The sequence below is a fragment of the Bradyrhizobium sp. USDA 3397 genome, assembly GCF_054060965.1.
In genome coordinates, this window is the sequence record NZ_JBSSDS010000001.1 from 1684932 (window position 1) to 1740987 (window position 56056).

49 protein-coding genes and 1 tRNA gene (2 of these 50 only partly in view) are annotated in these 56056 nt (G+C 62.6%); 23 read left to right on the plus strand and 27 right to left on the minus strand.

What is annotated here, in order from left to right; translation table 11 throughout:
* The 5 genes from ACVWYQ_RS07855 to rfbC all read right to left on the minus strand — a co-directional run.
* Positions 1 to 3783, minus strand: the 5' portion of a protein-coding gene (locus tag ACVWYQ_RS07855) for a DUF4082 domain-containing protein (RefSeq protein WP_456727130.1). It extends 2742 nt beyond the left edge of the window; only the first 3783 of its 6525 coding nucleotides appear in the window; its start codon is at positions 3781 to 3783; its stop codon lies off the left edge, out of view.
* An 866-nt stretch (positions 3784 to 4649) separates the two neighbouring features.
* Positions 4650 to 5537: a glucose-1-phosphate thymidylyltransferase RfbA gene (rfbA, locus tag ACVWYQ_RS07860; RefSeq protein ID WP_157280437.1), complete on the minus strand. Its 888-nt coding sequence runs from the start codon at positions 5535 to 5537 to the stop codon at positions 4650 to 4652.
* Entirely contained in the window at positions 5446 to 6432 is a 987-nt protein-coding gene (gene rfbD / locus ACVWYQ_RS07865; protein ID WP_271544328.1) for a dTDP-4-dehydrorhamnose reductase, read from the minus strand. The genes rfbA and rfbD overlap by 92 nt, the downstream gene beginning before the upstream one ends.
* A 7-nt stretch (positions 6433 to 6439) precedes the next feature.
* The gene (gene rfbB, locus ACVWYQ_RS07870; RefSeq protein WP_404540493.1) at positions 6440 to 7498 is read right to left on the minus strand and encodes a dTDP-glucose 4,6-dehydratase; all 1059 of its coding nucleotides are present in this window, start codon (positions 7496 to 7498) and stop codon (positions 6440 to 6442) included.
* A gap of 14 nt (positions 7499 to 7512) precedes the next feature.
* Positions 7513 to 8070, minus strand: a complete 558-nt coding sequence (gene rfbC, locus ACVWYQ_RS07875) for a dTDP-4-dehydrorhamnose 3,5-epimerase (protein WP_404540490.1) — start codon at positions 8068 to 8070, stop codon at positions 7513 to 7515.
* A 341-nt stretch (positions 8071 to 8411) separates the two neighbouring features.
* On the opposite strand from rfbC, the gene ACVWYQ_RS07880 reads away from it, so the two are divergent.
* From ACVWYQ_RS07880 to ACVWYQ_RS07890, 3 genes are all read left to right on the plus strand, one after another.
* Positions 8412 to 10748, plus strand: a complete 2337-nt coding sequence (locus tag ACVWYQ_RS07880) for an AAA family ATPase (protein WP_271545081.1) — start codon at positions 8412 to 8414, stop codon at positions 10746 to 10748.
* Positions 10749 to 10826: 78 nt separating this feature from the next.
* Positions 10827 to 12839 carry a hypothetical protein gene (locus ACVWYQ_RS07885; RefSeq protein WP_404540487.1) on the plus strand — a complete coding sequence of 671 codons (2013 nt, stop codon included), beginning with the start codon at positions 10827 to 10829 and terminating at the stop codon, positions 12837 to 12839.
* Between the two features lie 147 nt (positions 12840 to 12986).
* Positions 12987 to 14456: an exopolysaccharide biosynthesis polyprenyl glycosylphosphotransferase gene (locus tag ACVWYQ_RS07890; protein ID WP_271544336.1), complete on the plus strand. Its 1470-nt coding sequence runs from the start codon at positions 12987 to 12989 to the stop codon at positions 14454 to 14456.
* A 41-nt stretch (positions 14457 to 14497) separates the two neighbouring features.
* On the opposite strand, the gene ACVWYQ_RS07895 is transcribed toward ACVWYQ_RS07890, so the two are convergent.
* A complete protein-coding gene (locus ACVWYQ_RS07895; RefSeq protein ID WP_404540485.1) occupies positions 14498 to 14866 on the minus strand; it encodes an H-NS histone family protein in 369 nt (122 codons plus the stop codon).
* Between the two features lie 706 nt (positions 14867 to 15572).
* On the opposite strand from ACVWYQ_RS07895, the gene ACVWYQ_RS07900 reads away from it, so the two are divergent.
* On the plus strand, positions 15573 to 15959 hold the full coding sequence (locus ACVWYQ_RS07900) for an H-NS histone family protein (RefSeq protein WP_081493007.1): 387 nt from the start codon (positions 15573 to 15575) through the stop codon (positions 15957 to 15959).
* 146 nt (positions 15960 to 16105) lie between these two features.
* Here the strand turns inward: ACVWYQ_RS07900 and ACVWYQ_RS07905 are convergent, their stop codons facing one another.
* The 3 genes from ACVWYQ_RS07905 to ACVWYQ_RS07915 form a co-directional block, all read right to left on the minus strand.
* Positions 16106 to 17134 (minus strand): nucleotidyltransferase family protein, encoded by a 1029-nt coding sequence (locus tag ACVWYQ_RS07905; RefSeq protein ID WP_157280442.1) that lies wholly within the window; start codon positions 17132 to 17134, stop codon positions 16106 to 16108.
* A 37-nt stretch (positions 17135 to 17171) separates the two neighbouring features.
* Positions 17172 to 18212: a serine/threonine protein kinase gene (locus tag ACVWYQ_RS07910; protein WP_271544342.1), complete on the minus strand. Its 1041-nt coding sequence runs from the start codon at positions 18210 to 18212 to the stop codon at positions 17172 to 17174.
* Positions 18213 to 18495: 283 nt separating this feature from the next.
* Positions 18496 to 18741 carry a hypothetical protein gene (locus tag ACVWYQ_RS07915; protein WP_271544344.1) on the minus strand — a complete coding sequence of 82 codons (246 nt, stop codon included), beginning with the start codon at positions 18739 to 18741 and terminating at the stop codon, positions 18496 to 18498.
* Between the two features lie 695 nt (positions 18742 to 19436).
* On the opposite strand from ACVWYQ_RS07915, the gene ACVWYQ_RS07920 reads away from it, so the two are divergent.
* On the plus strand, positions 19437 to 19652 hold the full coding sequence (locus tag ACVWYQ_RS07920) for a hypothetical protein (protein ID WP_074448160.1): 216 nt from the start codon (positions 19437 to 19439) through the stop codon (positions 19650 to 19652).
* 997 nt (positions 19653 to 20649) lie between these two features.
* On the opposite strand, the gene ACVWYQ_RS07925 is transcribed toward ACVWYQ_RS07920, so the two are convergent.
* Positions 20650 to 20734: transfer RNA gene (locus ACVWYQ_RS07925), tRNA-Leu, on the minus strand.
* A 195-nt stretch (positions 20735 to 20929) separates the two neighbouring features.
* Complete coding sequence (locus tag ACVWYQ_RS07930; protein ID WP_018647371.1) at positions 20930 to 21172, minus strand: FliM/FliN family flagellar motor switch protein; 243 nt, start codon at positions 21170 to 21172, stop codon at positions 20930 to 20932.
* A gap of 89 nt (positions 21173 to 21261) precedes the next feature.
* Here ACVWYQ_RS07930 and lipB point away from each other — a divergent pair, with 89 nt between their 5' ends.
* Positions 21262 to 21999 carry a lipoyl(octanoyl) transferase LipB gene (gene lipB, locus ACVWYQ_RS07935; protein ID WP_456725566.1) on the plus strand — a complete coding sequence of 246 codons (738 nt, stop codon included), beginning with the start codon at positions 21262 to 21264 and terminating at the stop codon, positions 21997 to 21999.
* Between the two features lie 197 nt (positions 22000 to 22196).
* Complete coding sequence (locus tag ACVWYQ_RS07940) at positions 22197 to 22910, plus strand: DNA helicase (protein ID WP_404540478.1); 714 nt, start codon at positions 22197 to 22199, stop codon at positions 22908 to 22910.
* 45 nt (positions 22911 to 22955) lie between these two features.
* On the opposite strand, the gene ACVWYQ_RS07945 is transcribed toward ACVWYQ_RS07940, so the two are convergent.
* A complete protein-coding gene (locus ACVWYQ_RS07945) occupies positions 22956 to 23375 on the minus strand; it encodes a tautomerase family protein (RefSeq protein ID WP_157280447.1) in 420 nt (139 codons plus the stop codon).
* A 111-nt stretch (positions 23376 to 23486) separates the two neighbouring features.
* Here ACVWYQ_RS07945 and ACVWYQ_RS07950 point away from each other — a divergent pair, with 111 nt between their 5' ends.
* Positions 23487 to 24338, plus strand: coding sequence for a LysR family transcriptional regulator (locus ACVWYQ_RS07950; protein ID WP_404540476.1), 852 nt, complete (start codon positions 23487 to 23489; stop codon positions 24336 to 24338).
* A 57-nt stretch (positions 24339 to 24395) separates the two neighbouring features.
* On the opposite strand, the gene ACVWYQ_RS07955 is transcribed toward ACVWYQ_RS07950, so the two are convergent.
* Genes ACVWYQ_RS07955 through ACVWYQ_RS07965 form a run of 3 tightly spaced genes read right to left on the minus strand, consistent with a single transcriptional unit; the run spans position 24396 to position 27068 of the window.
* A complete protein-coding gene (locus tag ACVWYQ_RS07955; RefSeq protein WP_456725567.1) occupies positions 24396 to 25832 on the minus strand; it encodes a TIGR01777 family oxidoreductase in 1437 nt (478 codons plus the stop codon).
* Positions 25829 to 26494: a DUF4166 domain-containing protein gene (locus tag ACVWYQ_RS07960; protein ID WP_456725568.1), complete on the minus strand. Its 666-nt coding sequence runs from the start codon at positions 26492 to 26494 to the stop codon at positions 25829 to 25831. The genes ACVWYQ_RS07955 and ACVWYQ_RS07960 overlap by 4 nt, the downstream gene beginning before the upstream one ends.
* A gap of 16 nt (positions 26495 to 26510) precedes the next feature.
* The gene (locus tag ACVWYQ_RS07965) at positions 26511 to 27068 is read right to left on the minus strand and encodes a GbsR/MarR family transcriptional regulator (RefSeq protein WP_271544356.1); all 558 of its coding nucleotides are present in this window, start codon (positions 27066 to 27068) and stop codon (positions 26511 to 26513) included.
* 136 nt (positions 27069 to 27204) lie between these two features.
* On the opposite strand from ACVWYQ_RS07965, the gene ACVWYQ_RS07970 reads away from it, so the two are divergent.
* A complete protein-coding gene (locus ACVWYQ_RS07970) occupies positions 27205 to 28722 on the plus strand; it encodes a PAS domain-containing sensor histidine kinase (RefSeq protein WP_271544358.1) in 1518 nt (505 codons plus the stop codon).
* A 129-nt stretch (positions 28723 to 28851) separates the two neighbouring features.
* Here the strand turns inward: ACVWYQ_RS07970 and ACVWYQ_RS07975 are convergent, their stop codons facing one another.
* The 4 genes from ACVWYQ_RS07975 to ACVWYQ_RS07990 form a co-directional block, all read right to left on the minus strand.
* Positions 28852 to 29151, minus strand: coding sequence for an acylphosphatase (locus tag ACVWYQ_RS07975; RefSeq protein WP_157280453.1), 300 nt, complete (start codon positions 29149 to 29151; stop codon positions 28852 to 28854).
* Positions 29148 to 30014, minus strand: a complete 867-nt coding sequence (locus ACVWYQ_RS07980; RefSeq protein ID WP_271544361.1) for an isocitrate lyase/PEP mutase family protein — start codon at positions 30012 to 30014, stop codon at positions 29148 to 29150. Before ACVWYQ_RS07980 ends, ACVWYQ_RS07975 begins: the two co-directional genes overlap by 4 nt.
* 164 nt (positions 30015 to 30178) lie before the next feature.
* Positions 30179 to 32194 (minus strand): acetyl-CoA carboxylase biotin carboxylase subunit, encoded by a 2016-nt coding sequence (locus tag ACVWYQ_RS07985; RefSeq protein ID WP_456725569.1) that lies wholly within the window; start codon positions 32192 to 32194, stop codon positions 30179 to 30181.
* Positions 32195 to 32373: 179 nt separating this feature from the next.
* Positions 32374 to 33444, minus strand: coding sequence for a zinc-binding metallopeptidase family protein (locus ACVWYQ_RS07990; RefSeq protein WP_271544365.1), 1071 nt, complete (start codon positions 33442 to 33444; stop codon positions 32374 to 32376).
* Between the two features lie 217 nt (positions 33445 to 33661).
* Here ACVWYQ_RS07990 and ACVWYQ_RS07995 point away from each other — a divergent pair, with 217 nt between their 5' ends.
* The 4 genes from ACVWYQ_RS07995 (at position 33662) to ACVWYQ_RS08010 (ending at position 39513) form a co-directional block, all read left to right on the plus strand.
* The gene (locus ACVWYQ_RS07995) at positions 33662 to 36139 is read left to right on the plus strand and encodes a hybrid sensor histidine kinase/response regulator (RefSeq protein WP_271544367.1); all 2478 of its coding nucleotides are present in this window, start codon (positions 33662 to 33664) and stop codon (positions 36137 to 36139) included.
* Between the two features lie 152 nt (positions 36140 to 36291).
* Entirely contained in the window at positions 36292 to 37542 is a 1251-nt protein-coding gene (locus ACVWYQ_RS08000; protein ID WP_271544369.1) for an arsenic transporter, read from the plus strand.
* Between the two features lie 145 nt (positions 37543 to 37687).
* The gene (locus tag ACVWYQ_RS08005; protein WP_271544371.1) at positions 37688 to 38455 is read left to right on the plus strand and encodes an SDR family oxidoreductase; all 768 of its coding nucleotides are present in this window, start codon (positions 37688 to 37690) and stop codon (positions 38453 to 38455) included.
* 26 nt (positions 38456 to 38481) lie between these two features.
* Positions 38482 to 39513 (plus strand): L-idonate 5-dehydrogenase, encoded by a 1032-nt coding sequence (locus tag ACVWYQ_RS08010; RefSeq protein WP_271544373.1) that lies wholly within the window; start codon positions 38482 to 38484, stop codon positions 39511 to 39513.
* Here ACVWYQ_RS08010 and ACVWYQ_RS08015 read toward each other — a convergent pair.
* Positions 39503 to 40387, minus strand: a complete 885-nt coding sequence (locus ACVWYQ_RS08015) for a DUF3280 domain-containing protein (RefSeq protein WP_404540464.1) — start codon at positions 40385 to 40387, stop codon at positions 39503 to 39505. The genes ACVWYQ_RS08010 and ACVWYQ_RS08015 overlap by 11 nt on opposite strands.
* Before the next feature lie 186 nt (positions 40388 to 40573).
* Between ACVWYQ_RS08015 and ACVWYQ_RS08020 the strand changes: the two genes are divergently transcribed.
* The gene (locus ACVWYQ_RS08020; protein WP_404540461.1) at positions 40574 to 41956 is read left to right on the plus strand and encodes a sensor histidine kinase; all 1383 of its coding nucleotides are present in this window, start codon (positions 40574 to 40576) and stop codon (positions 41954 to 41956) included.
* Positions 41953 to 42615, plus strand: a complete 663-nt coding sequence (locus ACVWYQ_RS08025; RefSeq protein WP_404540459.1) for a response regulator — start codon at positions 41953 to 41955, stop codon at positions 42613 to 42615. Before ACVWYQ_RS08020 ends, ACVWYQ_RS08025 begins: the two co-directional genes overlap by 4 nt.
* Before the next feature lie 18 nt (positions 42616 to 42633).
* On the opposite strand, the gene ACVWYQ_RS08030 is transcribed toward ACVWYQ_RS08025, so the two are convergent.
* Complete coding sequence (locus ACVWYQ_RS08030; RefSeq protein ID WP_404540456.1) at positions 42634 to 43617, minus strand: VOC family protein; 984 nt, start codon at positions 43615 to 43617, stop codon at positions 42634 to 42636.
* 147 nt (positions 43618 to 43764) lie between these two features.
* Between ACVWYQ_RS08030 and ACVWYQ_RS08035 the strand changes: the two genes are divergently transcribed.
* The 4 genes from ACVWYQ_RS08035 (at position 43765) to ACVWYQ_RS08050 (ending at position 48281) form a co-directional block, all read left to right on the plus strand.
* The gene (locus tag ACVWYQ_RS08035; RefSeq protein ID WP_404540453.1) at positions 43765 to 44556 is read left to right on the plus strand and encodes a DNA-binding transcriptional regulator; all 792 of its coding nucleotides are present in this window, start codon (positions 43765 to 43767) and stop codon (positions 44554 to 44556) included.
* A gap of 72 nt (positions 44557 to 44628) precedes the next feature.
* Positions 44629 to 46152, plus strand: a complete 1524-nt coding sequence (gene mhpA, locus ACVWYQ_RS08040) for a bifunctional 3-(3-hydroxy-phenyl)propionate/3-hydroxycinnamic acid hydroxylase MhpA (protein ID WP_456725570.1) — start codon at positions 44629 to 44631, stop codon at positions 46150 to 46152.
* A 23-nt stretch (positions 46153 to 46175) separates the two neighbouring features.
* A complete protein-coding gene (locus ACVWYQ_RS08045; RefSeq protein WP_404540447.1) occupies positions 46176 to 47027 on the plus strand; it encodes a fumarylacetoacetate hydrolase family protein in 852 nt (283 codons plus the stop codon).
* A 42-nt stretch (positions 47028 to 47069) separates the two neighbouring features.
* Positions 47070 to 48281 (plus strand): ABC transporter substrate-binding protein, encoded by a 1212-nt coding sequence (locus ACVWYQ_RS08050; protein WP_404540444.1) that lies wholly within the window; start codon positions 47070 to 47072, stop codon positions 48279 to 48281.
* A gap of 63 nt (positions 48282 to 48344) precedes the next feature.
* On the opposite strand, the gene ACVWYQ_RS08055 is transcribed toward ACVWYQ_RS08050, so the two are convergent.
* Positions 48345 to 49187: a hypothetical protein gene (locus tag ACVWYQ_RS08055; RefSeq protein WP_036013504.1), complete on the minus strand. Its 843-nt coding sequence runs from the start codon at positions 49185 to 49187 to the stop codon at positions 48345 to 48347.
* 216 nt (positions 49188 to 49403) lie between these two features.
* Here ACVWYQ_RS08055 and ACVWYQ_RS08060 point away from each other — a divergent pair, with 216 nt between their 5' ends.
* From ACVWYQ_RS08060 to ACVWYQ_RS08070, 3 genes are read left to right on the plus strand one after another with little or no spacing between them, the layout of a single operon-like run.
* Complete coding sequence (locus ACVWYQ_RS08060; RefSeq protein ID WP_404540441.1) at positions 49404 to 50288, plus strand: IclR family transcriptional regulator; 885 nt, start codon at positions 49404 to 49406, stop codon at positions 50286 to 50288.
* A 35-nt stretch (positions 50289 to 50323) separates the two neighbouring features.
* The gene (locus tag ACVWYQ_RS08065) at positions 50324 to 51298 is read left to right on the plus strand and encodes a Bug family tripartite tricarboxylate transporter substrate binding protein (protein WP_157280468.1); all 975 of its coding nucleotides are present in this window, start codon (positions 50324 to 50326) and stop codon (positions 51296 to 51298) included.
* Between the two features lie 21 nt (positions 51299 to 51319).
* Positions 51320 to 52534 carry an ABC transporter substrate-binding protein gene (locus tag ACVWYQ_RS08070; protein WP_404540438.1) on the plus strand — a complete coding sequence of 405 codons (1215 nt, stop codon included), beginning with the start codon at positions 51320 to 51322 and terminating at the stop codon, positions 52532 to 52534.
* A 16-nt stretch (positions 52535 to 52550) separates the two neighbouring features.
* Here ACVWYQ_RS08070 and ACVWYQ_RS08075 read toward each other — a convergent pair whose 3' ends face one another.
* From ACVWYQ_RS08075 to ACVWYQ_RS08090, 4 genes are all read right to left on the minus strand, one after another.
* Positions 52551 to 52817, minus strand: a complete 267-nt coding sequence (locus ACVWYQ_RS08075) for a hypothetical protein (RefSeq protein ID WP_271544396.1) — start codon at positions 52815 to 52817, stop codon at positions 52551 to 52553.
* A gap of 129 nt (positions 52818 to 52946) precedes the next feature.
* A complete protein-coding gene (locus tag ACVWYQ_RS08080) occupies positions 52947 to 53444 on the minus strand; it encodes a ferritin-like domain-containing protein (protein WP_036013491.1) in 498 nt (165 codons plus the stop codon).
* A gap of 162 nt (positions 53445 to 53606) precedes the next feature.
* Positions 53607 to 54098 (minus strand): SRPBCC family protein, encoded by a 492-nt coding sequence (locus ACVWYQ_RS08085; protein ID WP_404540434.1) that lies wholly within the window; start codon positions 54096 to 54098, stop codon positions 53607 to 53609.
* A gap of 2 nt (positions 54099 to 54100) precedes the next feature.
* Positions 54101 to 54487 carry an ArsR/SmtB family transcription factor gene (locus ACVWYQ_RS08090; RefSeq protein WP_404540431.1) on the minus strand — a complete coding sequence of 129 codons (387 nt, stop codon included), beginning with the start codon at positions 54485 to 54487 and terminating at the stop codon, positions 54101 to 54103.
* A 168-nt stretch (positions 54488 to 54655) separates the two neighbouring features.
* On the opposite strand from ACVWYQ_RS08090, the gene ACVWYQ_RS08095 reads away from it, so the two are divergent.
* Positions 54656 to 55819, plus strand: coding sequence for a serine hydrolase (locus ACVWYQ_RS08095; protein WP_456725571.1), 1164 nt, complete (start codon positions 54656 to 54658; stop codon positions 55817 to 55819).
* A gap of 10 nt (positions 55820 to 55829) precedes the next feature.
* Here ACVWYQ_RS08095 and ACVWYQ_RS08100 read toward each other — a convergent pair whose 3' ends face one another.
* Positions 55830 to 56056, minus strand: the 3' portion of a protein-coding gene (locus ACVWYQ_RS08100; protein ID WP_157280473.1) for an SDR family oxidoreductase. The gene runs 478 nt beyond the window's last position; the window shows 227 of its 705 coding nt (coding positions 479–705); the start codon falls outside the window, past its right edge; it ends in the stop codon at positions 55830 to 55832.

The window sequence follows — 56056 nt, forward strand, 5'->3', positions numbered from 1 at the left end:
GTCGTTGGCGCCATGGATCGTGACGGTGAGCGTGGTCGATGACGTGGCGCCGGCGGTGTCGCGCATTGTGTAATTGAAGATATCGCTGAGCGTGTCGGTCGACTGCCGCAAGGCCTGCACGGCCGCATCCGTCTCGTTGACCGTATATGTGAAGCCGCCCGAGGCATTGAGCACAAGGCTGCCGTGCGCTCCAGACAGCGCTGAACCGAGTGTACCGCCGGTCGAGCCGAAGCTGACGGCGGTGACCGTCTTGGTATCGCCCGCGTCGGGATCGGTATCGTTGGTCAGCACGTTGCCAGTCGCCGCCGTGCCACCGACGCTGTTGCTCACGCCGCCCTTTTCGGTGGCATCACCGCTGTCGGCGACCGCGGTTGGCGCCGTATTGTTCGGACTGGAGGAGCCGTTGAAGACGACGTCGACCCAGTAATTGGAGGATCTGAAGGTATTCGTCGGGAACGTGCTTCCGGATCCGTAGGCATAGACCCCGTTGCTGCCAGCCGGAGCCGTTAGCTGCCCGTTGGCAAGCGATGTCGCGAAATAGTTCTGGGTACCGGAATAATTGCCGTTGGTGTGGTAGGATGCGACATAGGTGGTGCCTGCCGTAATCGCCACAGGCGTGGAGAAGTTGACCTGTTGCCAGCCGCTGGCTGTCTCGTTCGTGAATGTCGCAGTTGCGAGCAGGGTTCCGGTCGAGCTCCAGAGATCCGCAATATGGGGACCCGTATTCAACGATCCCTTGTAGAAGCGCAGGCCGGTTATCGTCCCGTTTACCGATGCGGTGAACTTGACTCCGACTTCGACGGAGCTGGTATCCCCGGAATTGGGGACGCTTGGCGCATCATTGGTGCCGAACAGGCTCTGCGCGAAGACCGGATAGTTGACCTTGAGGGACACTTGGCCGGAACCACTTTGGCCGCTCGTGTCTGTGATCGTGTACGTGAAACTCGCCGCGCCGGCATAGCCATTGGTAGGAGCAAAGGTCACCGTCTGGTTCTGCGAGTTGTAGCTTACGCTTCCGTTGACCGAGTTACCGACGCTGGTGAGCGAGAAAGCCAGCCCGGAGGGATGGGTGTCGTTCGCAAGCAACGTCGATGCCGCAATATTCAGCAAGCCATTCTGGGTAACCGTGAAGCCACTGTCGCCATTAGCTTGTGGCGAAGCCACGCCTGAATCATCGAAAACGACGTCTACCCAGTAATTCGGGGCTTTCGTGGAGGAAACGTTGCCGGGGAAGGTCGGGCCGCTGCCATAGGCATAGACACCGTTAAGGCTGCTACCCGGCGCGGTGAGCGCACCTTTCGTAACGCCTCCATAACCGATGAAGTAGAAGTCGGTTGCGGAATAGTGACCGGTGTTCGCGTGGTAGGAAGCAACATACGTCGTGCCAGCGTTCACACTGACAGGCGTGGCGAAATTAACCTGCTGCCAGCCGCTCGCGGTTTCGTTGGTGAAGGTGGCGCTCGCAAGCAGCGTGCCGTTTGCGGTCCAGAGATTTCCGCTGTGGGTGCCAGTATTCTGAGGCCCTTTGTAGAAGCGAATGCCGGTGATCTTCCCCGACACGGCCGGGACGAATCTGACGCCAAGCTCAACCGAGGCGGAGTCGCTGTCTGAGAGCAACGCAGGCGTATCGGTGCTACTGAAGAGTGTCAGGTTGGAAGATGGTGTGACCGTGTAGGTTGCGCCCGCACCGGATGTTTCCAGGTTCAGGCTGTCGTCCACCGCCCTGGTTTTGAGATTATAGGTCCCTTGGGCCCCTGTGACGAACGTGTATGACCAGGTCACGGTCGCCGCGCCGACATTGCTGTTGGTTGGGTGCCAGGTGCTTCCACCATCTGTAGAAATTTCGACGCCGGCAATCTTTCCGCCCGCGTCATTGGCCGTTCCCGTCACCGTGATCGATTGCCCCTCGACAACGCTGGCGGCGGAGAGATTGCCGATACTAGACGTCGGCGCCGCTGTGTCGGTCGACCGAATCGCGGCCGTCAGGTTTGCTTGCAGCGTCGCCGGCTGAACGCCCATATCAGCGAAAAGGTTGACCATCGCCTGCTGGACATTAGGGTCTACCGGAGTCGCAGGTCCGTCGTGGTCGCTTGCAAGCGCCCACGGCCAGTTGATCGAACCTGCCGAGAATATCAGTGCGCCACTGACGGGATCCCGATGCAGCACGAGATTGTGGGTTGCCGTGCCGTTTGCGAACGAGTTGCCATAATCGAGGAGAAGCTGTCCATTCACCTGCAATGTGGTAGATGAGACACTCATCAACCCCGCTGGGCGAAATCCGTTGTCCGGCGCCGTGTCCCATTCAACGCCTAACAGGCCAGGTACCAGCGAGGCGGTCTGCCCGGGTGACGTTTGCGCGACGGCCGTATTGCGCCAGAAGCGCAATTGGGTCATCGGATACGGTATCGTGATCGTATCATACCGGAATGCATTGACCGCGAACAATGTACCGGTCAACTCGTTCGAAGGGAGAGGCGGACCGAACCGCGGGTCAGAGTAATTGCCGGTCGCCTGTCCTGTTGGATCAATCAACGCATTTGCGTGCGTATCCTTGTAGCTAATGAGTGTGCGATTGGCTGATCCGCTGCCATCGATGCTGGGTGCCAACCTTGTTTTCCAATAGATCTCGTTGCCCGTGAGAAAGGCAAGGTTCACGCCAGCATGCGCTGCGGCCTGTACGTTGGCACGCTGAGCTTCGGTCCAATACTCGTCATGCCCCGCGTCCATGAAGACTTTGTGATTGAGCAACAACGAGCCGTTCGTCGCAGCATCGATTCCCGAAATGTAAGAAACGTCGTACCCGTTTTGCTCGAGCCACTGAATGGCTGCAAACTCAGCCGTGAACGGGGAGTCTCCCCCCTCGGAAAAGGTTCCCTCGCCGTCACGCGTTATGAGGGGACGATTGTAACTGACCGCGTAGGCTGATCCACGGACGCCCGGACCATTCCCGAAATATAGGTTGGCCCCTCCCCAGCCGTTGTAGGCTTGCCAGTCCTGATCACTTGTCTGGAGGACGATGTCGCTGTGCGATGCGTCGTTCCTTATGATGAATGGGATCTGGAAAATCTCGTTGCCGTTGACGACGCTGGCGATGTAGACGCCCGAGACCGCATCGCTCGGTACGCTCCAGGAATCGGTCACGCTCCAATTGCCGGCATCGACGAGGCCGGTCGACGGATCGCGCAATGGATCGGGTTGGACGACCGCCGTTGCGGCCTGATGCTGCAGGCTCGTAACCAGCCTGGCACCATCCCCGCCGTAATAGCCGAGCCGGTAGACATCGACGCGATAGTTCGGGTTGCCGGTCAGGTTGTTGATCTTGAATTGGACCGTCCCTCCGACATTGGTGCTGATCGCTGTCGCAAACCCTTCGGTCAGAGTTGAATTCTCGCCCGGCTGAATCTGCCAGACACTCTTCGGCGTACCTGGCTTCTGGTTTTCCAGCACGATGGGATTCGTGGGCGGATCGGAAACAATGGTGCCTCCCTGCCCATTGCTTTCAAACTTCCAATTCGAGTTCATCCCCGAGAACAGCAAGGAGACATTGGCCGCACCATTGCTGAAATCGACCGTGCTGATGTTCGAGCTATTGTCGTAGTGGACGGTCGCCGACATCGACGATGTAAAGGGAAGATCCTTCAAGTCGATGAGGTTGCCTGGCGCAAGCGGCGCTCCCGGCGACGAACCCGCGATCAAGCCGTGGAAGTTGGCCGACTGATCGAGGACAAGCGTGCCAGTTCCCGTTTCGAACGACACCGTTATGCCGGAGAACGATCCATTCAAGAACTGGCCGGAAACCGAACCTCCGATATCCAGGATCGCCTTGTCTGCAATCTCGAAAGATCCAGAACCGCTGACGTCACCCTTGAACTCCCCGGTCGGAATGCGATTGCCGAGGAACGCTCCTACCTCGACTGTCCCATTGTTCAGCACATCGCCTTCGACGATAAACGGCGAGCCGGCATCCAACGAAAGCGTCGCACCTGCATCGAGGATCAGACTCCCAATATCAACACCGGCCGAGCTCGTGACGACATACGTTCCTGCCGCATCGAGGAAGGCAGCGTCGATGGCGCCTGGGAGCCCGGCGCTCCAGTTCGCTGCGACATTCCAGGCGCCGTCAGTCGGATGGACCCAGTGAGTGGCGCCGGGAGTGGAAGCCGATTGTGATTTCTGCGCCGCTTCGCCCGCCACAGATGAGAACGTTGGCGCCAGGCCATTATGACCGCTCGTCAAAGACGTCGAAGACAGCAGCGCAGGCAGTCGCGAGCGGGAAGGTGCAGCGAAGAGAGCGGGCATAACGCCGCGCAAGCCCGCCGAGTCGGCCCGAGACGTCCGTTCGAAGAACGAGGCGTCCCCCCCTGCCGCGAATGACCCGCTTACTGACCGATCAACAACCCGCGGAGCCCAGAGGCCAAGTGCGTCGAAACTCGCGAAAGCGCTGGCGAACGGCGATTCCTGCCAAAGGGCTGGAATATCCTGCTCCCAAAAAACGTGCCGAGTTCCCCGGCCGAAGGCGGTCGCCTTTTGAATCAGCATGAGCATACCGATTAAATGATTAATCGCCTCTTAATATTTTAATTGCATTTTAAACCACGGTCAATTCAATACATATAATTTAAGCCGGCATCGATATCGGCCGAGTGGTGCTAACGCGAGGCAAACTGCGGCAGTCGCGTGATTTCGCTCAGATATTTGCCGTAGCCGCTCTTCTCCAACGGTTGAGCCAACGCTAGAAGTTGATCGCGATCAATGAAGCCAAGTCTGAACGCGACCTCTTCGAGGCACGCAATCTTCATTCCCTGCCGCTTTTCCAGGGTCTGGACGAACGTCCCTGCGTCGATGAGAGATTCGACCGTGCCGGTATCCAACCACGCAAATCCCCGCCCCATGCGTTCAACGTGGAGCGTATTGGCCGAAAGGTAACGCATCTGAAGATCGGTAATCTCGAGCTCGCCGCGCGCCGATGGCTCGACACGGCGAGCGTAGCGGACGACGCGGTTGTCGAAAAAATACAGCCCTGTGATTGCCCAGTTCGAAGCCGGCCGTTTGGGTTTCTCTTCGATCGACACGGGGCGGTCCGCTTCATCAAACGCGACCACGCCGTACCGTTCTGGGTCTCGCACGTGATAGGCAAAGACGGTTGCGCCTTCCGCGCGACCTGCCGCCCTGGCAAGCAACTCGCTCAGGCCATCGCCGAAGAAAATATTATCCCCAAGCACCATCGCCACGCGATCGCTTCCGATGAAATCGGCCCCGACAATGAACGCGTCTGCCAGACCAGCGGGTCGGGTTTGTTCGGCATAGCTAAGCTTGATCCCCCATTGGCTGCCGTCGCCTAGCAATCCCTCGAACTGAGACCGATCCGAAGGCGTGGTAATGATCAGAATTTCGCGGATCCCTGCCAGCATCAGCGTCGACAGGGGATAGTAGATCATGGGCTTGTCATAGATCGGGAGCAACTGCTTGCTGACCACTCGTGTGATCGGATAGAGGCGCGTTCCGCTGCCGCCAGCCAGCACGATTCCCTTCAGCATCGGTTTCTCCTCCGACCAGCTGGTCCAGACAAGCTTGGAGTGAATGGCGCCAAGGCGCCAGGCGAATCCCGAACACGCGTTCGGCCTTGGATGAGTCCAGGCGCGAGTTCCGAGGCCGACGCGCAGCGGTCGGAAACTCCTCAGTCGTTATCGCCTCGAGCGCCCGAATCCGCGCTCCACGACGGGAACACTCGTGGAAGATTGCCTGCGCAAAATCGTGCCAGCTTGCCTCACCTTGGCCACCGAGATGAAAGATCCCGGCGGTGGCCCTGCGATCTTCCGTTACTGACTGTTGTGCGATCCGGAGGACGGCTTCCGCGAGGTCGAACGCGTAAGTCGGGTTACCATGTTGGTCGCTGACAACCCTCACGACCTGCTGCGTCTCGCATAGCCGCAGCATCGTTCGGACGAAGTTGCTGCCATAGGGACTGTAAAGCCAGGAGCATCTGATCACGGTCGCGAGCGGGTGCGCTGCCAATACAGCAGCCTCCCCAGCAAGCTTGGATGCGCCGTAGACGTTCAACGGCGCCGGAATGTCGCTTTCGTCGTACGCCTCGGGTTTCGCACCGTCGAATACATAGTCGGTCGAGAGATGGATGAGCGGAATGTTCATTTGCCACGCGACATCCGCCAGCGCGGCCGCGCCATCGCGATTGATGCTGAAGGCCCTCGCCACTTCAGATTCGGCCTGATCTACCGCCGTATAGGCGGCCGTGTTGATGATCGCAGACGGCCCGATCGACGCAATGAGCTTGTCGATACCTTCCCGGTTCTCTAGATCGAGTTCTGGGCGCCCGAGAGCGATCGCAGGCAAACCGCGCCTTGTGGCAAGATCACGAAGGCACATTGCCAGCTGACCATTCCGTCCGGCAAAGAGGATTGGTCGATCTGTCATCTCGACCTCAGCTTTGGGCGGCCAGGAGACCCAGACGCGAGCCGTCATAGACTCCGCTGCGAGCACGCTCCCACCAGGCACGGTTCTTGAGATACCATCCGACGGTTTCGAACAGGCCGTGTTCGAAGGTTCTGATCGGTTTCCAGCCGAGCTCGCGATGTGCTTTCGATGCGTCTATTGCATAGCGGGCATCATGCCCGGGTCGATCCGGCACGAACGTAATGAGAGAACGTCTGCACCCTGCGCCCGGAGATAAGCGATCCACAACGTCACAGATCCGGGTGACGACCTCCAGGTTGGATCGCTGGGCATCTCCGCCGAAGTTGTACTTCTCGCCGGGCCTTCCTTCGTGCAAAAGTCGTATCAAGCCCGCGGCATGATCATCGACGTGAAGCCAGTCGCGGATATTCCTTCCGTCGCCATAGACCGGCAGAGGCTTCCGGTCGATCGCATTGAGAATCGTCAGCGGGATGAGCTTTTCCGGAAACTGATACGGCCCGTAATTGTTCGAGCAGTTCGACACGATCACCGGCAGGCCGTAGGTCCGAAACCATGCGAGTGCGAGGTGGTCCGCGGCGGCCTTGCTCGCCGAATAGGGCGAGCTCGGCCTGTAGGGCGTATCCTCGCGAAATAGATCATCTGGTCCCAACGAGCCGTAGACTTCGTCTGTCGACACATGGATGAATCGGAAGTGCTTCCGCCTCGAAGCCGGTAGGCGTTCGTAGTAGGCTCTGGCCGTCTCCAAGAGCGTGTAGGTGCCAACCACATTGGTATTGACGAAGGCGTCGGGTCCGTTGATGGAGCGGTCGACGTGGCTTTCGGCGGCCAGATGTATGATCGCGTCAGGCTCATAGTCGGCGAACGCAAGATCCATGGCCGCGCGATGGCAGATGTCGGATTGCAGGAACGCATAAGTCTCCAGCTTCTCGATGCTCGCGAGCGAAGCCAGATTGGCTGCATACGTCAACTTGTCTATGTTGATCACTGCGGCACCAGTCTGTAGCACCAAACGGCGACAGACCGCAGAACCGATAAAGCCCGCTCCGCCGGTCACCAAGATACGCATTCTACTCGTCTCCACTAGTCGAAAACGCAACCGAGCTGGCTGAGCGTAGGAAGAGTCTGATCCTTTGGCGACACGTGGGCTTCTGAGGGCGTCACGGGCCACTCGATCGCTAATGTTGAATCAGCCCAGTAAACGCCGCCGTCATGACTTGGGGCATAGACCTGGTCGACTTTGTATAAGACGACGGTTTTGGGCTGCAGCGTACAGAAGCCGTGCGCGAACCCCTTCGGAATGAATACCTGCTCGCCGCGTTCACTATCCAGCTGTATCGAGATGTGCTTGCCGAAGCTGGGCGATGAACGCCGAAGGTCAACTGCAATATCGAGAATCGCCCCGCTCAACACCCGGATCAACTTCGCCTGGGCGAAGGGCGGCCGCTGGAAGTGCAGGCCGCGCACCGTGCCGATCCGATCCGAGCTGGACTGATTGTCTTGAACAAAGTCATGGAGAATTCCCTTCTCTGCAAACGCTGATCGCTGGAAGGTCTCAGAGAAGTAACCGCGGGCGTCGGAAAACCGATCTGTGCGAATGACTTTGACATCAGGGATCGCCAAGGATCGCAGCTCCAACATTGGGTACCCTTCTGCCCGCTCTCAATTCGTTGAGGCGGACCATAATCCCCGTCGAGATTAATCTTTCACGCTCACAATCAACCACGAAACCGTCGCACGATTTCGGCGAAAGCCGTTGATCAGCCTGCAAGTCACGGAAATCTCAGGGCATTAGCAAACGCCCCTTTGAGCAAAACCGCCACACCTGCATTTTTCATCTCCGCTTAGATTAATATATTGTCTATTTAATTTGGCAAGCAGGTTTTTATAAGGTATATAATTTCATACCATCTCGCAGATCGCTTTAAATGCCGCCTGCGGGCGGGCGGGCGCAATGTGACCAATCGTCGGACAGGTACGTGATGCTTCAGAACAATCTTCAACATGCGGATAGAATGCGGCTGCCGGTGAACGGACCGGCTCAACCCGCCCAGGCAGACGGCGGAGGGATCACCGACATCATCAATTTCGGCATCGGGCTTCTACGGCGCCAGTATCTCGTAATCCTTGTTACCGCCGTACTCGCCACTGCGGCCAGCTTGCTCTATCTCCGTTTGGTCTCCCCAACCTATACGGCGCAGGTTCAGATCCTGTTGGCCAATCCCAGGCCTCAATTTGTCCAGCAGCAATCACTCCTTGCCGAACCGGCCTTCGATCTCAGTCAAATCGAGACCCAGCTTCAGCTCCTGAGGTCAAAGGCCAATGCGGTTGCGGTAATCGACAAGTTGAAACTGGCCGACGATCCGGACTTTAGCGCGTCCGGCCTCACTTTGCAGGCGATCTGGCAACGAATTTGGCCATGGCCGTCGATCAGATCGAAGAAGGATGCGCCACACGAGACGAATGGCGAACCGTCGGACACTCTCGTAGACGCATTTCTCAGTCGGCTTTCCGCTGGACGTGTCGGGTACAGCCGGGTCATTGAGATCAGCTACAGTTCGAGCAACGCAGCTCGAGCCGCGGAGATCGTGAATGCGATAGCCGACACTTATGTTGCAGACCAGCTCAATGCAAAATTCGACGCCAATCGCAAGGCAACCAGTTGGCTGCAGGAGAGGCTGCGTGATCTCGGCGACCAAGCCCTCGCCGCGCAACGTGCCGTCGACGTCTACAAGGCTCAGAACAACATTGTTTCTCTGGGTGGAAAGCCCATCGACGAGCAGCAGATCACGGAGATCAACAATCGACTGGCCGCCGCACGTGCTCAGACATCTGAAGCCACCGCCAAGTTGGCTCGTTATGAAACTCTCCTTGCCGTCGACCCGAAAAGGCCGTCCTCGATAGACAATCTGGATGCTATCGGGACGGATGCGCTGAACAGCCAGATTATTACGGGGCTGCGCCAGCAATATCTGGAGCTCACCAGGCGTGAGGCCGAGTTGGCCGCGAGAGTCGGTCGTGACCACTTGGCAGTCGTCAATATCCGGAACCGCGCACGAGAGTTCCGCGTCTCCATTTTTGACGAGGTCAAGAGACTTGCCGAGGTCAGCCGAAGCGAATTCGAACTGGCTAAACAGCGCCAGGAAGAGATCGAAAAGCAATTGACCAAAGCCGTTTCGCAATCCCGTTCGGTCAATTCTGCTGAGCTGACCATCAAGGACTTGGAAAGCAGGGCAAAGGGCCTGCATAGCTTGTACGAGACCTTCCTTCAGCGTTACATGGGCTCTACACAGCAGGAGACGTTTCCCACCTCGGATACGCGGGTACTTTTTCCGGCTTCGCCGCCGGCGAGCAAGAGCAAGCCGAAAGCAAGGTTGATCCTGGCGTTTGGTATTCTCGGCGGCCTCGCGCTGGGCATCGGCTTGGCGCTCCTCAGAGACCTCATGGACCGCGTCTTTCGGACCTCTTCACAGGTGGAAACCGTACTGGAGTTGCCTTGTCTATCTTTGGTCCCGTTGCTGCCGGCCCGCAAATCTCCCAAACCACCAATCCGCCTTCAGAAGACCGATGATGATGTTCAGCGACGAATAGCCTCGTCTCCAACCGCAATTCATCAGACCGTGGTCGGGATGCCACTATCTCGATATACGGAGGCCATTCGTTCCATCAAGCTAGCCATCGACCACAACCCGGCGAAAATTTCCTCCCAGGTCATCGGCATTACCTCTGCGTTACCGAATGAGGGGAAGACCACGATTGCAGCCTCGCTCGCACAGTTGATCGGGCACACCGGCAAAAGAGTTATCATCGTCGATTGCGACCTCAGGAATCCCTCACTGACCGGCATCTTCGCGCCCAAGGCGGCCTGTGGGATCATCGAAGTTGCAAACGGTAGCCGGTCGCTCGCCGACGCTGTCTGGAGGGACCCGGCGACCAATCTTGCATTTCTGCCCGCCGTGCGCCGGGGACCTTTGCTTCACACCAGCGAAATTCTTTGTGCGGACTCGATAAGCAAGCTCTTCGACCGTTTACGGGCCGAGTATGACTACATCATCGTCGACCTTCCGCCATTGACACCGTTGGTGGATGTTCGAGCCACGTCATCCCTGATTGACTGCTACATTCTCGTTGTTGAATGGGGCCGGACCAAGATTGATGTAGTGCAACACGCACTGCACACGGCACCGAACATTCACGAATCTCTGATTGGGGCAGTTCTCAGCAAGACCGATACCAAGGCGATGGCTCGATATGACGGGCATCGGAGCTACTACTACCATGATAGCCATTACATCCGTTATGGCCTTTCTGGCTCTTGAGGCTGGCTCATAGCGGCCTGCCCCTTTAGCTGGCCTGAGGGACCAGCGGAGTGGCCGCACAACACCACGGGTGTTCACATGATGGTCCGGCTTGTCATATTGGCCGAGTTGGTGGCGATTGCCGCGGCGTTCGCAATGCCGGAGAGCCTGCAGGCCTGGGTATTGATATCGGTGGTACTCGCAACCGCGGCGCTAATGGTCGCGATCTTTCCACCGCCCTCCTCCCTCGGGCTCGCTAAACTACTCCGTCCTAGTCTCGTCGTTGTACTCGCGGCTCCGGCGCTCTGGATGGCTTTGCAGGCGGTGCCGATGCCGATTGGCAAACTCGGCAATCCCATTTGGGCAACTGCATCGGCGACCTTAAACGAGCCCCTCGCCGAAAAAATCACAGTCGACACCACGGCGACCATGGTCTCGCTCGTGCAGTATTGCGCCGTGCTTGCTGCAGCTCTCGCTGCAGCAGTCATCGCGCTTGACCGGTATCGCGCAGCGCAACTGCTACATATTCTGCTGTCGATAGCCACAATCGTTACCGCCTTGTGGTTCGGCAGGGAAATAGCCGGTGTGGCTGGGCCCGATGGCTCGACCGTCGCGGTGCTCGGTGTGTTGCTCTCCTGCGCAACGGCAATTCGTGCGGTCGATCAAATACTCCGACGCAGTCGACCAGGGACAATTGCGCTAGGCCCGCTCCCTGCGCTGTCAGTCGCGACCATCGCATTGATTGTCTGTATGGCGGCGCTGCTCATTCGGGGCAACGCGACTGCAGTCGTCTCGGCCATCCTCGGCTTAGAAATCTTGCTCTCGGTGTTCGCGGTTCGCAGGTGGTTCCCGGGATTGTGGGGTACTGCTGGCGTCCTTGCGACTGCCACGATTGTCTTCATTGCCACGGCTACGGTCATTCCCTTCAGAACGAACACCGACCTGACGATCGTCTTGTCAACGAGCAGTCAGGCCGCAACAGAACGGATGCTGCAGGACGTCGCGCCGGCAGGATCCGGTGCGGGTGCTTCGACGGTACTTTTGCCGATTTACCAGGACGCCGGCGTTGGCGACTCGCCAGAGAGACCAACCGCCGCCGCCACAATCGTTATAGACATGGGATGGGCTTTTCTTTGCGCCGTCGTGGTTGCTGCCTTGCTCTGCGCTACTGTGCTGATCCGACGTGCTCTGTTACGTGCTTACGATTACGTCTTCCCAGCGCTGGGCGCCGGCGCTTTGATTGCAGTGACGATACTCGCGTTCTCCGATCATGGAATTCTGGGATTGGGAGCATCGCTTTTGGTCGCTGCGCTTATTGGTCTGGCGTTCGGTCAAAGCCTCTCCGACGCAGCACGTGATGCCATATCGTCTGGGTCGAAAGCGACGTCTGACCAAATTGCAGATCAAGCACCTGCGCCTCGCCGAACGTTGACCCCAACGCTAGTCGCCATTTGGCCCCGCGTTAGCCTGATGGTACTTGGTATTGTGCTGATCGTGGAAGCAGCGTGGATGGCTCTTCCTGAGCGGTATCTCGGCGCAAGATCGTCTTTGCCGTCAGTTCTGTCGACTGCAGCAGCAGGGCCGAGCGCGATGTCAAAGACGAGTTCCCTTGCGGCAGCGCGTGAAGATCTATGGATCCGAGGGGGATCAAGATTCAACCGGGATTCGGCTCTGGCTGCCGACGAACAAAGGACAGCTCCCCCCATGACTTCGGACGAGTTTGCCCGCGCATTGCGCTCTTCGCCACTCCGCGGTGACATTTGGCTCTTGCTCGCGGCGACGTCGAAGCACAGTTCGCCTCAGCCCAACACGGCAGCGATGCTTAGAATGTCATACTATACTGCGCCGAATGATTTGGACCTGCTTCCGTTGCGCGTATCGGTCGCACTCGCCGCAGATGTCATGGTGCGGGAGCCCGACCTGCGTGAATTGATCAAACGGGACGTCAGCCTCGTCGTTAGACATCGGCCTGCCCTCAAGCCAGCCCTTGTGACCGCGTACCGGTTAGCCTCGGCTGATGGGAAGATCTATTTCGAAGGCCTGATTTCGGAACTCGATCCGGCGTTCCTCGACCAGGTGCACGCGCAGAGTTCGCGAAGGGGTTCTCGCTAACTTCAAGAGCGCGCCTTCAGCCCAAGCCGCGATCGCAGATCGGCGACAAAGGGGCGCACGCCATTAAATGCGCGGAACCGGGGTTTTTGCTTGATAAGAGCGATTAATTAATAAATAATTAAATATTAAATAGCAGAGCCCCGGCACATGAACTTCGTGAACCGACATTTCCCCAATCGGGAGGTTACGGATCGTCTCAGTCCCGAACCGACGGTATCCCGCGAGCCCAAATGGCCCCTCCGTTATGACGCGGTCGAGCACGTGGTGCTCGGTGCTGATGTTGCGACTATTCTGTTTGCCAGCCTCGTCTCTACATTGCTTTACCAAGCTCAGTATGGGCAAGCCGCGGCCAACTTCGCCAACGCGCTTGGCCTGGCGCTGGTTAGCGCAGCTTGTCTCGTTTGCCTGCTGAAGACCTACGGCCTTTATCAGCCGGTTGAGCTCCTCGTCCTCCGGAACCAGATGCGCGCGGTCTGTTTGGCTTGGATGTCCTCAGTACTTTTCATCTTGGCGGTGTACGGCTTCGCAATTCGCCCGGACACCTCTCAGCACCCAGTCCTGCTCTTCGCCGTCTTGGGCCTGAGCTTACTTTTGGGCGAACGGTGGGGAGTCAAGGTGCTTCTCGGAAGGGCCCTGAGCGGCAGGAGGTTCGCCACTACAAACATTGTTCTGATCAGCGATCAACCATTGGCGAAGAACGTGGGATTGTCCGAGACCTTGTCGATGCACGGGTATCTCATCAAGGGACGGTTCAGCTTGCCTCCGTTAGGCTTCGGTCCTGCCTGCCGAAGGCGGCTCACGACGCGCGTCATCGACTACATCCGCACCTGCAATCTCGATCAGGTGGTGGTGGAAGCTGAACCGGAGCGATGGCCCGAACTGCGAGCCTTTGTTGCCGATCTGCGCGTTTTGCCCTTCCCGATTATATTCGTGCCCGTTGGCACGACATCCGAATTGCTTCGACACCCCAAGCGGAGTCTTGGAAGCGCCGTTTGTGTAGAACTCCAGCGTGGCCCCCTCACACCGCTGGAGTGCGCGATCAAGCGGACGATTGACGTAATCGGTGCGGGCCTCGCATTGGTGATGCTCGCCCCGCTGCTTGCGCTCACCGCGGTGGCGATCAAGTTAGATTCCCCCGGGCCTGTATTCTTTCGGCAGCAACGCTGTGGCTTTAACGGCCGAATCTTCTTGATCCGTAAATTCCGGACCATGCGTGTGCTCGAGGACGGACCCGTAATCCTTCAGGCCAACCGCGCCGATCGACGCGTTACCCGCGTCGGCAAATGGCTGCGCCGAATGAGCTTCGATGAATTGCCGCAACTGTTAAACGTTCTCGATGGCAGCATGTCGCTCGTGGGCCCACGTCCTCACGCCGTGGCTCACGACAGTGAATTTGACAAGCTTGTGCGAAACTACGCGCTTCGGCATCGGGTCAGGCCAGGATTGACTGGCTGGGCTCAAGTCCATGGCTGCCGGGGCGCCACTCCCACAGCAGTCATGGTCGAAACACGTGTCCAATATGATCTCTGGTACATCGACAACTGGAGTCTTGGGCTGGATCTCGCAATCCTCCTGCGAACTCCGGTAGAGGTCTTGCGAGGGCGCAATGCCTACTAGAGCACAGATCATGCGAGTAGCGCCTGCCAATCGCCGACTAGTCACGCCCGCTGGCGAAGCTTCGGACTTGCTGCGCCAATGCGAAACTCTTCAATTCTCCGGCCAGACTTCATTGCGGCAACCAACCAGCGCGGCCGCTTACCACGTCCCGACCAGGTCTCGGCCGTCTGCGGATTCCGATACTTCGGCAGCACCCGAGGATATTTGCGTCTCGGCTTGCCGGTCGAAGACGCGCCTGCCGGGCTCGAATCCGCCAAAACAGCCATCCCGCCCCCAAGTGCCGCTAAGCGCTTTTCCAGCTCGTTCTTTTCCGCCTTGATCCGGTCAGACAGGATCCCGCTGATTTCCTCATGAAGCGACCAGAGATCGTCAAGGGACATCGCCTCTAACTCAAGTTTCTTAGCCGACATGGTCTCACCGTGTAGTTGCGCCCAATCAAATATCGCCTCTGTCCATATATTAATCAAGACAGAGAATCCCGATTATCCCAAGAGAATGTGGGGAACCGAACTGGAACTGTCGCTCCAGATAACTGGGTCCACGTTAATAATCAAGCCGGGAAAATGAGCGATCCGCACAATTTAACTACGGACAGGACATGAGCACATCTATTTGCTTAATCGCCGTGCGGGAACTGCTCAAGCCCCATCAGAGATGGCATATGAGCCGATCCCGTCAGGGACCTGCCACGCCGCAGCATTAGATGCTGACGCGCCGGACTGCTTTTTGTTAAGCCTCGGCTTGCCTACCGCCTTGCGGCCTCCCCCGAGACGCAAACGGCAGCTAATAATCCCAATCTCCTTCAGCGCGCGCCGTCTGAGCTCGATTTGGAAGCTCAGGGCCCGGATATTGGACAACACGGTCGGCGGAGCCGCAAACCGGCCGACTGAATCCTGAAGACGTTCAAGAGGATACTCTATCAAACCATGCCTCCTCTACGCATCTTCGCAAGATTCTTTGCCACCGAGATCAATTAATAAAATAATCGTCGCAATAATTATTAAATAATATATAATAGATTTATTGCATGGTCAATTTGAGCACTGATTTGGTCAAACATTCATTCGTCACTGACGAAGAATGGCTGGATGACGACGGGTCAGTCGAGAGATGCTAATGCGAAGGCAAGATCTCGAAGCCATGGATTTTGAGGAACTTTGGCTCCTTCACGAGGAGCTGACAAAGATTCTCGCCGAAAAGATCACCGCCGAAAAGCGAGAGCTAGAAAAGCGTCTTGCGCAGCTCAACCAGCCGGATCAACTCGGTGGAGCTGAAAGCGGGGCGACTGAGGCGGGAACAGGCCAGCCGCCCCGTCGCAAATACCCGAAGGTCGTGCCGAAGTACTTCAATCCGCTTCAGCCAACAGAGACTTGGTCCGGACGTGGTAAGCAGCCCCGCTGGCTCGTTGCCGCCCTGCAATCGGGCCACACGCTCGAGGAGTTCAAGATCCCCGAGAACGGTGAATCGTCCGAACGGAATGCTGGTGGTCGAGAGCATTCCTAGAAGCGCGAAAGTCGGACACACCGCATTGAGCTGGGAATTTCCACCGTGCGTCCCGAGCGGCGAATTCCGCCTCGAACAGGCGGCGGATCGAAAACCCGCTTGGCCAACCGACGCCTCAATCGCGAAAGCGCTGAAGTTCGCTGGCCTTAGACCTTGCCCGCACGAGCTGCGGTCGTCGCATTCAAAAGAAGTCGTAAGGTGCTAGCTCTTGGCACAGTCCACAATCCCCGTCGGTTCGCCCCTGTTTTTGTCGAGACGATAGTTGCCTCTCTGCGGTAGTTTCTGAAGTCCAGAAGGCTCATCGCCAGGAGAGGCACGCGCGTAGCCGGAAAGCGTGCTTGCATCAACTGACGCATGAACTGCAGGCGAGGAATCAGTCGGGAGCGCAACGCGTGTGGAATATCGACGCCAAGCAGCTCGGCAACGGCGATCAGCTGGGTTTCAACCGCGTTCTTCATCAAGTCGCCGGAGACACGAGAGGTAAGCTTCTCCCAATCGACAGGCTCGGCTGAATGGCTTAGGTCGCGCAGTTCAACAAGGTGCCGCAGGTCGAGGTCGCCAAGCCAATAACCATAGTCTTGAAACTGGTCATGGATGATCAACATCAGCGCTTGGAAGGTTGGCGTAGGGATATATACGCGTGCCCGTCCGAGCGGCGCAGGAATACAATGGTTCAGCGCATGCCCGAAGTTCTGGTAGAGGTACGCAGGACCTGGAGCTGCCTGCTGCAGGTCGATGGACCCGACATCCTGGGGGCGATTCAGATCGGCATACCATCTATGGCTTTCGGGAGGGGTCTGGTTATGGATATCGTAACCAATTCCAGATAGCGCGGCGACAGCCGTTCTGGCCTCGTCCGGCATGACCATGATATCCAGATCGGACATTATCCGAACACCTCTTCGCGCCTCGGGCGCGGTCGCCAGTGTCGAAGCTCCCTTGAGTAGGACCGGCGTAATGCCATGACCGTTCAGCGCAACGACGGCCTCTTCGAGTTGAGCGACGAGGCGGTCATTGCGCAGCCCGTTTCGGCGGTGGATATGGCGAATATAGGCGCAGACGTCCTCCGGCAGCACCGACGCGAATTTGTCGACAAAGTCGATGAGCGCCGGCGTCGTCAGGGTCTGATTTGCGAGCCCGATGACGGAGGTCCACTCTACGTCGACGGGCGGCATGCCGCGCAAGCAGTTGCAGAGGCTCCTGACCGCGCTGCTATGCCTTGCCATTGCACAGATCCACAAGCAGGCGCCGAGCCTCTCCGGCCTCGCAGTAGGTGAGTTGAAGCGATTGCGCGCCGGCGACAATCCGCCTTAAAGCAAGAAAGCCAGTCTGCGACAGTCTACCATCGCCGGCGAATGCGTGCTCGATGAGCCGCTTCATCGAATCCACACGATCTATTTCGGTTAGCTCGGTCGGACCGTTCGCGACCCGGTTCAAGAAGATGATCCAGCCTGCGGAGAAGCTTTCGTTCTGCGCATCAGGAATGGGTACGTACCGCACCCGAACGCCGTCGGAGCGGCAATGCGTCGCATCGTAGCGGTCGCCATGTAGTCGCGAGAGCAAGTCCCACGATCCTTCCTTGAGGGTGAGCGCAAACGGGACTCCGCAGATCGTTCCGTCACCGCCAACCAGCGCGACGTCATCGCCAGCGTACCGAAATCCGGCGTCCACCAGCTGCAGTGTGAGGGTAGACTTTCCTGCTCCCGGATGGCCGCATAACAACAGGCCCATGCCGTCGTTCACGAGAGAAGCGGCATGAAGGGAGAACACCCAACGAATGTTTCGAATAAGCCGCTCGGTGACGTGAGCTTTGATCGTAGGGGCTAGTGCATCGACTTCGCATCTGGAAATGCTGGAATCCTCTGCGCGCAAGAACACTTGCTCATCCAGTATCATTGCCTCGATCGCGATGTCGCCGTCGCCGCCGGCACTCTGGTCCGACACACTGAATGGCGACAGCAGCCGCCTCAAGAGGTCCGGATTTGCAGCCCGGATGTCTATTCTGTGGCGACCGAGATGAGCTGAGAAGGCGCAATCGGTCGGCATTCGCCAATCGACTTCGAGCAACGCTCGATCGATCCAGACATCTACGACCTGTCGCGTGAACTGGCGTGCCGTGTGCTCGTCAATGCCTTGCGCGGCAAGCCCCCGATAAATGTCTCCAAGCGAGGCGCCTTCCCCTAACTTACACCAGATGAATGCCCCTACTCGGTCGAGTTCAAAAATCTTCTGCCCCGCTTCGCTGAAGATCATTGGTCGACCATCCAACAGCGCGAATACTGCATCCGGAGCCGGTCTCAACACTATCTCTGCCGACGATCTTTCCAGCACGGCTTCCACCAATGTGAACCATTCTGCCTCGCCTGTACCGGCGAGGCGGCGACAGCCTCCGGGATGCGATGTTGTCGCGGCACCGGACAAGCGGACCGCCGCCACCTGCGAGACTCAATCTAGCCCGGCCTGCGGCGCCTGCGATTTCGTTCACACGAACATACACGACCCGGTCCGGCTCGTTTGGACATGTCAATCCGGCTGGTCATGCCGCGAGCTGACCGTCCTTGCCCCCGTCTTGAGGAGAAATGTTCAACCCCTGCTCTCCCATGAGGTTCGGCCTGGCGATCAACCGATGAGCATCCAATAGGTACCGATAAGCTTCGCGATCGGCACTCCGTTCTCTTAGAATGCGCTCCTTCTCGCCAATGCTGACCAATTCTGCGCGCATCTGAGCCAGCTGCAGCGTCTCCGAGGTGAGGTTGCACTGGTTAAGAATTAATTCCCACATTGTCTCCTCCAGCCGAAGAAACCTGGACGAGTGTACCTTACGTGATCGGCAGCAATTAACCAACGGATTTACAGATTTTGCTTATAATCAAAATTTGTTTCATATTTGAACCTCGGGCGAGCATTCAATACCGTGACAAAGCGCAACCACGTGCCGAACCGACTTGAATGATGGCCTGCAGAAGCCTACGAGAAAAGGGACTGACGTTTTTCGGTAATGCATCGCGCCGCGCAAAAAAGATAAATCAGCCGAGAGTCGTAAATCAGACCGACAAGGCGAGTTTTAATTTGCACAAATAATAAAAAAGAGAATAGTTAACGGACTGCACCGAGGGGAGTGACACCAGTGATGCGGTTGGCTGATCTGTCCGTCGAGAGGAAATTGATGGTTTCGTCGCAGGGGGAACGTTCGACACGAAGTCGCGGGTATTTCGACATGACGGTTATTAGGCGCCTCCCAGAAGCGTTCGGTTGAGGTCGGACATTATTCAGAGTTGCGGCGAAAGCCCGCAGCTATCCCAAGAATTCGCCAAGCAGGAATCCGGTCGGTTGGAGAAGCGTCGTCACGAGCAAGCTGCCCTTTTGCTCGAACAACGACCCCAGGTGCGATGCCCCCCAAGTCACCCGCACCGACGAGAGCGCACTCCAGCCGGCCGGCCCTTTTACCCGACAAATACGTGTTTCAGGGAGGCTCGTATGGGCATGATCATGGTCAAGTGTCCGCAATCCGGCCGCGCGATTCCGACCGGCATCAAATCCGATCGTGAGACTTTCCTGCGAAGCATCGTGTTTTTCGGCAATACTCTTTGTCCGGACTGTCGGGCCAATCACAACTGGTTTGCCCGCGAGGCCTGGGTCGAGGAGCCGATCGTCAGAACAGTAGAGGTAGCTCGTACAGCGCCAACGTGCTGATGCAAATGACGCGCGCGCTTCGGAGTGTGTGTCGATATTCCCCTTCCGATAGCGCGTTGCTGTTGCAACGCATTGCAACCATTTAGAATATTTTCGCGCATTGTCGTAAAACGAACCGACGCCCTCGGTGGCCATCGCTTAGACGTTGTTGGCACGTCGCCACAAATCCGAGCTTCCGTCACGAATTCGGCAAAGGCCTGTTTGGGGGTGTTGTAGTGAGTAGTGGGATTTCCAGCCTGGCTGTTCTGCGTGACACAAGAATCGAGCTCGTCAGCCTGCTGGCTCAATTGAGGCGGCTCCGCGAGAGAGTAAGAAGGGCGGAAGCACGGCGCTCGGGACAAAGACGATCAGCGTCGGCATCGCGCGCCCGAGGCCGCCGAGCATGAGACATCGCACGCAAGACATCCGCAGTTCAGGGCATTTGTGACGACTATGCTCCCTGGAGTTGAAGGCCAGCATGGAATTGCAAGCGCTCTTCTGGACCCCGTTAGTGTAGGACCACTTCATCGATACCCAACGGCCGAGGAGAACATTGGTGGCCCCCGGTCGATAACAAGCGACGGTATCGCCTCTTTCGTTGCCATTCTGTTCTAATTGGTATGTCTGACCGACCCGCGAGCTGGCGCATGCCCAACCCGCAACTGACAACCCCTCGCCAGGCACCTTCCGGAACCTGAACGTGTGCAACCTCTACTCGATAACGAAGAACGTGGACGCGATCCGCCGCTTGTTTGGCGAGCTCAACAGCAGCGTCGGCAACTTGCCGAGCATGCCAGGCATTTTCCCGGATTACCCCGCCCCCGATTGTCCGCAACGTGCCCGAGGGCGTGAGGTCATTGCGGCCAGCTCTCCGCTGAAACTCATCATTACTTAGGATGGGGGTGAAATCTTGAAGGCAACGAGCAAGCCACACAGTGAGCTTGCGTTCACTTTCGACAGCTCTGGCACACTCGTATTCACCGCCGCGGTGGGCAACCCGCCATCGATTTGCAAGTTATGGTGCGCTCGGAGGGACTCGAACCCCCACGGTGTTACCCACTGCCACCTCAAGGCAGCGCGTCTACCAGTTCCGCCACGAGCGCTAGGAGATGCCGGCCTGAGGTCGTTCGGGCGGCCGGATCAGCGGCGCCGATCTAACAAATCCACCAGGGGGATACAAGCCTGCAAAAGCCCTGAATTCCACAAGCTTGGCAGGAAAAACGCCGCCCTCCCCCAGGAGATCGGCCTTATAGGATACCCTGGCCGCTACCGCTTGCCCGGTCCGTGTGACCCGGGGCCTACCGCGTCCCCGGCGAGCGCGGCAGCATCTGCTTGACCTCGACCGCGATTCTGTTGCGGTCGACCAGCACAACGCCGGAGGCGACCGGCAGATTATTGGCGAGCACCTTGACCTCGTCGGCCTCAGTTGCGTCCAGCTCGATGATGGCGCCGCGGGAAAGACGTAATACCTGATGGATCGGCATGGTGGTCGTCCCGAGGACGACCATGAGATCCACGGTGACTTTGTCGAGAGTGGGCACTGTCAGGACCGCCGTAACTTGAGACTTGGGACTTGGGACTTGGGACTCTTCATTTGCTCCAGAGATCATCACCACGTTATGGTTAGCCAATGGTTAATTTCCCTGAAAGCCACCGCCAACACCTCGATTTGACGTCGTTTTCCGCCGCAGGCGGCGAGGTCGTCGAATGGCGGATTTCGGACGCACCGGTGCCCTATCCGGAGGCCGTGGCCGCCATGGAGGCGCGGGTCGCGGCGATTGCCGCGGGCGAGGCGCCGGAGCTAGTCTGGCTGCTCGAGCATCCCCCCCTCTACACCTCCGGCACCTCGGGCAAGGAAGGCGACCTGCTCGAGGCCCGATTCCCGACCTTCGCGACCGGGCGCGGCGGGCAGCTCACCTATCACGGGCCCGGCCAGCGCGTGGCCTACATCATGCTCGACCTCAAGCGCCGCCGGCCGGACGTGCGGGCCTATGTCGCGAGCCTGGAAGAGCTAATCCTGAAGACGCTCGCCGCCTTCAACGTCCGCGGCGAGCGGCGCGAGGACCGGGTCGGCGTCTGGGTCAGGCGGCCCGACAAGGGACCTGAGCACGAAGACAAGATCGCGGCGATCGGCGTCCGCCTGAAGCGCTGGGTCTCGTTTCACGGCATCGCCATCAATGTCGAGCCGGAGCTGTCGCATTTCGCCGGCATCGTGCCCTGTGGTGTCGTCGATCCCCGTTACGGCGTCACCTCGCTGGTCGATCTCGGCCAGCTCGTGACCATGGCCGATCTCGATATCGCGCTCAGGCAGGCGTTCGAAGAGCTGTTCGGACCGACCCGCGCGCTGCTGCCGGAAGCGGCAGTCTAATACTTTTTTGTTTGAGCCGACCGCGCCGCTCTCCGCCCGCCGCGGAATCAGCTACGCTTCATTTCGGTGCCGCCCACGCCTCCCCCCTCCGCCGGGAAAGCAGACCTCATGCCGGGCGAGTTGATCATCGGCCGACTGTTCGAGCGCCAGGCATCAGGAGGGGTTGCGATCCATGCTCGCAATGGGAGGTTTTGACGATGAAACTGTCTGCGCCCATCTACCATCTGAAGCGCAAGGCCAGGCGCCTGTCCCGCGAGGCCGGCATTCCGCTCCACGACGCGCTTGACCGCATCGCTGCGACGGAGGGCTTTTCCGCCTGGAGCATGCTCGCGGCGAAAGCAGCCGCACTGACGCCCGCGAGCAAACTGTTCCCGCAATTCCGGCCGGGCGATTTGGTGCTGGTCGGGGCCCGTCCCGGACTGGGCAAGACGCTGATGAGCCTCGAACTTGCCGTCGAAGCCATGAAGTCCGGCCATCGCGCCGCGTTCTTCTCGCTCGAATATACCGAGAAGGATGTGTTGGACCGCCTCCGTGCGATCGGCGTGGAGCCTGCACAGTTCGTCAAGCTGTTCGAGGTGGATTGCTCGGACGCAATCAGCGCCGATTACATCGTCAAGCAGATGGAAGCGGCGCCGCGCGGCACCTTCGTCGTGATCGACTATCTGCAACTGCTCGATCAGAGGCGAGAAAACCCCGACCTGACGGTGCAGGTGCGCGCGCTGAGGTCGTTCGCGCGCGACACGGGGCTGATCGTCGTCTTCATCTCGCAGATCGATCGATCCTATGATCCCGCAGCGAAGCCCTGCCCCGATCTCAGCGATGTCCGCTTGCCGAACCCGCTGGACCTGAAGCTGTTCGATAAAACATGCTTCATCAACAACGCCGAAGTGCAATTCCGCGCGGCGAGCTGATGGCTGCAGGCCGCGGGTGAGATGGCTCACCCGCGGCCTCTCGCATCACGCCTGCAGCGAAACCTCGAGCTTGCCTGCGATGTAGCGCCGCTCCTGAGACAGGCCGCCAAAGCCGTAGGCGTCGCCCTTGACCTCGTCGACATGCAGATAAGTCTCGGGATGCAGCGGCCCCAGGATCTCGGCCATGCGCTTGAACATGGCGGCGAGATAGGTTGCCTTCTCGTCCTTGGTGTTGGTGCCTTCGGTGACGTGGATATCGATCCAGTAGCTTGCAAGCTTCTGCTCGGCGAGCGACTTGCCGCCAGCGAACCAGTCGCCTGCCTCGACCGACTTCACGATGATCGCGGTCACCTTGGGATCCTTGTGCAGGATACTTGCTGTGAGCGCGGATACCGCGCTCGCGATATCGGCCTTCAGCGAGGGGGACTGGCGGGACGTGGTGTAAGACACGGTGATCAGGGGCATTGTCTTTCTCCTCGATATGCCGCGCAACTTGCGCGGCGTCGGGAAGAAACTAGACCTGCCGCTGTCATTTTGGTATCTTATCAATATTGATATCAGTGATAACAGATTATAATGACCGCCACACTCGACATCGCTACCGTCCAGGCCTTCCTTCTGGTCGCCGACCTCCAGAGCTTTACGCGTGCGGCCGAAGCACTCGGCACGACGCAGGCCGCGGTTAGCCTGAAGCTGCAGCGGCTGGAGACCGTACTGGACAAGCGCCTTGTCGAGCGCTCGCCGCGCGCAGTCCGCCTTACCGCCGATGGCGCCGCGTTCCTCGATCGCGCCCGCGCGCTGATCGCGGCGCACGATCTCGCATTGTCGGGCGGCGCGCCGGCCGCGCAGTCGCTCTCGCTCGGCATCTCCGATCACGCCGCAGGGCCCGAACTGGTGCCGCTACTTGAGCGCCTGCATGCGATGTCGTTGAACCTCACCCTCGCCGTCACCATCGGCTTCTCACGCGAGATGCAGGATGCCTACGATTCGGGCGAGCTCGATGCGGTAATCGTGCGCCAGGAAGGCAGCCGCCGCGGCGGCGAGAAGCTGGCTGAGGACGAGTTCGGCTGGTTCGCCGCACGCCGCTTCACGCTGCCGAAGGGCGAACCATTGCCGCTTGCGACCCTCGCCCCACCCTGCGGGGTGCGCGCCGTCGCCGTGCGCGCGCTCGACAAGGCCGGCATCGCCTGGCGCGAGCGCTTTATGGGCGGCGGCGTCACGGCCGTGGTCGCAGCCGCACTCGCCGGTCTCGCCATTGCGCCGCTGGCGCGACGGATCGCGCCACCTGGGTTGATCGACATCGGGCCCACGCACAAGCTGCCGAAGCTCGGCAGCTCGAAGGTGATGCTGCATTCGAAGATCAGCGATCCCGCGAAACTTGCCGCGCTGCGTGCGGTGGCGGCGACATTCCGGAGCCTGGCAGCTTAGGGCGCCAAGCCAACCTCGCCTTGTTCGTGCGCAAGTCGCGCAAGGCATATCATCACCTCACAGGATCGCCTCGAACGCGCTGCGCAGCGTCTCGTGGCGGAACACGAAGCCGCGGCTCAGCGCCTTGTTCGGCAGCACGCGCTGGCCGCCAAGCAGAAGCTCGTCGGCAAAGCCGCCGCCGATCCGGCGCAACAGGCCGCCGGGAATGCGGAACACGACCGGCCGGTGCAGGCGGCGGCCGAGCTCTTCGGTGAATTTCGCATTGGTGACGGGGATCGGCGCCGTGGCGTTGACGGGACCCGACAGATCCGGCGTCGCGATCAGATAGGCGATCAGCCGGATCAGATCGTCGCGCTCGATCCAGGACATCCACTGCCGCCCGGTGCCGAGCGGGCCGCCAAGGCCGAACTCGAACGGCGTCAGCATGCGCGTGACGAAGCCGCCTTCCGTGCCGAGCACGAGGCCGATGCGCAAATACACCACGCGCACGCCGAGCTCCTCCGCCGGCCGCGCCGCTGTCTCCCAGGCCGCGCACAGCTCGTGGCTGAAGCAGGCATGCGACTTTGCCGATTCCGTCAGCACCTGGTCGGCCCAAAGGCCGTACCAGCCGATCGCGGAGCCGCTGATCAGCACCTCTGGCTTGCGCGCGAGCCGCGCGATCAGCCTGACGACCTCACCGGTCGTGTCGATGCGCGAGCCGACGATCTTCGCACGCTTCGCATCGGTCCACAGGCCGTTGCCGATCGGCTCACCCGCGAGATTGACTATGGCGTCGATCTGTATGTCCGAGGCGAGCTGATCGAGGCTGGTGATCAGCGTCACCGGCAGCGGCAGCATCTCGGCTTTCGCAGGATTGCGGATCAGTGCGATGACATGGTGCCCTGCCCCGCTGAGGCTTGCCGCAAGCCGGCTGCCGATGAAGCCGGTGGCGCCGGTGATTAGCACGGTCTTGCGGCCTGGTAGCTGTTCGACAAGCCCGGCCGCCGGCGCGCTTCGCATGCGGCCGAGCCGGCGCATCGCCGCAAAATCCCTGATGCCGCACAGTGCCGCGCCGACTGCGCAGGCCGTCGCGGCGATGCTGAGCAGACCCTGATAGACGACGATCACGCCGACGGGCTGCATCGCCCAGGCGATCAGGACGGGCATCAACAGCACCAGGATGGCGCCGTAATTGATCGCAAGCAGCGTGTGATTGATGCGCTCGCTCGGCGGCAGCTTGCGGCTCAGATCCTCCTCGACGAAATCCATCAAGGTGATGACGATCTCGGCAACCAGCACCGCGACGATCAACAGCGCCAGCACGCCGTGCACCTCGAGCCAGCCGAGCACCAGGAACAGCAGCGCATAGAGCATGTTGCGGATGCCGTGCAGCTTCAGCTCGAAGCGCTGTGATGGCCGCCAAGCCAGGCGCTCGGTCAGTTCGTGATGATAGAAGGTGTCGAACACGCCCATCACGATCTGGATGGCGATGAGTGTCCACAACAGCGGCGTCATGATACGGCCTCCCTGAACAGGACGGATTGATGGATCAGCGCGCCGCGACGCGGGTGAGTGACATCGAGGGTGAAGCGGAAGGCGCCCTCGCCGAGATCTCGATGTGTCACGATGAGCTCGCCCGGCGTCAGCCAGCGCGGCACCGGAAGCCACAGCCGTCCAAGCTGGAGGCCGTAGCCGGCGCTGCGAAAGATTAGCACCTGATCCTCGACCGCGATGCGCAGCGCCATCGACACGCCGAAGCCGACATATTCCTCGAGCCCGGTTGGGCCGGCAAAACGCTTTGCGGAATGGATCACCTGAGGAAAGCCGCGCTTGCGCGCGCAGATGCGTGTCCAGGTCTGGCCGCCGGTCGCGCCGTCCTCGGTGACCGTGACGATCAAGGGCATGCCGATATCGCGGCCGGTCGGCAATGGTCCGCCGATCAGGCGTGCGGCCTGCGCAAACCACCAGCCGAAATCGCTGAAGGCGATCTCGTCGACCACGCCGACATAGACGATAATGTCGCCGTCGGCGACGCGTTTCGAGAAGCGGCGCCAGGTCGCGAGCGGCAGGCGGCCCCAATCCTCGTCCGACAGCAGCGTGCGGAAACGCCGGTCGTCGAGCAGTCTTACGTGAGCGGAGGTCGATGCGTTGGAGCCCGATAGTCTTGCCGACGTCATCGCAACCTCCTCGATCCTATTTGACCTTGCCGATCGGCAGCAGGTTGGCGATCTTCTCGCCAAGCCGCATCAAGGCGACCAGCCGCGGCCGCGGCACCTTCAGCATCTGCATGAACCAGTGGTCGGCGAGTTCGGTGAACGCCAGCATCTCCTTCAGGCGCTTGGCAGCGACGGGACTGATGCCGGGATCGTCCGTGGCATCGGACACGCAGGCGCGAAGCGCCGCGATCGCCGGGTCGATCTCCCGCTCCTTGCGCCGCGCCGCGATCCTCGCGGCGATCTCCCAGATGTCGGTCTCAGCCTCGTAATGGTCGCGGCGGTCGCCCAGGATCGGCACCCGCCGGATCAGATTCCAGGCGAGCAGCTCCTTCAGCGAGTTGGAGACGTTGGACCGTGCCATGCCGAGCGTCTCGGCGATGTCCTCGGCCGTCATCGGCGCCTCGGCGAGATAAAGCAGCCCATGAATCTGGCTGACCGAGCGGTTCACTCCCCACTCGTCCCCCATGTCGCCCCAGTGCAGGATGAAGCGCTCGACGGCAGCAGGGAGTTTCTTCTTTCCGGTTATTTCTGTCATGACAGAAATATCTGACGAACTCGCCTTCTTGTCAAGACGCCTTGCATGCCGCCCGTCAGTCCTGCCTAAAAATGTCCCACAGAGCGGGAACCATCCCGCAATTGGCGCGTTTGCTCCCGTCGAGGCGGGGTCCGGAATGGCCGAAAAGTTCAGTCAACAGAGAGACCTGTTCGAGAGCGAGCGCAGTTTCCGGCTGTTAGTTGAGGGGGTTGCCGACTACGCCCTGTACATGCTCGACCCCAACGGGGTCATTACGAGCTGGAACATCGGCGGCGAACGCATCAAGGGTTATTCCCCCGAGGAGATCCTCGGCCAGCATTTTTCCCGTTTCTACACCGAAACCGACCGCGCCAACGGCAAGCCGGCGCGGGCGCTCGGAATCGCGCGCGAAAAGGGCCGGTACGAGGAGGAAGGCTGGCGCGTCCGCAAGGACGGTACGTTCTTCTGGGCGAGCGTCGTGATCGACCCGATCTACGAGGACGGCAGGCTGATCGGCTTCGCCAAGATCACACGCGACATCACAGAGCGCCGCAATGCCCAGCTCAAGCTCGAGGCGATGCAGAGGCAGTTGGCCGAGTCGCAGAAATTCGATGCGCTCGGGCAGCTCACCGGCGGGGTCGCCCACGACTTCAACAATCTTCTGATGATCATCAGCGGCAGCCTTCACATCCTGAAGAAGGGCGCTGCCGACGATCCCAAGCTCGAGCGAGCCATCTCGGCGATCGACACCGCGACCAAGCGCGGCGCAGCGCTGACCAACCAGCTTCTCACCTTCGCGCGGCGACAAAGCGTCAACCCGCAGGCAATTGATTTTAGCGAACGCATCGCAGCCATTCGCGAGGTGCTCGACGCGGGCGTCGGCAGCTCCGTGCGTCTCGCTTTCGAGATCGACTCCGACACCTGGCCGATCAAGGCCGACGTCTCCGAGCTCGAGACCGCGCTGCTCAACCTCGTCATCAATGCGCGCGACGCGATGCCGGACGGCGGCACGGTGACGATAGGTGCGCGCAACGTCATGCTGAACGAGGCCCCCCTCATCGGCGATTTCGTCGCAATCGACGTCCGCGATACCGGGCTCGGAATTCCTTCCGATGTTCTCGACAAGATCTTCGAGCCGTTCTTCACGACCAAGCCGATCGGAAAGGGCACCGGCCTCGGCCTTTCGCAGGTCCACGGCTTCGCCCACCAGGCCGGCGGCACGGTGAAGGTCGCGAGCGAGCTCGGCAAGGGCACGACATTCACCATCGTCCTGCCGCGCGGCACAGATGTGCCGTCGCGGGAGGTACCGGAAGTGGCGTTCCGCGGCAGCGGCACGGTGCTGCTGGTCGAGGACAATCCCGACGTCGCGCTGGTCAGCATCGGTCTTCTGGAGCAGCTCGGCTACCGGGTGCGCCGTGTCGCCGATGCCGAAGCGGCATTGCGCGAGCTCGAGAGCGATGGCGTCGATTTCGTGTTCTCGGACATTGTCATGCCCGGCAAGATGGACGGCCTCAGCCTCGCCCATCACCTCCGTCAGATCCGTCCCGGCCTGCCGATCCTGCTCGCCACCGGCTACAGCGAGGTCGCCGCCGGCGTCCGCGGCGATTTCCCGATCCTGCGCAAGCCTTATGAGATCCACGAGCTGAGCGAGGCGATCGCGAAATTGCCGAGGTGAATGTTCACCGCTTACCAAGGCCAACTCGCCGTCATGGCCGGGCTTGTCCCGGCCATCCACGCCTGGACACGTGCACCAAGAACGTGGATGCCCGGGACTAGCCCCGGCATGACGATCGCTTGTGAACTATCACACCGTCGGCAGCACCGAAAATGCTTCCCCTGCCCTGCGCAAATTCAGCTCATCCACGCTTGCCGTCTCGCTGGTGACACTGTCGACGCGCGAGGATGGCGGCCCGTGGCGGCACAGCGCGACCATGTCGGCAACGTGCGTCGGCGCGCCGGCGAACAGCGCTTCCACGCTGCCGTCACGGCGGTTGCGGACCCAGCCTTCGAGGCCATACGCGGTGGCCTGAGACTCCACCCAGGCTCGATAACCGACGCCCTGCACGCGGCCGCGGACCATGACTTGGAGAATCGCCCGGCTCATGGCTTCGATCCGAGCAAATCGGCGCTGCGCGCCTTGACCGCGGCCTCGCGCGTAACGCGGGCCATCAGCTCCGACGATGCCAGGCCCTTGAGGCTTTTTGGCGCCATACCCTCGCGCAACGCCTTCTGCGTCTCGTAGACGGCTTGCGTCGCGGCGGCGATCGGCGCATGGCCCTGCAGCGCGATGCGCACGCGCTGGCCCTGGAGATAATCGAGCCCACTCAATTCCTCCGGCGCGCCGCCGAGCACGATCGGCAGCCGCGTGGCGGAGACGATGGCCTCGAGCTCGGCGCGCGACTTGATGCCGGTGAAAAACAGCGCATCGACGCCGGCGGCCTCATAAGCCTGGGCGCGGCGCACCGCATCCTCGATCGAGGTGATCGCGGCTGCGCCTGTGCGGCCCATGATGACCAGCGAGGGATCGCTGCGGCCCGCGAGCGCCGCCTTCATCTTGCCGACGCCTTCCTCCAGCGAGATCAGCTGCGCCTTCGTCTCACCGAATGCCGCGGGCAGCAGCGTGTCCTCGATGGTGAGGCCCGCCGCGCCTGCCGTCTCCAGCTCCTGCACCGTGCGGCGCACGTTCAGTGCGTTGCCATAGCCGTGATCGGCATCGACGAGCACCGGCAGCGCCGAGGCCCGCGACATCCGCCGCATCTGCTCGGCGAGCTCAGTGAGCGTGATCAGCGTGACATCGGGATCGCCGAGCACCGCGAGCGAAGCCACCGATCCGCCGAACATGCCGAGCGGAAAGCCGAGATCCTCGGCAATGCGGATCGAGATCGCATCATAGACCGAGCCGGGATGGACGCACGTCCCGCCCGACAGGATCGATCGCAGTTTCTCGCGGCGGGAACGAAAGGCCATGGTTGCCCTCCCAATTATTGCGACGCAGCCGCAACGTACTCCGTCATTGCGAGCGCAGCGAAGCAATCCAGTGTCTTTCCCTAGCGGCGGTCTGGATTGCTTCGCTGCGCTCGCAATGACGGTGAGCTTGGGGCCCGGCAAGACCCCCACTCACATCTTTTATCTTACGCAAACTCCAGGATCAGCGCGTCGACCGCGAGTGTCGCGCCGGCGCTGGCGTGGATCTTCTTCACGGTTCCGTCCTGCTCGGCGCGCAGCACGTTCTGCATCTTCATGGCTTCGACCACCGCCAGCGTCTCGCCGGCCTTGACCTCCTGCCCCTCGCTCACCGCGATCGAGACGACAAGGCCCGGCATCGGGCAGAGCAGCTTCTTGCCGCTGTCGGAGGCCGTGGTCACCGGCATCAGACGCGCGGAGGCCGCCTCGGCCTCGGTCCAGACATAGACCGGCACCTCGACGCCCTGATGCGCGAGGCGGATGCCGTTGGCGATCGGGCGGGCCTGCACGGCCACGAACTGACCGTCGATGGTGCCCTGCCAGACCGGATCGCCCGGCTTCCACGGCGACTGCAACAGATGCGTGTTGCCGGCCTTGCCGTCGGCGTCGATGAAGCGGATCGCGATCGCCTCGCCTTCGCGCGCGACCTCGAGCAGGATCTCCTGGCGGTCGAGCCAGACCGCGCGACGCCGCTCGCGCTGCACGACGCGGCCGCCCATCTGGCCGGAAATCTGCCGCTTGCGCGCTCCGAGCACGTGATCGATCGCGGCGCCGACCGCGGCGATGCGACGCGCGACCTCGCCCTCGGGCACACGCACCGCAAAACCCTTGGGGAATTCCTCGGCGATGAAGCCGGTCGAGAGCCGTCCCTCGCGCCAGCGCGGATGATGCATCAAGGCCGACAGGAACGGGATGTTGTGGCGGATGCCATCGACATAAAACGAGTCCAGTGCAGTCGCCTGCGCCTCGATCGCCGCCGCGCGCGAGGGCGCATGGGTAACGAGCTTGGCGATCATCGGATCGTAGTGGATCGAGATCTCGCCGCCCTCCTGCACGCCAGTATCGTTGCGGATGGTGATGCCGTCGTGGCTCGCTTCCGCCGGCGGACGATATTTCACCAGGCGTCCGATCGAGGGCAGGAAGTTGCGGAACGGATCTTCGGCGTAGAGGCGCGATTCCACCGCCCAGCCGGTCAGCGTGACGTCCTTCTGCGCGATGGCGAGCTTCTCGCCGCTCGCGACGCGGATCATCTGCTCGACGAGATCGATGCCGGTGACGAGCTCGGTGACGGGATGCTCGACCTGGAGGCGAGTATTCATCTCAAGGAAGTAGAAGCTCTTGTCCTGGCCTGCGACGAACTCGACCGTGCCGGCGGAATCGTAGTTCACGGCCTTGGCCAGCGCGACCGCCTGCTCGCCCATCTTGCGGCGGGTCGCCTCGTCCAGCAGCGGCGACGGCGCTTCCTCGATGACCTTCTGGTTGCGGCGCTGGATCGAGCATTCGCGCTCGCCGAGATAGATCACGTTGCCGTGCTTGTCGCCCAGCACCTGGATCTCGATGTGGCGGGGATCGACGATGAACTTCTCGACGAAGACGCGGTCATCGCCGAACGAGGCCTTCGCCTCCGCCTTGGCGAGGTTGAAGCCCTCGGCAACCTCGGCCTTGGAATGGGCGATGCGCATTCCCTTGCCGCCGCCGCCGGCGGAGGCCTTGATCATGACGGGGTAGCCGATCTCGTCGGCGATCCGCACCGCGTGCTTGTCGTCCTCGATGACGCCGAGATAGCCCGGCACGGTCGAGACTTTTGCTTTTGCGGCGGCCTTCTTGGACTCGATCTTGTCACCCATTGCGGCGATCGCGCCGGGATTCGGGCCGACGAAAACGATTCCTGCGGCCTCCAGCGCCCGCGGAAACGCCTCGCGCTCGGACAGGAAGCCGTAGCCGGGATGCACAGCCTCGGCGCCCGCCTTCCGGCAGGCCTCCACGATCTTCTCGATCACCAGGTAGCTCTCGGCCGCGGCCGGCGGGCCGATCAGCACCGCCTCATCGGCCATCTCGACATGGAGGGCATCGCGGTCGGCCTCGGAATAGACCGCGACCGTCTGAATTCCCATCTTGCGGGCAGTCTTGATGACCCGGCAGGCGATTTCGCCGCGATTGGCGATCAGAATGCGTTTGAACATGCTTTTCTTGAGTCTCGACCTTGGGCGGGACCCTTCCCTGGCCGTTGGGGCCTTTGGGAGGGGCCGTGTGGCTCCCGTGGTACATCAAAATGGGCCGGAGGCAACGGTCTAAATCGGGCCGCCTTTGGCGTACCAGCGCAAGACCGAAATGCGCCGGGCGCGCCCGCCGTGCGGCATCCCTAGGGCTTCCCGACCTTGGCCGCGTCCCGGACCAGGTCATGAATGAAGCCCAGCTTGCCGACCACCGCGGGCGACAGGATGAAAGGATAGAGGTCGCGCAGGCCCATGGCGCGGTTGACGCTGTTCATGGCGAAGGTGAAGGGCAGCCATGCGTTGACCAGCACCTCGACATCTCTCGCCTCGTACGGGTTGAAGCGGATGCGCGCCGTCAGCTCCCCGTCGCGGTCGACCTTGGGACGCACCTCCATGCCGAACTCGGCGGCCATTTCCAGGGCATCGACGATGTGGAGGTAATGCGCCCATGTCTCGGCAAAATCCTCCCACGGATGCGTCGTGGCATAGGCCGAGACGTAGTTCTGCTGCCAGTCCGGCGGCGCGCCCTCGGCATAATGGCGCTGCAGTGCCTGGCCGTAATCGGCGCTATCGTCGCCGAAGACGGCGCGGCACTGGTCGAGCTTGCCGCCATCGCGCACCAGAACATCCCAGAAGTAATGTCCGACCTCGTGGCGGAAATGCCCGAGCAGCGTCCGGTAGGGCTCTCCCATCTCGAGCCGGCGCCGCTCGCGCTCGATGTCGTCGGCCTCGGTCAGCGCGATCGTGATCAGGCCGTTGTCATGGCCGGTCATGACCTTCTCGCCGCTGTGCGGATCGTCGGCGAGGAAGTTGAAGATCAGGCCATGCTCGGGATTGTCCTGGCGGGTCTGGAGCGGCAGCTTCCAGCGGATCAGGGAATAGAACAGCCGGTGCTTGGCCACCTCCAGCTCGCGCCAGCCGGCGAGCTGCGCCGGATCCGAAAGGTTTGGCACTGTCCCATTGTGGCGGCAGGCGCGGCAATAGCCGGTGCTATCGCCTGCGTCGGTCAGCCAGTTGCAGGCGTCGTACTCGGCATTCCGGCACAGCATCCGGCTCTCGCCCTTGTCGGCGAGGATGCTCCAGGCCTCTCCGTCGGCCTCAATCGCCGACATCGTCTCCTTCTCTGGCAGGAAGGCGATCCGATGGCCGCAGCGTTCGCAGGCGCGGTTCTCGAAATAAAGGACGTTGCCGCAGGCCTGGCAGATAAAGAGCTTCAAGATTTAGCCTCGTGGGAAAGGAAAGCTTATGAGCGCGCTGGTACGTCGCGACGACGCCTCAATCCGCCGATCGTTCCAGTATTCGGAACAAATTGCCATACCGGACGTTACCCTCGCGTACTTCTCCGCGTTCAGGCGCGCGCCCCCATTTCCCGGCACCACCTGCCCTCTAAACAATGGCCATCACGCTCCGTCTGTGTGAATATCGGTCCGGCACGTGCGCACCTGCATGACAACGGCCGATGCCTTGAACGATCCCTTGCCCGAGACCATCGCCGCCGAAAGGCTGCGCCAGCACCTCGAAGACGTCGCGCGCGAGCGCGACAACGCCTATCGCGCGCTGCAAGAGCGCGAGGCCGAGCTGGCGCGCATCCAGCGCATCGGCAAAGTCGGCGGCGTCGAGGTCGATTTCCGCGAAGGCTTCAAGAACCGACGTTCGCCCGAATATCTGATGATCCACGGCCTTCCGCCGGAAGCCGCCGAGGAGTCGCACGAGGATTGGGTCAACCGTATCCATCCCGACGACCGCGACGCCACCGTTAAGCATTTCTTCGAAGCGCTCGCCGGAGCGAGCGAAGACTATAGCGCCGAATACCGCATCGTCCGCCCCAGCGACGGCGAGACCCGCTGGATCCGCGTAGTCGCAAAGATCGAGCGCGACAAGGACGGCCGCGCCATCCGGCTCGTCGGCGCTCATATCGACATCACCGATCAGGCGCTGGCGCGCGAGACGCTGCGCGAAAGCGAGGAGCGCTTCCGGCTGATCGCCGACAGCGCGCCGGTGCCGATCTGGGTCACCAAGCTCGACCGCAAGCGGTCCTTCGCCAACCAGGCCTATGTCGATTTCGTCGGCCTGCCCTACGACCAGGCCATCGACTTCGATTGGCGCAAGGTGCTGCATCCCGACGACCTGCCGCACGTGCTGCAGCAATCCGTGCAGGGTGAAGCGTCCCTCAAACCCTTCGTGCTGGAAGCGCGCTACAAAAACGCCGGCGGCGAATGGCGCTGGCTGCGCTCGGAATCGCAGCCGCGCTGGGATGCGACAGGCAAGCATATCGGCTTCATCGGCGTCGCCCACGATATCACCGTCGCCAAGCAGGCGGAGATCGAGCTCCGGCAACTCAACGAGACGCTGGAAGAGCGCATCGCCCAGCGCACCGCCGAGCTCGAAGCCAACGAGGCGCGGCTGCGCGCGATCCTGGAGACCAGCAATCAGTATCAGGGCCTGGTCAATCTCGAGGGCCAGCTGGTCTACGCCAACAAGACCGCGCTCGCCGGCATCAAGGCGAATTCCGCGGACGCGGTCGGAAAGCCGTTCTGGGACACACCCTGGTTCACCGGCACGGAGGGCATGAGTGCCGCCGTGCGCGAGGCCTTCGACACCGTGCTCAAGGGCGAACCCGTGCGGCTGGAGATGCGCCTGCGCCTTCCGATCGGCGAGCGCGATTTCGACTTCGGCATGCGCCCCGTGCTCGACCGCCACGGCAACATCACCGGCGCCGTGCCCGAGGCGGTGGACATCACCGAGCGTCGCCGCGGCGAGGAAGCGCTGCGGCAGTCGCAGAAGATGGAGGCGATCGGCCAGCTCACCGGTGGCGTCGCGCATGACTTCAACAATCTCCTCACCATCATTCGTTCCGCGACCGATTTCCTGCGCCGGCGCGAGCTGCCGGAGGAGCGCCGCCGACGCTACGTCGATGCCATCTCCGAGACGGTCGAGCGCGCCTCCAAGCTGACCGCTCAGCTTCTGGCCTTCGCGCGCCGGCAGCCGCTGAAGCCGCAGATCTTCAACGTCGGCAGCCAGGTCGAGGGCGTGGCGCAGCTGGTGCGGCCGCTGGTCGGCGCCCGCATCGATATCGCCGTGGAGCTTCAGGATGCCGATTGCTTCACGGTGGCCGACATCGCCCAGTTCGAGACCGCGCTGATCAACCTCGCCATCAACGCCCGCGACGCCATGGATGGCGAAGGCCGCCTCACCATCGCCGTGCGCAAGGTCTCGGGAATACCGAGCCTGCGCGCACAATCGGCGCGCCGCGGCGACTATGTCGCGATCTCCGTCACCGACACCGGCAGCGGCATCGCGCCGGAACATCTCGACTCGATCTTCGAGCCGTTCTTCACCACCAAGGAGGTCGGCAAGGGCACCGGCCTCGGGCTCAGCCAGGCCTTCGGGTTCGCAAAGCAGTCCGAGGGCGACATTGCGGTGACGAGCACGCAAGGTGAAGGTACCACCTTCACCATCTACCTGCCGCAGGCGCAAAGCCCCATCACGGAGAAGGAAGCCGCGGCCCTGAGCCACGAGGCGGCCACGACCGGGCGTGGCTATCGCGTGCTCGTGGTCGAGGACGACGACGAGGTCGGCCGCTTCTCCACCGAGCTCCTGGAGGATCTCGGCTATGTCGTCCGTCGCGTCGCCAATGCCAACGCGGCGCTGGCGATCCTCGGCGAGAATGAATTCGCCGTGGACCTCGTGTTCTCCGACGTCATCATGCCCGGCATGAACGGGGTCGAGCTCGCCGGCATCATCCGCGAGCGCTATCCGGGCCTGCCCGTGGTGCTCACTTCCGGCTACAGCAACGTGCTGGCCGAGAACGCCCACCGCGGATTCGAGCTGATCCAGAAGCCGTATTCGGTCGAGTCGCTCTCGCGAATCCTGCGCAAGGCGATCATGGAGAAGTTATCGGTGGCAAGGTGAGCGTGGGGTTCTCGCCAAGGTGCCACATACTCCGTCATTGCGAGCGCAGCGAAGCAATCCAGACTGTTACCGCGGCAAGACTCTAGGGGAAGACAGCCGTTCCCGCATCGGTTATCGATGCCGAATGACTGACCGAATCTCAAGGACTGACCGTGCCGTCTGACGCCATCTGGGCCTGGAGCATCATCGCCGTCGCGACCGCCTGCGTCATCATCCGGCCCTTATCCCTGCCCGAAGCGATATGGGCCGCTATCGGCGCGAGCGCCCTGGTGCTATCAGGCCTGCTGCCATGGCAGGACGCGCTTGTCGGCATCGAGAAAGGCCTCGACGTCTATCTCTTCCTAATCGGCATGATGCTGATCGCCGAGCTCGCGCGGCTCGAAGGCTTGTTCGACTATCTCGCCGCGCTTGCGGTGGAATACGCACGTGGCTCGCCGCAGCGGCTGTTCCTGCTGATCTATCTCGTCGGCACGCTCGTGACCGTGCTGCTCTCCAATGATGCGACCGCGATCGTGCTGACGCCGGCCGTCTATGCCGCAACGCGCGCAGCCGGCGCGAAGCCGCTGCCTTATCTGTTCGTCTGCGCCTTCATCGCCAATGCCGCGAGCTTCGTGCTGCCGATCTCCAACCCCGCCAACCTCGTCGTGTTCGGCGCGCGCATGCCGCATCTGACGGAATGGCTGCGCCTGTTCGCCTTGCCCTCGGCGGCGTCGATCCTGCTGACCTACATCGTGCTGCGCCTGACCCAGCACCGCGCGCTGAAGGAAGAGACGATCGCGCACAGCGTGCCGCATCCCAAGCTCAGCCGCGGCGGCAAGCTCACCGCAATAGGCATCGTCGCGATCGGCGTCGTGCTGGTCACCGCGTCTGCGCTGGACAAGCAACTGGGCCTGCCGACCTTCATTTGCGGCGTGGTGACAGCCGCTCTCGTGCTGCTGCTCAGCCGCCAGTCACCACTGCCTATGCTCAGGGGCGTATCGTGGAGCGTGTTGCCGCTCGTCGGCGGGCTCTTCGTCATGGTGGAGGCGTTGATCAAGACCGGCGTGATCGGGCAGCTCAGCGCGTTGCTGCACCAGGCGGTGGCTCAATCGGTCCCGCAGGCGGCCTGGAGCGTCGGTATTGCCACCGCGCTCGCCGACAACATCGCCAACAACCTTCCGGTCGGCCTCGTCGCCGGCTCGGTCGCCGCCAGCGATCATCTGCCCGCGCCCGTGGTCAGCGCCATCCTGATCGGCGTCGATCTCGGCCCCAATCTGTCGGTCACCGGCTCGCTCGCAACAATCCTCTGGCTGGTGGCGCTCCGGCGGGAGAAGATCGAGGTCGGTGCCTGGCCGTTCCTCAAGCTCGGCTTCCTGGTGACGCCGCCGGCCCTGATCGCGGCATTGGCGGCTGCAATCTGGTGAGAGATCGCCCGTGCGCTCGAGCCCTACAAGCCGGCCTGGTACCAAAACCCGATGGAAGGACCCGGCCTTGGCGTCGACCTCCTGCTTCCGTTTTCGAGCGCACCGATCTACCGTGCGCCGCTCCAACGTCTGAGGAATTCTTGAGATGAGCACTTCCCTCTTCGATCTCTCCGGCCGCACCGCGCTCGTGACCGGCTCGTCCCGCGGTCTCGGCCGCGCCATCGCCGAAGGCATGGCCAAGGCCGGCGCGAAGATCATCATCAACGGCGTCGATCCTGAGCGAGTCGAGCAGGCCGTCGCCGAGTTTCGCAGCGCGGGCCATCAGGCCGAAGGTGCCGCCTTCAACGTCACCGATGAGCCCGCAATCGTCGCCGCCTTCAACGAGTTCGACAAACAAGGCCTCGCCGTCGATATCCTCGTCAACAATGCCGGCATCCAGCACCGCAAGCCGCTGGTGGAGTTCACCACCGACGAATGGCGCAAGGTGATCGAGACCAATCTCACAAGCGCCTTCGTGATCGGCCGCGAGGCGGCCAAGCGCATGATCCCGCGCAAGCACGGCAAGATCATCAATATCGGCTCGCTTGGCAGCGAGCTCGCCCGCCCCACCATTGCGCCCTACACCGCGGCCAAGGGCGGCATCAAGAACCTGACCCGATCGATGGCGGTGGAATGGGCCCAGCACGGCATCCAGGCCAATGCGATCGGCCCCGGCTACATGCTCACCGACATGAACGAGGCGCTGGTCAACAACACCGATTTCAACAATTGGCTGATGGGCCGCATCCCCTCCAAGCGCTGGGGCAAGCCGGATGAGCTGGTGGGCGCCGCGATCTTCCTCGCCTCGGATGCCTCCACCTACGTCAACGGCCAGATCATCTATGTCGATGGCGGCATGATCGCCGCGATGTGACCGCCAAGACTACGAAGGAGCAAGCCATGCGCGCCGTCGTCATCCACGCCCCGAAGGACCTGCGGATCGACAACTATGCCGATCCCGCCCCCGGCCCTGGCGAGGTCCGCGTCAAGATCGCCAATGGCGGAATCTGCGGCTCCGATCTGCACTACTATCATCACGGCGGCTTCGGTGTCGTGCGGATTCAGCAACCGATGGCCCTGGGTCACGAGATCGCCGGCGTCGTCGCTGACGTCGGTGACGGCGTCGCCAATGTCAGGCCGGGCACGCGCGTCGCGGTCAACCCGAGCAAGCCGTGCGGGGCGTGCCTGCATTGCCAGGAGGGCATGCGCAACCAGTGCCTCGACATGCGCTTCCTCGGCAGTGCGATGCGCTTTCCCCATGTGCAGGGCGGCTTTCGCGAGTTCATCACGGTCGACGCGACGCAGGCCGTGCCGATCTCAGACAAGCTGTCGCTGGCGGAAGCCGCGGTCGCCGAGCCGCTTGCGGTGTGCCTGCATGCCGGCAAGCAGGCCGGTCCCCTGCTCGGCAAGCGCGTGCTGATCACCGGCTGCGGTCCGATCGGCGCGCTGATGATTTTGGTCTCGCGCTTCGGCGGCGCGTCGGAGATCGTTGTCACCGATGTGGCCGACGCCCCGCTCGCGGTCGCGAAAAAGCTCGGCGCCACGCATGCCATCAACGTCGCGACCAATGCCACTGCGCTCGATTCCTGGCGCGCCGGCAAGGGCGTGTTCGACACGCTGTTCGAGGCCTCCGGCAACCAGGCCGCGCTCCGCACCGCGCTCGACGTGCTGAGGCCCGGCGCGACGCTGGTGCAGCTCGGCCTCGGCGGCGAGATGACGCTGCCGATCAACTCCATCGTCGCCAAGGAATTGCAGCTGCGCGGCACATTCCGCTTCGATCCCGAGTTCGAGCTGGCGGTGCGCCTGATGGGCGAAGGCCTGATTGACGTCAAGCCGCTAATCACGGCCACCATGCCGTTCGAGAACGCGGTCGCCGCCTTCGAGCTCGCCAGCGACCGCGCGCAGTCGATGAAGGTCCAGCTTACCTTCTAGGCGCGTCCTTGGCCTGTTGCCCCTCGATCAGCCGGTCGGTGACCAGCCGCACGGCCCCGCGCTTCCACGAATAGTCCGCGCCCATGCGCAGTCCGCTGTCGCCGCGCGCCAGCACCGCGCCTGTCCTGGCATCGCGCACCTGGAAACCAAGCGTGTATTCGGTGCGGCTGACGCGGCGCACTACGCCGATCAGTGATTGGTCCGCGCCGAGCTTGCGCGCAATGGAGGCCTCGCAGCCGCCGCAATCCCGCAAAGCGCCGGCCTTCCCCGCCTCTGCGCCGACCTCGACGATGCGGTAACGGCCGGATTGGCCGAGCGCCTCGCGCACACCGCCAGTGACCTCCGCGAGATATGACGAATCCGACGCAGCGGACGCCCCCGCTGAGGCGGCCGTCATGTCCTCGAGCTCGAAATCGAACACGGCCAGCGCGACCGGCGCAGGCGCGCCGAGCGCGGCCATGACCTCGCGGGACACGAACATCTGGGCGCGCTCCCATGCTTGGTCATTGTCGCCGCGGAAGCTGTAGAGCTTGTCCAGCACGAGCGTCTTGGCGCCGACGTCGATCACGGCGACCTTGGCCCATTGCACCAGCGTGCTCGTCTTCTGAATGCCGCCGACCACCTTGAACACCGCTCCGTCCTGGGCGGATCGCACCAAGCGGTAGCGCTGGTCTGCCTCAATGTCCCTTCGAAGCGCGGCCATGAACGCCGCCAGCCGCCGCTCGTGGGCCGCGGTCTGGTCGGTCGGCTCGCCCGAAGTATCGGTGTAGCTGAAATCGTCCATGGCGACGCCGATGGCGGCCTGCGCAGCGAGGGGCGAGCAAGAGAGGACGAGGAGGAGACAGGCAGAGAGAACCAGCCGGCAGCGGTGCATGAACGGACCTCGTGGATGCAACGCAAATCTGGATGGGCCGCCTGAGGCCCCGCAGCTGCCACTATCCCGACCAATGCCGGGAAATTTTCACGACATTGCGGTGCGGCAAGTCGGGAACGCTTCCCGCCGCCGGCGTTCTGCCCTTTAATGAGGCGCGACAAGCCCGTTCGCACCAGGTGCAAGCCGATGTGGAATCGCCCGAGATTCGATCTCAAGGTCCGTCTGACGCTGCGCGTGGCCGCGATCTCGGCTGCCTGCTTCGCCGTGATCTCGACCTATTTCCTCGTCGCCGCCGATAACGCCGCGCATGCGCGGATCGACGGGATCGCCGCCATCGTGGCCAAGACGCTCGAGCTGCAGCAAGGCAAGGTGCAATGGGGGGCGAGCCCCCGCTCGGACTTTCCGGACCTCGACCCGGTGTCGGCCCATGTGATGACGCCCGGCCTCTGCCTCGGCTTCCGCAGCGCGAGCGGCGACATGCTGCAGCGCTTCTGTAGCGGCGCGCCTGCCCCGGCGAGCCCGCCGCCGCAAGCCTTCGCCGCCTTCTATCGCAGCCTGTTCGACCCCGGCCGCGAGGCGGCGCGGCCCGTGATCGTGCGCGGAACCAAGCTCGGCGAGACCGTGGTCTCTATCGATCCGGCGGTGCAGACGGCGGAGGCCTGGCACGAGGCCGGCCGCCTGATGATCGCGCTTGCGATCGCGCTGCCGCTGCTCTGCGCGCTGGTCTATGCCGCACTGGCCCGTGCCCTGCGCCCCACCCGCATGATCGGCAGCGGCCTCGAACGCATCGCCGCCGGCGACCTCACCACGCGGCTGCCGCCGTTCGACCTCGCCGAGCTCTCGGCTATTCGCGACGTCTTCAACCACCTCGCCGAAAGCCTCGACACGGCGCTTGCCGAGCGCAACGAGCTGACGCGGAAGCTGATCGCACTCCAGGACGAGGAGCGCCGCCATCTCGCCCGCGAACTGCACGACGAATTCGGCCAGTCCCTCGCCGCGATCCGCGCACTGGCCGCATCCGCCCGCCAGACTGCGGCGCAGGACTGTCCCGACCTGCTCGGCGAATGCGACAGCATCGCCCGCACCGCGACCGGCATGATGGAGACGCTGCGCGGCGCACTGTTCCGGCTGCGGCCGCCCGATGTCGACGAACTCGGCCTCGTCGCCAGCCTCGAAGGTCTGGTCTCGGGGTGGAACGGCCGCAGCCGCGGGCAGCCCCGCTTCGAGATCCGGTTCGACGGCGCCTTCGACAGCGTGCCCGCCGACGTCAGCGCCAATCTCTATCGGATCGTGCAGGAGGCGCTCACCAATGCGGCCAAGCATGCCGGCGCAACAAGGGTCAGCCTGCATCTGACGGCGACCGGAAGCGAGATTGCCCTCGTGGTCGAAGACGACGGCCGGCCGAACGAGGCTTCGGCCAAATCGGGCATGGGCCTGCTCGGCATGCGCGAACGCGTCGCCGCGCTTCGCGGCCGGCTCAGCTTCGAGACCAGCCCAGAGGGCTCCTCGCTGCGCGTATTCATTCCGCTCGCGGCTGCCGCGTCTGAGGCCCTGGAGCACGCGGCATGAGTGCGGCGGATGCGACCATCCTGCTGGTCGACGACCATTCCGTCGTCCGCGAGGGCTATCGCTCGGTGCTGCAGAAGCAGCCGGGCCTGCGCGTCGTCGCTGAGGCGGCCGACGGAGCAGAAGCCTATCGCCTCTACAAATCCGAGACGCCCGATCTCGTCATCATGGACCTCAGCATGCCCGGCATCGGCGGCATCGAGGCCGTCAGGCGGATCCGGCAGTGGGACAAGGCGGCGCGAATCCTCGTTTTCACCATGCACGAGAATGCCGGCTTTGCCGTGCAGGCGATCCGCGCCGGTGCACGGGGTTACGTGACCAAGACCAGCCCGCCCGAGACCTTGGTGCGCGCGGTCAAGGACGTGCTCGCCGGCAAGATTGCCATCAGCCCTGACATCGACCACGAGCTTGCGCTGAGCCGCATCAGCGGCGAAACCTTCGCCGCCGACGTCTTGACGCCGCGCGAATTCGAGGTGCTGCGGTTGCTGCTCGCCGAGAACACGACGGAGGAGATCGCCGAGACGCTGCATGTCAGCCCGAAGACGGTGGCGAACCTGCACTCGCTGATCAAGGACAAGCTCGGCGTCGGCTCCGACATCGAGCTGGTCCGCCTGGCGCTGCGCCAGGGCATCTTGACCGAGGTCGATCTCGGCGAAGCCTGATCGCGGCGTCGCCGCAGATCACTCACGCGCGACCACCGAGTCCAGCCACGCGCAATTGAGCGGCGGCACGCGCGGATCGGCGACGCGCACGCCGCGGGCAGCCGCGTCGAGCCGCATGTCGCGCAATCGCGTGCGCTGCTCTTCCGGCATATGCAGCCGCTCGTGGCCCCAAAGGGAGGGCCCATCAAAGGTCTCGTGCGGCTGCCAGTTTTCGGGATCGATGACGCGTCCGCCCCAGCCATATTCGATGAAGAAGCCGGACGGCGTATTCACGTAGAACGAGGTCATGTGGTCATTGGTGTGCCGGCCCAGTGTGTAGGCGATGCGTCCCTCGTCCATCTGCGCGAGGTCGTAGCCCTGCCCGACATCATCGAGGCAGCCGAGCTCGACCATGAAATGATGCATCGCCTTCCGTCCCGAGCCGACCATCGCAAAGGAGTGGTGGCGGCCGTTGACGTGGAAGAAATAAAGCCCGTAAGGCTTCAGCGCGAAATCGGAGACGTGAAAGCCGAGCACGTCGCGATAGAACGGCAACAGCATCTCGACATTCTCCACGTTGAGCACGACATGCCCCATGCCGAGCGCCCCGGTGCGGAAGCCCGAGATCGGACGGCCTGGCCTGAACGGCTCGCTCGCAAGCTCCGGCTTGCAAAAAGCCTCCAGCCGGTTGCCGGCGGGGTCAGTGAACGCGATCAGCTCGGCGACATGCCGCTCGTCAGCGAGTGCGCGCGAGCCCTTCGCCACCTTGATGCCATGGCTTTCGAGCCGTCCTGCCAGCTTATCCAGTTCGGCGGTCGAAGGAACTTCCCATCCCATCACCGCAAGACCGGCATCGCTGCCGCCGTCGACGATCAGCCGCTGCTTGCGGTCGTCCATGCGGAAGGCCCGCATCTTGCCGCCGCGATCGACCTGCTGCATGCCGAGCAGGCCGGTCGCCATCCGGCTCCACTGGTCGATCTGGGATGAACTGATTCCGATATATCCGAGCGCTGCGATTTCCATCGAATTCCTCCCGGAGGCATCGCGGTCGCCGTACTGCGGCGAGCTTGATACCGGCCGCGCGCGATCCTACGGTGGCGTTCCGCAATCGCCTCGCGTTCGCAACGACAATAAGCGCGCCGCGATGTGCCACAAGGGAGGAAATAGGAAGTGTCCAAGGAGCGGACGCGAAACGGCCAGCCCCGGCAGTCTGAGGGCGTCCGCGCCTTCAAGCGCGGACTCGACGTGCTGCAGGAGGTCAACCGCTCCGGCGGCATCCGCGCCGGCGACGTTGCCCGCGCGCTCGAGCTGCCTCGACCCACCGTCTACCGCCTCCTCGAAACCCTGGAGGAGCTCGGCTATATCGCCCGAAGCGCCAGCGACGACCGGTTTCGGGTCACCCGGCGCGCATTGAGCCTCGGCGACGGCTATGATCCCAGCGTGGTGATCTGCCAGGCGGCGGCGCCTTATCTCGCCGATCTCAGCAAGAAGCTGGTCTGGCCGGTCGATCTCTCGACTTACGAGAACGCGGCGATGGTGGTGCAGGAGACCACGCACTCTCGCAGCCCGCTTTCGATCGATCGCGGCATGATCGGCAAGCGCCTGCCGATGCTGCGCACGTCTGCGGGCCGCGCCTATCTCGCCGCCTGCCCGGCGCGCGAACGCGATCTCATCATCAATCATCTCCGCCGCATCGATGAGGCCGACGACCGCCCCTTCCTCGACCAGGGCCGGCTCGACCGCATGATCGCTGAGACCGCCGCGCGAGGCTACGCCATCCGCAGCGAGGGCGAATACAATCCCAAGACGGCGTCGATCGCCGTTGCCATCGTGCGGGACGGCGCCGTATTCGGCTGCATCTCGATCATCTGGATCCGCTCGGCGCTGGGGATCGAGGAAGCGGTCGCGCAGTTTGCGAGCCAGCTGCTGGAAACGGCGTCGGCCATTCCTGTTGCGGAATAGAGGCCGTCCGCTGGGCGGACACTTGCCACGCCGGCGTTGAAGCGCCGGCCCTGCTTGGGGAAGAGATACCCCATGCAAGATAAATCCACGTCTGAAGAGTTTGACGTCGTGATCGTCGGCCGCGGGCCGGTAGGCGCCACGCTCGCCAACCTGCTCGGCCTGTGCGGCGTGCGGACGCTGGTGCTGGAGCGCGAGGCGCGGACCTATCATCTGCCGCGCGCGGTGCATTTCGACGATGAATGCATGCGCGTGTTCCAGACCATCGGGCTTGCCGAGGCGATCCTGCCGCACGTCATTCTCAGTCCCGGCATGCTGTTTCTCGATGCAGCCGGCCGCATGCTGCTGGACTGGTCCCGTCCGCAAACGCTGACGCCGATGGGCTGGCATCTCAGCTACCGCTTCCACCAGCCGGATTTGGAGGACGTGTTGATCGGCGGCCTCGCCCGCTGGCCGCACGTCACCTTGCGCAACCGCTGCGAGGTGTTCGCGCTCGATCAGGACGAGCACGGCGTGCGCGTCCGCTGCGAAGACCTCTCCAACGGGAGGCTCAGCGAGGTCCGGGCCGGTTACGTGATCGGCTGCGACGGCGCCCGCTCGCTGGTGCGCCGCTTCATCGGTTCTGGCATGGACGACCTCGGCTTCCACGAGCGCTGGCTCGTGATCGACGTTCTGCTCAAGCGCGCGCGCGACGACCTCGGTGATTACAGTCTCCAGCATTGCGATCCCCGCCGGCCCGCAACCTACGTGCGCGGCACCGGCACGCGGCGGCGCTGGGAGATCACGGTTCTCCCGGACGAGGATTCGCAGGAGGTCGCGCAACCCGCGAAAGTCTGGGAGCTGCTGTCGCGCTGGATCACGCCCGACGATGCCGAGATCGAGCGCGCTTCTGTCTACACGTTCCATTCGGTCATCGCGCAGCAATGGCGGAACGGGCGATTGCTGCTTGCCGGCGATTCCGCGCACCAGACCCCGCCCTTCCTCGGCCAGGGCATGTGCGCCGGCATCCGCGATGCCGCCAACCTCGCCTGGAAGCTGGCGAGCGTGATCCGCGAAGGCGCCGCGCCCGATCTGCTCGACACCTATCAGAGCGAGCGGCTGCCGCATGTACGCGAGTTCATCGCGCTCGCCATTCGCCTCGGCGGTGTCATCAACACCAAGGCGATCGAGGCCGGCCTTGCTGCCGGCGAAGCGCGCGAGAACGCGCCGGTCAAGCTGGACGTGAAGAAGCCCCTGCTCGGCCCTGGACTCGCGTTCGGCGACCCGCCGCTCGCCGGACATCTCGCGCCGCAGTTCACGTTGACCGACGCCAGCCGCAGCGATGACCGGACCGGCTACAGCCACGTGCTGCTCGTCGAGACGGCGGCGGCACTCTCATCGCGTCTCGCGCTGTCGCAGACGGAGATCAAGATCCTGACCAGCGACGATACCAACGGCCTTGGGCCCTGGCTGCGCGAGCACGGCATCATTGCCGCACTCGTTCGCCCCGACCGTTACATCCGCGGCTCCGCCCGCAACGAGACCGAGCTCGACCGCCTCATCGCCGCCATCGCGCCTCCAACCCATATTCCCTCAGCCCAAGCGCCCTCCGCGGCCTGACCGAACCCTCTCAAGGACATTTCATGAAGCTGCTCTCATTCAGTGTGGATGGACGCCCCACCTTCGGCGCCGTCAAGGACAATGGTGTCGTCGATCTCGGCGCGCGGATGGCGGGGTGCGCCACGCTGCGGCAGCTGTTCGAAACCGGTCGGCTCGCCGAGGCGGCAAGGCTGGCCGCCTCCGCGGCCCCTGATCATCCGCTCGACAAGATCAGCTTCGCGCCCGTGATTCCCGATCCCGGCAAGATCATCTGCGTCGGCCTCAACTATCGCGATCACGTCGCCGAAACCGGCCGCACCGTCACCGAAAAGCCGGCGCTGTTTGCGCGATTTGCCTGCAGCCAGGTCGGCCATCTCCAGCCCATCGTCAAACCTGGGGTGAGCGACGACTTCGACTACGAAGGCGAGCTCGCGCTCGTCATCGGCAAAGCGGGCCGTCACATCCCGGCCGACCGCGCGCTCGATCACGTCGCCGGCTATTCCTGCTACAACGAAGGCAGCATCCGCGACTGGCAGCGCCACACCAGCCAATTCCTCGCCGGCAAGACCTTTGCCGAGAGCGGCAGTTTCGGTCCGTGGCTGGTGACGACCGACGAGATTCCGGATCCGTCGAAGCTCACCTTGCAGACAAGGCTGAACGGCAATGTCGTGCAGGACACCACGACGGATCTCCTGATCACCGCCATCCCCGAGCTGATCGCCTACATCTCCACCATCTGCCCGCTCGTGCCCGGCGACGTCATTGTCACGGGCACGCCGGGCGGTGTCGGCGCCAAGCGCACGCCGCCGCTGTGGATGCGCCCCGGCGACACTGTCGAGGTCGAGATTTCCGGCATCGGCATCCTGCGCAACACGGTGATCGCCGAACCGGCCTGACCGTCAACATCGATCAATCAACGATAACATCAAGGAAACGCCATGGGCACGACCCGCACCACCTCCGTCGCCACCCTCCTGATCGCACTTGCGCTCGCGCCCCTCCCCGCGCGGGCCGAGATCAAGGGCGAGGCCATCCGCATCGGCGTCCTCACGGACATGAACGGCGTGTTCGCGACCGCCATGGGTCCGGGCTCGGTCGAAGCGGCGCGAATGGCCGCCGAGGAGTTCGGCGGCAAGATCAACGGCAAGCCGATCGAGATCTTGCAGGCCGATCACCAGAACAAGCCGGATCTCGCCGCATCGCTGGCGCGAAAATGGTTCAGCGATGGGGTCCAGGCCGTCGCCGATGGCGGAAGCTCCGGCTCGGCGCTGGCGGTGCAGGAGCTGGTGCGCAGCAACGGCAAGATATTCCTCATCTCCGGCGCCGGCGCCAACCAGCTGACCGATGAAGCGTGCGCGCCAACCAGCGTGCAATGGACCCAGGACGCCTATTCCACCGCGACCGCCGTGGTCTCCGGCATCATGCAGACCAGCAAGGAGCCCTGGTTTTTCATCACCGGCGACTACGCCTTCGGCCATTCGATCGAGGTGACCGCACGCGAGCGCATCGCCGCACTCGGCGGCAAGGTCGCCGGCAGCGTCAAGGCGCAGCTCGGCACGCCCGATTACAGCTCATTCCTGCTCCAGGCGCAGTCGTCGGGCGCCAAGATCCTGGCCATCAACGTTGCCGGCGATAATGCAACGGCGATCAAGCAGGCCGAGGAATTCGGCCTCGCCAGCCAAGGCATGAAGATCGTGCCGATGTCGTTCCAGAACGTCGACATCGAAGCGGTCGGGCTCAAAGCGACGCGCGGCGATCTCATCGTCACCTCCTTCTTCGAGGATGTCTCGCCGGCCGCCCGGAAATTCTCCGATGCGTTCTATGCTCGCCGCAAGGCGATGCCCTCGCAGATCCAGGCCGGCGTCTACTCCGCCGTACGCCACTATCTGCAGGCTATCAAGGACACCGGTTCCGACGAGAGCGCCATCGTGATGGCCAAGATGAAGGCGACGCCGGTGTCGGACGCCTACACCCCCAACGGCCGCATCCGCGAGGACCAACGCATGGTGCACGATCTCTATCTGGTGCAGGTCAAGACACCCGAGGAATCCAAGGACCCGTGGGACTTCGTCAAGCTGGTCGCGACGATCCCGCCCGACCAGGCCTTCCGCCCGCTCGATCGCAGCAAATGCAGCCTGGTCGGCAAGTAAGCCCTCTGATGCGAAGTGGATACCGCTTCGCTTCAAAGAACGCGTCAAGTTGGAATCTGACCGTCAGGCGAGATAGCGCGTCAGATAGCCTTCCATCGCGTAGAGCGCGCAGAGCGCGAGGCTCGACCACACCGCCGCGCTGAAATACAGGAACATCCAGGTTAGCTCGCCCTTCCAGTGCGCGATGTCGTGGGTCACCACCCAGCGCGTCGAGACGTCATGCAGCCCTTCGAGGAAGCCGAGGAATGTGTTGCCCTCTTCATGCCCTGCCCGCCAGCGGCTGAGATACATCGGCACGTCGACTGTGATGAGGAAGGCAAGGAAGCAGGCGATGCCGACGATACCTGACATCAGCGCCCAGCGCACTACGCCCTGGAATTCCGGCATCAGACGGCACAGCGCGATGCCGGCCAGGAAGAAGGTCACAGCCCACAGCGAATTCTCGATCGCGTTGTAGAGGAAGTTGGTCGTCACCACCGCGTACCAGGAGAAACATTCCGCGATGATGATGATCGGCACGATCACGAGCGCGATGTTCACCGCGGTCTCCGCGCCCGTCATCTTGCCGAGCTGATGCAGGATGATGGCCCATTGCGCGGCGAAGCAGAGCTCGGCCACCGTCGCCACCGTCCGGCCGACGGCGACGCTGGAGAGCCAGGTGTCGAACAGGCAGATGCGCTGCACGTCGGCGCGCGGCAGCACCGAACGGAAGGCGCAGCCGAACACATAGCCGGCGCACAGCAGGAACATCAGCCCGATGTCCGAGCCGCCACCGAGGCTGGCCGAAGGCGTCGGATAGAACTCACGATAGAGCATGAACCAGACGAGGATATTGGCGCTGCTCACAAGCGTGAGGGATCCCCACCACCACGCCAGGGGATTTGACCGCGCCTGCCACTGCAACATGAACCGCTCCGCAAAAATTATCGATCTGACACGTCGTCGTAATAATCCTGTCACAGAACGGCATGCAATCACGACAAAAATCTGTGTGCCCAGTCGTTGCAGCGGTGCCCGGAAGGCGCAAGAAGCGCTGCGAGCCGAGTGTCCACATATCGGACAATTTTGTCGCAGATGGCGAATCTATTGGACATTCGAAATCTGTCCGTCTGATATTCCGGGATGGCTCCGACTGACTCACCCAAGCCGCAGCGCCCGCTCTCCTCTGCCGCAGCCGTGCTGGCCGAGAGCGCCGATGACGCCGCTTTCGCCACGACGCTGGCAAAGGGGCTCGTCGTGCTCGAGGCGTTCAAGGCCGGGAGCACGCTGCTGGGCAATATGGAGCTGTCGACGCTGACCGGCATCCCGCGCCCGACGGTGGCGAGGCTGACCCATACCTTGGCCGAGCTCGGCTATCTCCGTTACGACGCCGAGCGGTCGAAGTACCGCGTCGGTGCACGGGCGCTGCGGATGGCGCATCCCCTGCTCGCCGGAATGCAATTCCGCCAAGTAGCGCGGCCGATGATGCAGGAGCTGGCGCACAGCGTCCGCGGCACGGTCTCGATCGGCCTGCTCGATGCGACATCGATGATCTATGTCGAGACAGCGCGCTCCGGCGATGTCGGCCCGCACGTGCCCGACATCGGCATGCCCATTCCCGTCGTGATGACCGCCATGGGCCGCGCTGCGGCGGCGAGCCTGCCGCCGGCCGACGCAGACCGGCTGGAACGCAATCTCGCCGCCGAGGATGCCGGATTGTGGTCGGCGCTCCGCGACAAATACCGCGCCGGCATCGCGCAATGCAAAAGGCGCGGCTTTTGCACCTGCTGGGGCGAGTACATGGCCTCGATCCATGCCGTCGCCGCGCCGCTGTTTCACATCAGCGAAGCGAAACAATCATTCTCGATCAATTGCGGCATCCCCGCCTTCCGGCTCCAGCCCGGGCAGCTCGAGGGCGAAATCGGTCCGCGCATCGCGGCGCTCGCCGATAGCATCCGGACCATGGTCGACGCGGCGATGCCGACGGCCGAGACGCACAAGCAGAACAAGAAGAGCGCCAGGACATGAACAAACAAGCTGGCGCCCATCCCCGGGAGGCCGTCATGACCATCACACGCCGAGCACTGCTGGGCGCCGTCGCCGCCGGCGTATCGGCCTCACCATTTTCCTTGCGCGCTGAGGAGGTCTGGCCGTCGCGGATGGTGCGGCTGATCTCGCCTTACGGGCCGGGCGGCTCCAACGACATCTCGCTGCGCTTGCTGGCCGAGGAGTTCGGCCGCAGCCTGCGCCAGCAATTCATCGTCGAGAACAAGCCGGGCGCCGGCACGCGCATCGCTAACGACATGGTCGCCCATGCGCCGGGCGACGGCTATACCATCCTCTATGTCGCGGCGCCCTACGCGACCGCCGAGGCGCTGTTCGGCAAGCTGACCTATGAGCGCAAGGATCTGCAGCCGGTGGCGATGGTGGTGATCGCGCCGCTCTTCCTCATCATCAGCGCCGACGCGCCATTCAAGACGCTTCCCGACCTGATCGCCTACGGCAAGTCGAAGCCGGACGGACTGACTTTCGCCTCCCCCGGCGCCGGCTCGCAGCCGCATCTCGCCGGAGAGCTCCTGTTCCGCGATGCCGGCGTCAAAGGCCTCAACATCCCGTTCCGGGGCGATGCGGCTTCTTACACCGAGTTGCTCGCGGGCCGCGTCGACGCCACGCTGACCGCGCTGCCGACCGCCTTGCCCTACATCCAGAGCGGCAAGTTCACCGTGCTCGGCGTCGCCTCGGCCGAGCGCAGCGCGCTCTACCCGCAGGCGCCGACGCTGCGCGAGCAGGGCTTTCCCAACGTCGCCGCCGCCGGCTGGTACGGCTTCATGGTGCCGTCCACGACGCCGCGCGCCATCGTGGACAAATTCCAGGCCGAGGTTTTGCGCGCGCTCGCCGAGCCTGCGATCAAGGACAAGCTGACCGCGCAGGGGCTCGAAGTGCGCCCAGGCACCGCCGCCGAGTTCGGCAAGTTCATCGACGCCGAAACGCAGAAATGGACCAAGCTGATCCGCGACGCCGGCCTCAAGGGCGAATGAGGATTGCTGGGGGAGACCGACATGAAAAACGTCGTCACAAAATTCGTCGCAGCCTCCGCGCTTCTCCTCTCGGTCGCGGCAGCGCAGGCACAAATGAAATACGATCCCGGCGCGTCCGACACCGCGATCAAGGTGGGCCAGACCGTGCCGCTCAGCGGCCCGGCCTCGGCCTATGCGGTGATCGGCAAGACCCAGGCCGCCTATATGAGGATGATCAACGACCAGGGCGGCGTGAACGGCCGCAAGGTCGAGCTGATCCAGTATGACGATGCCTATTCGCCGCCAAAGACGGTGGAGCAGGTCCGCAAGCTCGTCGAAAGCGACGAAGTGCTTTTGACCTTCCAGATCATCGGCACCGCGCCGAACGTCGCCGTGCAGAAATATCTCAACGCCAAGAAGATCCCGCAGCTCTTCGCCGCCACCGGCGCCGCACGGTTCACCGATCCGAAGAACTTCCCCTGGACCATGGGCTTCAACCCGTCTTACCTCGTCGAGGGCCGGATCTACGCGCAGTACCTGCTGAAGAACCATCCGAACGCCAGGATCGGCGTGCTCTACCAGAACGACGATCTCGGCAAGGATTATCTCGCCGGCCTCAAGGCGGGCCTCGGCGACAAGGCGAGCATGGTCGTGGCCGAGACCTCCTACGAGATCAGCGAGCCGACGATCGACTCGCAGATCCTGCGGTTGAAGGATGCGGGCGCCGACGTGCTGTTCAGCGCGACGACGCCGAAGCAGGCGGCGCAGGCCATCAAAAAGGTCGCCGAGATCGGCTGGAAGGCGCTGCACATCATCGACATCAACGCCTCCTCGCTCAGCGCCGTGCTGAAGCCCGCCGGGCTCGACAATTCCAAGGGCATCATCAGCGTCGGCTACGTCAAGGATGCCGCGGATCCCGAATGGAAGGACGACCCGGGCATGAAGCGCTACCTCGCCTTCATGGCCAAGTACTATCCCGAGGGCGACAAGGATTCGAACCTGAACGTCTATGGCTACATCACCGCGCAGCTCCTGGTGCAGGTGCTGAAGCAATGCGGCGACGCTCTGACCCGCGAGAACGTGATGCGACAGGCGGCCAACCTCAAGAACGTCGAGCTCGACCTGACGCTCCCCGGAATCTCTGTGACGACCACGCCAACGGACTATCGCGTCAACAAGCAGTTCCAGATGGTACAGTTCGATGGCGTGCGCTGGCAGAAGCTCGGCGACATCGTCACGGACAAAGCCAGGGAGTGAACCCGCTTCGCGGCGCTCAACGCCCTTCGGCGTAACGGCCGCCGCCACGGATGATATCGTCGCGTTCCGCGGCATGGCGCTGAAATTCGGAGATCGCGCGGTTCGCCATGCGGATCCGATTCGTGTGTCCCTCCTCGACCATCACGGTGATACGCTGCGCCAGGAACACGCAGGCGTCGAATTCGTCGCTGATGGCGCCCGTTCGCACCAGAAAGTCCCAGGCGATCTCGTAGGCTTGCTCCGCCGCGGGGTTGCGGTAGTCGCTGAAGATGATGTGCGTCATCACTGCCAAAGCCTGATCGCAGCGATCGTTCCTAGGCTCACGCGCAGATGGCAGGGAACCCGGCGGAGCGAAAAAGCCACCGGCCGCTGTGCGTGCCGGTGGTTCGCTGTCGGCGAGGAACGCGAAGAACTACGCGGCCTGGCGCTGATGCGTCAGATACTCCATGGTGACCTTCTCGACATTGGAATCGATCCAGGCCGCCATGCGCTGCTCCTCCTTCAATGACGTCTCGAGCGGCTCCTTCGCCTCCGGCATGCCGGCGGCGCCGCACAGCGCGAGCAGCGACTTGTAGGCGGCGATCTCGAAATTCTCGAAGGCGTTGTTCGCGAAAGTGTTCTTCAGAATCTCGTCGCCGGCAACCGAATGCGCCATGGCCATCATGTTGGCCATCACCGACTGCGCCGTATCCTTCAGGCTCGACGTACTCTCGCCACAGGCTTCCAGGCACTTTTCGAGGCGACGCAGTTGCTCATTGGTCTCCTGAAGGTGCGCCGTGATCTTCGCCTTGACCTCGGGATATTCGTCCAGCCGCTCCGACTGGCGCTCCATCAATTCTCGCGCCTGCACTTCCATCGCATGCGCATTGCGTAGTCCCACCACGAACGTATCGCGGGCTGCATTGGCCATTTTCCTGTTCTCCATTTGACTGGCGTCGTTCGCGCAACCGGCAAGCACAGGCGATTGTTCCTAACAATGCCGCGCTGATTGCCGCAGGAGAGGCGACCGTCTTCATCGCCTGTTCCGGCCGAGGGATCCGGCGCTAACCTGCGATAGAACGATCACCTCGCATCACCGCTTCATGCCCGCCACATAGGCCGCCAGCTTGTCGAGCGTCTGGTAGCCGTATTCGACGGCGCCGAAGCCGATCATGCCATCGCGCTGCTCGGTGCTCGAGGCCAGCTGGCGCATCATCAGCACGGTCTTGCCGTTGCTCTGCTCGGCAAAGGTGACGGTGAAGCGGAACATGCGGGGATCGTCATCCTGGTCGATACCGTGATCCATCTCCATCAGCGACGGCCGCTCGATGCGCCGGAAGCGCATCCGGTTCGGATAGACCGTGCCGTCGGGGCCGATCATGTTGAAGCGCCAGACGCCGCCGACACGAACGTCGATCTCGAAGGTCTCGACCTTGAATCCCTTCGGGCCGAACCATTGCGGCAGATGCTTCGGGTCGGACCATGCCTCGAACACCAGATCGCGCGGCGCGTCGATCACGCGCGACATCACGATCTCGCGGTCGAGCGACCATTGCGACAAAGCGGGATTGGCAGAACTCGTCATTGTCAGGAACCTTTCCGTTTGGTTGCTCGGGACGGCCGCTTGGCAGCCGCCCTTTCCTTCTCATTCTTGAGCTTCATCACATAGGCCTCGAACCGGTCGAGCCGCGCTTCCCAGACCGCGCGCTGCTGCTGGAACCAATCCTCGGCGCCGACAAGCGCATCCGCGCTGAGACGGCAGGTGCGCACGCGTCCCGATTTCTCGGACTGAACGAGCCCGCTCGTCTCGAGCACGTGGATGTGCTTCATGAAGCTCGGCAGCGCCATATCGAAGGGATCGGCGAGCTCGCCGACCGACGCCTCGCCCGCGCACAGCCGCATCACGATCGCCCGCCGCGTCGGATCGGCGAGCGCGGCGAAGATCTGGTCGAGATCGGATAATTGGTTAGCCATGAAGCTAACTATACACGCCGGGTCCCGGACGTCAACAATTGTTAGCCGAACGGCTCAGTTTTGTGATCTGGATTGGCGGGAACCCACAACGCGCAATCGTGAATTGGGACCTCGCGCCCTCCTCGCTAAAACCATCCCGGGGGCGCACAGCATGATCGATCAGAGCACGTGGCGCCTGTCATCTCATCCCCGATCACCCGGCGAGGCTTCGCCCAGGCCGCATCCATTGCTATGGCGATGGCGCTTTGCCCCCGCCGCGCCTCGGCCGATTCCGACATGATTGCGCAAATGCGCGACATCGTCGCCGGCGAGCTGGCGCCGACCGCGACGGCGGACCATGCGGGCGGCCTCGCCGCAGCCATCTATGCCGGGCGCCATGTCGAATTCTTCAGCTACGGGTTCACCGATGATGCCACCAGGCGGAAGGTGACGCCCGACACGCTGTTCAACCTCGCCTCGTTGCGAAAGCCGTTCGAGGCCACGCTCGTGGCGCTCGGCGTGCTGCGCGGCGAGCTGCGGCTCGACGATCGTCTGGCGAAATACCTGCCCGAGCTGAGCGGCAACTACATCCGCAACGTCACTGTGGGCCAGTTAGCAACGCACACTTCGGGCCTGCTGCTCCCAACCGATCATCCGCCCTGGCCGAACGAAGAGTATACGCGCGAGCAGTTCATCGCGATGCTGAACGCCTTCACGCCGGCACCCGGCATCGCACCCGGCCGGCAACGCGTCTACACCCATGCCGGCTATGTGCTGCTTCAGCTCGTGCTCGAGCGTTGCTACGGCAAGCCGATCCATGCGCTGATCCAGCACCGCATTCTCCGCCCCCTCGCCATGGGCTCCACTTTCGTCCCCGAGCGCGGCCCGGACAATCGCGCCGTCATGGATGCGGCGGCGATGCAGCGCGCGGTCCAGGGCTATTCCGACCAGGGCATGGCGATCGGGCCGATCGGCAATCAGCAAAGCTACTTTGATTTTCCCGGCACGGGCCAGATGTTCGCCTCCGTCCGGGACCTTGCCGCCTTCGCGGCCGCCTGCGTCGATGGCCGCGCGATCGATCCGCATCTGCGCGAAGCCCTGCGGCTGACGCAGCGCGAGGCCTTCCGCGTCGACGAAAAATTCGGACAGGGCCTAGCCTGGGAGACCGTGCGCCTTCCAGGCATCACCATCGTCGACAAGCCGGGCGGCCTCAACAACGCCTCCGGCTATATCGGCCTGGTGCCGGCGCGGCGGATCGGCATCGTCCTCTTGGCCAATCGCGGCGAGTATCCGCACGAGATCGCCCGCTACAAGATCCTGCCGGAGCTGGCGCAGCTTATCGCCTCACATTGAGGCGGCCGCCTCAGACCGAGCGCGTCAGCCCGCCGTCGACGCGGATGTTCTGGCCAGTGATGTAGGCGGCGCCGTCGGAGGCCAGGAACGAGATTGTCGCCGCGACCTCTTCGACCTTGCCGTAGCGCTTCATCGGCACGCTGTCGCGCCGCGCGTCCTGTTGCGGCAGGCTGTCGATCCAGCCCGGCAGCACGTTGTTCATGCGGACATTGTCGGCCGCGTAAGTGTCGGTGAAGA

What these genes read in the sequence shown, in the direction of transcription:
- rfbA (WP_157280437.1), bottom strand. Translation starts at nt 5,537, where the DNA reads ATGCTGAAGGGAATCGTGCTGGCTGGCGGCAGCGGAACGCGCCTCTAT.
- rfbD (WP_271544328.1), bottom strand. Translation starts at nt 6,432, where the DNA reads ATGACAGATCGACCAATCCTCTTTGCCGGACGGAATGGTCAGCTGGCA.
- rfbB (WP_404540493.1), bottom strand. Translation starts at nt 7,498, where the DNA reads ATGCGTATCTTGGTGACCGGCGGAGCGGGCTTTATCGGTTCTGCGGTC.
- rfbC (WP_404540490.1), bottom strand. Translation starts at nt 8,070, where the DNA reads ATGTTGGAGCTGCGATCCTTGGCGATCCCTGATGTCAAAGTCATTCGC.
- ACVWYQ_RS07880 (WP_271545081.1), top strand. Translation starts at nt 8,412, where the DNA reads ATGCTTCAGAACAATCTTCAACATGCGGATAGAATGCGGCTGCCGGTG.
- ACVWYQ_RS07885 (WP_404540487.1), top strand. Translation starts at nt 10,827, where the DNA reads ATGATGGTCCGGCTTGTCATATTGGCCGAGTTGGTGGCGATTGCCGCG.
- ACVWYQ_RS07890 (WP_271544336.1), top strand. Translation starts at nt 12,987, where the DNA reads ATGAACTTCGTGAACCGACATTTCCCCAATCGGGAGGTTACGGATCGT.
- ACVWYQ_RS07895 (WP_404540485.1), bottom strand. Translation starts at nt 14,866, where the DNA reads ATGTCGGCTAAGAAACTTGAGTTAGAGGCGATGTCCCTTGACGATCTC.
- ACVWYQ_RS07900 (WP_081493007.1), top strand. Translation starts at nt 15,573, where the DNA reads ATGCGAAGGCAAGATCTCGAAGCCATGGATTTTGAGGAACTTTGGCTC.
- ACVWYQ_RS07905 (WP_157280442.1), bottom strand. Translation starts at nt 17,134, where the DNA reads ATGCCGCCCGTCGACGTAGAGTGGACCTCCGTCATCGGGCTCGCAAAT.
- ACVWYQ_RS07910 (WP_271544342.1), bottom strand. Translation starts at nt 18,212, where the DNA reads ATGATCTTCAGCGAAGCGGGGCAGAAGATTTTTGAACTCGACCGAGTA.
- ACVWYQ_RS07915 (WP_271544344.1), bottom strand. Translation starts at nt 18,741, where the DNA reads ATGTGGGAATTAATTCTTAACCAGTGCAACCTCACCTCGGAGACGCTG.
- ACVWYQ_RS07920 (WP_074448160.1), top strand. Translation starts at nt 19,437, where the DNA reads ATGGGCATGATCATGGTCAAGTGTCCGCAATCCGGCCGCGCGATTCCG.
- lipB (WP_456725566.1), top strand. Translation starts at nt 21,262, where the DNA reads ATGGTTAATTTCCCTGAAAGCCACCGCCAACACCTCGATTTGACGTCG.
- ACVWYQ_RS07940 (WP_404540478.1), top strand. Translation starts at nt 22,197, where the DNA reads ATGAAACTGTCTGCGCCCATCTACCATCTGAAGCGCAAGGCCAGGCGC.
- ACVWYQ_RS07945 (WP_157280447.1), bottom strand. Translation starts at nt 23,375, where the DNA reads ATGCCCCTGATCACCGTGTCTTACACCACGTCCCGCCAGTCCCCCTCG.
- ACVWYQ_RS07950 (WP_404540476.1), top strand. Translation starts at nt 23,487, where the DNA reads ATGACCGCCACACTCGACATCGCTACCGTCCAGGCCTTCCTTCTGGTC.
- ACVWYQ_RS07955 (WP_456725567.1), bottom strand. Translation starts at nt 25,832, where the DNA reads ATGACGCCGCTGTTGTGGACACTCATCGCCATCCAGATCGTGATGGGC.
- ACVWYQ_RS07960 (WP_456725568.1), bottom strand. Translation starts at nt 26,494, where the DNA reads ATGACGTCGGCAAGACTATCGGGCTCCAACGCATCGACCTCCGCTCAC.
- ACVWYQ_RS07965 (WP_271544356.1), bottom strand. Translation starts at nt 27,068, where the DNA reads ATGACAGAAATAACCGGAAAGAAGAAACTCCCTGCTGCCGTCGAGCGC.
- ACVWYQ_RS07970 (WP_271544358.1), top strand. Translation starts at nt 27,205, where the DNA reads ATGGCCGAAAAGTTCAGTCAACAGAGAGACCTGTTCGAGAGCGAGCGC.
- ACVWYQ_RS07975 (WP_157280453.1), bottom strand. Translation starts at nt 29,151, where the DNA reads ATGAGCCGGGCGATTCTCCAAGTCATGGTCCGCGGCCGCGTGCAGGGC.
- ACVWYQ_RS07980 (WP_271544361.1), bottom strand. Translation starts at nt 30,014, where the DNA reads ATGGCCTTTCGTTCCCGCCGCGAGAAACTGCGATCGATCCTGTCGGGC.
- ACVWYQ_RS07985 (WP_456725569.1), bottom strand. Translation starts at nt 32,194, where the DNA reads ATGTTCAAACGCATTCTGATCGCCAATCGCGGCGAAATCGCCTGCCGG.
- ACVWYQ_RS08005 (WP_271544371.1), top strand. Translation starts at nt 37,688, where the DNA reads ATGAGCACTTCCCTCTTCGATCTCTCCGGCCGCACCGCGCTCGTGACC.
- ACVWYQ_RS08010 (WP_271544373.1), top strand. Translation starts at nt 38,482, where the DNA reads ATGCGCGCCGTCGTCATCCACGCCCCGAAGGACCTGCGGATCGACAAC.
- ACVWYQ_RS08015 (WP_404540464.1), bottom strand. Translation starts at nt 40,387, where the DNA reads ATGCACCGCTGCCGGCTGGTTCTCTCTGCCTGTCTCCTCCTCGTCCTC.
- ACVWYQ_RS08020 (WP_404540461.1), top strand. Translation starts at nt 40,574, where the DNA reads ATGTGGAATCGCCCGAGATTCGATCTCAAGGTCCGTCTGACGCTGCGC.
- ACVWYQ_RS08025 (WP_404540459.1), top strand. Translation starts at nt 41,953, where the DNA reads ATGAGTGCGGCGGATGCGACCATCCTGCTGGTCGACGACCATTCCGTC.
- ACVWYQ_RS08030 (WP_404540456.1), bottom strand. Translation starts at nt 43,617, where the DNA reads ATGGAAATCGCAGCGCTCGGATATATCGGAATCAGTTCATCCCAGATC.
- mhpA (WP_456725570.1), top strand. Translation starts at nt 44,629, where the DNA reads ATGCAAGATAAATCCACGTCTGAAGAGTTTGACGTCGTGATCGTCGGC.
- ACVWYQ_RS08045 (WP_404540447.1), top strand. Translation starts at nt 46,176, where the DNA reads ATGAAGCTGCTCTCATTCAGTGTGGATGGACGCCCCACCTTCGGCGCC.
- ACVWYQ_RS08050 (WP_404540444.1), top strand. Translation starts at nt 47,070, where the DNA reads ATGGGCACGACCCGCACCACCTCCGTCGCCACCCTCCTGATCGCACTT.
- ACVWYQ_RS08055 (WP_036013504.1), bottom strand. Translation starts at nt 49,187, where the DNA reads ATGTTGCAGTGGCAGGCGCGGTCAAATCCCCTGGCGTGGTGGTGGGGA.
- ACVWYQ_RS08060 (WP_404540441.1), top strand. Translation starts at nt 49,404, where the DNA reads ATGGCTCCGACTGACTCACCCAAGCCGCAGCGCCCGCTCTCCTCTGCC.
- ACVWYQ_RS08065 (WP_157280468.1), top strand. Translation starts at nt 50,324, where the DNA reads ATGACCATCACACGCCGAGCACTGCTGGGCGCCGTCGCCGCCGGCGTA.
- ACVWYQ_RS08070 (WP_404540438.1), top strand. Translation starts at nt 51,320, where the DNA reads ATGAAAAACGTCGTCACAAAATTCGTCGCAGCCTCCGCGCTTCTCCTC.
- ACVWYQ_RS08075 (WP_271544396.1), bottom strand. Translation starts at nt 52,817, where the DNA reads ATGACGCACATCATCTTCAGCGACTACCGCAACCCCGCGGCGGAGCAA.
- ACVWYQ_RS08080 (WP_036013491.1), bottom strand. Translation starts at nt 53,444, where the DNA reads ATGGCCAATGCAGCCCGCGATACGTTCGTGGTGGGACTACGCAATGCG.
- ACVWYQ_RS08085 (WP_404540434.1), bottom strand. Translation starts at nt 54,098, where the DNA reads ATGACGAGTTCTGCCAATCCCGCTTTGTCGCAATGGTCGCTCGACCGC.
- ACVWYQ_RS08090 (WP_404540431.1), bottom strand. Translation starts at nt 54,487, where the DNA reads ATGGCTAACCAATTATCCGATCTCGACCAGATCTTCGCCGCGCTCGCC.